At 68.1% G+C, this 42770-nt stretch carries 36 protein-coding genes, 1 other RNA gene and 1 pseudogene; 22 read left to right on the forward strand and 16 right to left on the reverse strand.

Annotated features, from left to right (window positions below; genetic code table 11):
• Together VAE46_RS02350 and VAE46_RS02355 are read right to left on the reverse strand one after the other, a co-directional pair.
• Positions 1-329 (reverse strand): annotated as a pseudogene (locus VAE46_RS02350) (hypothetical protein); the annotation flags it as partial.
• 1 nt (position 330) lies between these two features.
• The gene (locus VAE46_RS02355; protein ID WP_322795303.1) at positions 331-993 is read right to left on the reverse strand and encodes a response regulator transcription factor; all 663 of its coding nucleotides are present in this window, start codon (positions 991-993) and stop codon (positions 331-333) included.
• A 175-nt stretch (positions 994-1168) separates the two neighbouring features.
• Here VAE46_RS02355 and VAE46_RS02360 point away from each other — a divergent pair, with 175 nt between their 5' ends.
• Complete coding sequence (locus tag VAE46_RS02360; RefSeq protein WP_322795304.1) at positions 1169-2269, forward strand: class I fructose-bisphosphate aldolase; 1101 nt, start codon at positions 1169-1171, stop codon at positions 2267-2269.
• A gap of 91 nt (positions 2270-2360) precedes the next feature.
• Here VAE46_RS02360 and VAE46_RS02365 read toward each other — a convergent pair whose 3' ends face one another.
• The gene (locus tag VAE46_RS02365; RefSeq protein ID WP_322795305.1) at positions 2361-3134 is read right to left on the reverse strand and encodes a response regulator transcription factor; all 774 of its coding nucleotides are present in this window, start codon (positions 3132-3134) and stop codon (positions 2361-2363) included.
• A 289-nt stretch (positions 3135-3423) separates the two neighbouring features.
• A complete protein-coding gene (locus tag VAE46_RS02370) occupies positions 3424-4203 on the reverse strand; it encodes a FliA/WhiG family RNA polymerase sigma factor (protein ID WP_322795306.1) in 780 nt (259 codons plus the stop codon).
• Between the two features lie 452 nt (positions 4204-4655).
• Here VAE46_RS02370 and VAE46_RS02375 point away from each other — a divergent pair, with 452 nt between their 5' ends.
• The 4 genes from VAE46_RS02375 to ssrA all read left to right on the forward strand — a co-directional run bounded on the left by VAE46_RS02375 (position 4656) and on the right by ssrA (position 8137).
• Positions 4656-5804 carry a hypothetical protein gene (locus tag VAE46_RS02375; protein ID WP_322795307.1) on the forward strand — a complete coding sequence of 383 codons (1149 nt, stop codon included), beginning with the start codon at positions 4656-4658 and terminating at the stop codon, positions 5802-5804.
• Between the two features lie 87 nt (positions 5805-5891).
• On the forward strand, positions 5892-7211 hold the full coding sequence (locus VAE46_RS02380) for a S41 family peptidase (protein ID WP_322795308.1): 1320 nt from the start codon (positions 5892-5894) through the stop codon (positions 7209-7211).
• Positions 7212-7281: 70 nt separating this feature from the next.
• Positions 7282-7734: an SsrA-binding protein SmpB gene (smpB, locus tag VAE46_RS02385; protein WP_322795309.1), complete on the forward strand. Its 453-nt coding sequence runs from the start codon at positions 7282-7284 to the stop codon at positions 7732-7734.
• A gap of 43 nt (positions 7735-7777) precedes the next feature.
• Positions 7778-8137, forward strand: a transfer-messenger RNA (tmRNA) gene (ssrA, locus tag VAE46_RS02390).
• A 53-nt stretch (positions 8138-8190) separates the two neighbouring features.
• On the opposite strand, the gene VAE46_RS02395 is transcribed toward ssrA, so the two are convergent.
• The 6 genes from VAE46_RS02395 to VAE46_RS02420 are packed head-to-tail and all read right to left on the reverse strand — an operon-like array spanning position 8191 to position 14374.
• Entirely contained in the window at positions 8191-8907 is a 717-nt protein-coding gene (locus VAE46_RS02395; RefSeq protein ID WP_322795310.1) for an MOSC domain-containing protein, read from the reverse strand.
• Positions 8908-8957: 50 nt separating this feature from the next.
• Positions 8958-10127 carry a (E)-4-hydroxy-3-methylbut-2-enyl-diphosphate synthase gene (gene ispG / locus VAE46_RS02400; RefSeq protein ID WP_322795311.1) on the reverse strand — a complete coding sequence of 390 codons (1170 nt, stop codon included), beginning with the start codon at positions 10125-10127 and terminating at the stop codon, positions 8958-8960.
• A 52-nt stretch (positions 10128-10179) separates the two neighbouring features.
• Positions 10180-12549: a heavy metal translocating P-type ATPase gene (locus tag VAE46_RS02405; protein WP_322795312.1), complete on the reverse strand. Its 2370-nt coding sequence runs from the start codon at positions 12547-12549 to the stop codon at positions 10180-10182.
• Positions 12550-12580: 31 nt separating this feature from the next.
• Positions 12581-12790, reverse strand: coding sequence for a CopZ family metallochaperone (locus VAE46_RS02410; RefSeq protein WP_322795313.1), 210 nt, complete (start codon positions 12788-12790; stop codon positions 12581-12583).
• A 44-nt stretch (positions 12791-12834) separates the two neighbouring features.
• Complete coding sequence (locus VAE46_RS02415; RefSeq protein WP_322795314.1) at positions 12835-13110, reverse strand: metal-sensitive transcriptional regulator; 276 nt, start codon at positions 13108-13110, stop codon at positions 12835-12837.
• Between the two features lie 49 nt (positions 13111-13159).
• Positions 13160-14374 carry a CoA transferase gene (locus VAE46_RS02420; RefSeq protein WP_322795315.1) on the reverse strand — a complete coding sequence of 405 codons (1215 nt, stop codon included), beginning with the start codon at positions 14372-14374 and terminating at the stop codon, positions 13160-13162.
• Positions 14375-14434: 60 nt separating this feature from the next.
• On the opposite strand from VAE46_RS02420, the gene VAE46_RS02425 reads away from it, so the two are divergent.
• The 8 genes from VAE46_RS02425 to dnaG all read left to right on the forward strand — a co-directional run bounded on the left by VAE46_RS02425 (position 14435) and on the right by dnaG (position 25604).
• A complete protein-coding gene (locus tag VAE46_RS02425; protein WP_322795316.1) occupies positions 14435-15049 on the forward strand; it encodes a class I SAM-dependent methyltransferase in 615 nt (204 codons plus the stop codon).
• Positions 15046-15960: a deoxyribonuclease IV gene (locus tag VAE46_RS02430; protein WP_322795317.1), complete on the forward strand. Its 915-nt coding sequence runs from the start codon at positions 15046-15048 to the stop codon at positions 15958-15960. The genes VAE46_RS02425 and VAE46_RS02430 overlap by 4 nt, the downstream gene beginning before the upstream one ends.
• Positions 15961-15992: 32 nt before the next feature.
• Positions 15993-16298 carry a hypothetical protein gene (locus tag VAE46_RS02435; protein ID WP_322795318.1) on the forward strand — a complete coding sequence of 102 codons (306 nt, stop codon included), beginning with the start codon at positions 15993-15995 and terminating at the stop codon, positions 16296-16298.
• A gap of 365 nt (positions 16299-16663) precedes the next feature.
• Complete coding sequence (glmS, locus tag VAE46_RS02440) at positions 16664-18502, forward strand: glutamine--fructose-6-phosphate transaminase (isomerizing) (protein ID WP_322795319.1); 1839 nt, start codon at positions 16664-16666, stop codon at positions 18500-18502.
• Between the two features lie 112 nt (positions 18503-18614).
• On the forward strand, positions 18615-20921 hold the full coding sequence (gene ppsA, locus VAE46_RS02445) for a phosphoenolpyruvate synthase (RefSeq protein WP_322795320.1): 2307 nt from the start codon (positions 18615-18617) through the stop codon (positions 20919-20921).
• 55 nt (positions 20922-20976) lie between these two features.
• Entirely contained in the window at positions 20977-22029 is a 1053-nt protein-coding gene (locus tag VAE46_RS02450; protein WP_322795321.1) for a deoxyguanosinetriphosphate triphosphohydrolase, read from the forward strand.
• An 89-nt stretch (positions 22030-22118) separates the two neighbouring features.
• Complete coding sequence (locus VAE46_RS02455; protein WP_322795322.1) at positions 22119-23660, forward strand: CARDB domain-containing protein; 1542 nt, start codon at positions 22119-22121, stop codon at positions 23658-23660.
• Between the two features lie 87 nt (positions 23661-23747).
• On the forward strand, positions 23748-25604 hold the full coding sequence (gene dnaG, locus VAE46_RS02460; RefSeq protein ID WP_322795323.1) for a DNA primase: 1857 nt from the start codon (positions 23748-23750) through the stop codon (positions 25602-25604).
• Between the two features lie 303 nt (positions 25605-25907).
• Here the strand turns inward: dnaG and VAE46_RS02465 are convergent, their stop codons facing one another.
• Entirely contained in the window at positions 25908-26441 is a 534-nt protein-coding gene (locus tag VAE46_RS02465; RefSeq protein WP_322795324.1) for a helix-turn-helix domain-containing protein, read from the reverse strand.
• A complete protein-coding gene (locus VAE46_RS02470; protein WP_322795325.1) occupies positions 26416-27837 on the reverse strand; it encodes an HD-GYP domain-containing protein in 1422 nt (473 codons plus the stop codon). Before VAE46_RS02470 ends, VAE46_RS02465 begins: the two co-directional genes overlap by 26 nt.
• Before the next feature lie 271 nt (positions 27838-28108).
• Between VAE46_RS02470 and VAE46_RS02475 the strand changes: the two genes are divergently transcribed.
• Positions 28109-29335, forward strand: coding sequence for a CoA transferase (locus tag VAE46_RS02475; protein WP_322795326.1), 1227 nt, complete (start codon positions 28109-28111; stop codon positions 29333-29335).
• Here VAE46_RS02475 and cysS read toward each other — a convergent pair.
• On the reverse strand, positions 29332-30552 hold the full coding sequence (cysS, locus tag VAE46_RS02480) for a cysteine--tRNA ligase (protein WP_322795327.1): 1221 nt from the start codon (positions 30550-30552) through the stop codon (positions 29332-29334). The genes VAE46_RS02475 and cysS overlap by 4 nt on opposite strands.
• A 63-nt stretch (positions 30553-30615) precedes the next feature.
• Positions 30616-32982 (reverse strand): CoA transferase, encoded by a 2367-nt coding sequence (locus tag VAE46_RS02485; RefSeq protein ID WP_322795328.1) that lies wholly within the window; start codon positions 32980-32982, stop codon positions 30616-30618.
• A 180-nt stretch (positions 32983-33162) separates the two neighbouring features.
• On the opposite strand from VAE46_RS02485, the gene VAE46_RS02490 reads away from it, so the two are divergent.
• The gene (locus VAE46_RS02490) at positions 33163-34002 is read left to right on the forward strand and encodes a hypothetical protein (RefSeq protein ID WP_322795329.1); all 840 of its coding nucleotides are present in this window, start codon (positions 33163-33165) and stop codon (positions 34000-34002) included.
• 97 nt (positions 34003-34099) lie between these two features.
• Positions 34100-35857 carry a DEAD/DEAH box helicase gene (locus tag VAE46_RS02495; RefSeq protein WP_322795330.1) on the forward strand — a complete coding sequence of 586 codons (1758 nt, stop codon included), beginning with the start codon at positions 34100-34102 and terminating at the stop codon, positions 35855-35857.
• Here the strand turns inward: VAE46_RS02495 and VAE46_RS02500 are convergent.
• Entirely contained in the window at positions 35836-36312 is a 477-nt protein-coding gene (locus VAE46_RS02500; protein WP_322795331.1) for a YbaK/EbsC family protein, read from the reverse strand. The genes VAE46_RS02495 and VAE46_RS02500 overlap by 22 nt on opposite strands.
• An 81-nt stretch (positions 36313-36393) precedes the next feature.
• Here VAE46_RS02500 and VAE46_RS02505 point away from each other — a divergent pair, with 81 nt between their 5' ends.
• The 6 genes from VAE46_RS02505 to VAE46_RS02530 all read left to right on the forward strand — a co-directional run bounded on the left by VAE46_RS02505 (position 36394) and on the right by VAE46_RS02530 (position 40825).
• Entirely contained in the window at positions 36394-37653 is a 1260-nt protein-coding gene (locus VAE46_RS02505; protein WP_322795332.1) for an acyl-CoA dehydrogenase family protein, read from the forward strand.
• 35 nt (positions 37654-37688) lie between these two features.
• Entirely contained in the window at positions 37689-38420 is a 732-nt protein-coding gene (locus tag VAE46_RS02510) for an MBL fold metallo-hydrolase (protein ID WP_322795333.1), read from the forward strand.
• A 39-nt stretch (positions 38421-38459) separates the two neighbouring features.
• Positions 38460-39650, forward strand: a complete 1191-nt coding sequence (locus VAE46_RS02515) for a thiolase family protein (protein WP_322795334.1) — start codon at positions 38460-38462, stop codon at positions 39648-39650.
• 14 nt (positions 39651-39664) lie between these two features.
• Positions 39665-40066, forward strand: a complete 402-nt coding sequence (locus tag VAE46_RS02520) for a Zn-ribbon domain-containing OB-fold protein (RefSeq protein WP_322795335.1) — start codon at positions 39665-39667, stop codon at positions 40064-40066.
• A gap of 56 nt (positions 40067-40122) precedes the next feature.
• On the forward strand, positions 40123-40527 hold the full coding sequence (locus VAE46_RS02525) for a hypothetical protein (protein ID WP_322795336.1): 405 nt from the start codon (positions 40123-40125) through the stop codon (positions 40525-40527).
• Between the two features lie 88 nt (positions 40528-40615).
• Positions 40616-40825, forward strand: coding sequence for a hypothetical protein (locus VAE46_RS02530; protein ID WP_322795337.1), 210 nt, complete (start codon positions 40616-40618; stop codon positions 40823-40825).
• A 102-nt stretch (positions 40826-40927) separates the two neighbouring features.
• Here the strand turns inward: VAE46_RS02530 and VAE46_RS02535 are convergent.
• A partial coding sequence (locus VAE46_RS02535; protein WP_322795338.1) for an ABC transporter permease occupies positions 40928-42770 on the reverse strand: 1843 nt, incomplete at its 5' end.

The raw sequence follows: 42770 nt of genomic DNA on the forward strand, positions 1-42770 counted from the left end.
CCGACCCCGGAAGCCAGGGCGAGGCCGACGACCGCCACCAGCGACCAGTACTGAAGCCGGTCCAGGTTCTCAGAATAGATGCCGTGCTCCACCTCGCGGAGGGTGTAGCTCTGGGTCTCGACCGGCACGATGATGGCCTGGCCCGGCCCCGTCCGAACCGGGATGTAGGTCACATCGCTGTCCGGCGAAATCTCGAACACCCGCGGCTGGTCGAGCCGTACTGCCACATTGAGCGCCACAACGAACGCGACGCCGAACAGCAGCAGCAGGCTGGAATACCAGACGGTCAGCCTGAAGCGGATGCTCCGGAAGAACGGCGGGACGTGCACCCTAGAGGACGTAGCCCTTTCCGCGGATCGTCTCGATCAGCTGTTCCTCAAACCCTTCGTTCAGTTTGCGGCGGAGGTTGTTCATATGCACCTTCACGGTCTGCGTGAACGGGTTCGCGTGCTCGTCCCAGATTTTCTCGAGCAGCTCCTCCTGCGGCACCGCCCGGCCTTCGTTCCGCGCCAGGTAGTAGACCAGCGCGAATTCCTTCGGCGTCAGGTGAATCTCCTTGCCATTGCGCCGGCAGCGGTTGGTGTTCGGGTCCAGCTCGAGCCCGCGCGTCTCGATGATGGGCTCGCGGAGCGCGCCTTCGCGCCGCGTGATTGCCCGGATGCGCGCGGCAAGCTCGCTGAACGCGAACGGTTTAATCAGGTAGTCGTCGGCACCCTGGTCGAGCCCCTCGATGCGCTCGCGGATGGAGCTGCGGGCGGTCAACATAATGATTCCGCCCGTAAACCGATCCTCGCGCAGCCGCCGGCACACCTCCAGCCCGTCGATGCGCGGCAGGTTGAGGTCCAGGCAAATGACGTCGTAGTTGGTCACCGCGGCCTTCTCCAGGGCCTCCGCCCCATCCTGCGCCACATCAACCTGGTACCCCTGCTTCACCAGTCCACGTTCGATTGCGCCAGCGATGGCCTCTTCGTCCTCGACGACCAGCACCCGCATGCGCTCACCTCCCTCGTGCAGTGGTATCCACTACGGTACCGCGCATACATCGTAGCGAAGGTAAAGAAATCCTTGCGGCGAATGATGGCCAGCACCGCGAGGAGACCGAGGGCCGTCCGGGGAGTATCATGCACCCGGCAGAGATGCCGCTTCATCCTCCGACAGGATACCGCTCATGGTGCTCGCCGACCGAACCACCCGCGAACTCACCCTCACCGACATCGCCGACATCCTCGGCAGCGAGGCCCAGTCGCTCCTCGAACATCGCTGCGAAGGGATCCCGCGCGAGTCGCTCCACCTCCCCGGGCCCGATTTCGTCTCACGCGTCTGGGCCCAATCGGATCGCTCGCCGCAGGTGCTTCGCAACCTCCAGGCAATTCTCGACCACGGGCGCCTCGCCGGGACCGGCTACGTTTCAATCCTCCCTGTCGACCAGGGCATCGAGCACTCCGGCGGCGCGTCGTTCGCGAAGAACCCCGCCTACTTCGACCCCGAAAACATCGTCCTGCTGGCCATCGAAGGCGGCTGCAACGCGGTCGCCTCAACCTTCGGCGTGCTCGGCGCGGTCGCCCGCAAGTACGCCCACCGCATCCCGTTCATCGTGAAGATCAACCACAACGAACTGCTGACCTACCCGAACAAGTACGACCAAATCATGTTCGGGACCATCAAGGAAGCCTGGAATCTCGGTGCCGCCGCAGTGGGCGCGACCATCTACTTCGGCTCCGAAGAGAGCTCGCGCCAGATTGTCGAGGTCGCCGAGGCCTTCGCCTACGCCCACGAGCTGGGCATGGCCACCGTCCTCTGGTGTTACCTGCGTAACCCCGGCTTCAAGGTCGATGGGGTGAACCACGAAACCTCCGCCGACCTCACCGGCCAGGCCAACCACCTAGGCGTCACCATCCAGGCGGATATCGTCAAGCAGAAGCTCCCCGAGCAGAACGGCGGTTACCGCGCCCTCAACCGCAACGGCAGCTATGGCAAGTTCGATGAGCGGATGTACACGAAACTGACCACCGACCATCCCATCGACCTGACCCGCTACCAGGTCGCGAACGGCTACATGGGCCGCGTCGGCCTGATCAACTCCGGCGGCGCGAGCGCCGGCGAAAGCGACCTCGTGGAGGCAGTGAAGACGGCGGTCATCAACAAGCGCGCGGGCGGCATGGGCCTCATCAGCGGCCGAAAGGCGTTCCAGCGCCCCATGGAGGAAGGCATCGCCCTGCTCCATGCCATCCAGGACGTCTACCGCTGCGAGGGCGTGACCGTCGCCTGAGGCGGGCCTGGCCCGGCGACACCGGCCCCCCACCAAACGGCCCCGCAGATGCCTGCGGGGCCGTTGCCTTGCTAATCGGCAAGCCTGGGACTCAGGCGGCCTCGGATGCCCGGGCCGGCTCCCGCCGCGAGCTGCGCCGCTCGAGCATGTAGCCAAAGCCGCGGACGTTGACGATGTAGCTCGGCTCGGCCGGGTCGAGCTCCACCTTGCGGCGGATGCGGCGGATGTAGACCTTCACGATTTCCTGCGCTTCGCGCTCAGAGTAGGTGTAGTCCTGCACGGCGCGGAGGATCTCGACCGGGCTGACCACCTTGCCGGCGTTCCTGGCAAGGTAGGCCAGGATCTTGAACTCCGTGGGGGTGAGCGGGATCGTCTCGTTCTGCCGGATCGCCTGGCAGCGGTCGAAGTCGAGCACGAGGTCGCGGACGGTGATCGTGCTGGGGCCCTCGTCCTGCTCGGGCTCAGCGAGCGCGGCCATCTTCCGCCGCTGCAGGGCGCCGACCTGCGCGCTGAACATTTCGACGCCGTCCGTGTCGCGCAGGCAGACATCGGCACCGGCCTCGAGCGCCAGCGCCAGCCCATGTGGGTGCGGCCCCGGCGCGACGACCACGATCTGCGCCTTGCACGTGCGCGCCACGTTGCGGACAAGCGCCAGGTCCTCGTCCTGGCGCGGGTCGATTGCCAGCACCACGAGGTCCGGGTCGAACTGCCCGATGAGCCGTTCGGTTTCGCGGTCGTGCGGGCGTTCTGTGGTCGTGAATCCGTGCCGCGCGAGTGCCGGCAGGACGTCTGCCGAGCGGTAGTCGCGCGTGTGTGTCACGAACGCTACCTGGCTGCGAAAGCCATCGGAGTAGCGGTCCGGCATTTCATCACCCCCTTGGCCCATCCCGGAGCCCGTCACCCCGGGGCGGAACATGTCCGGTCGTAGATTCATCGCCTGCCCGCCGCCGGGCGATCGCAGGCCGTTCACTCTGTATGTTCGGCAGCTTCTGCGTGGCTAATAGGGGTCGCGGTCACTCTTTCGCCCCGGGTTGTGCGGGCTGTTCACCTGTCCGTTTCCCGGCCCGAACCCCATGCCTCCCACAACGCACGACCGCCGGCGAGAGAGCCGGCGGTCGTGGGAAAATTTCGAGCCAAGGGCAGGGTCTGCGGGTTCAGGCGACGTCGCGCAGCAGGGATCGGCGCAGGCGCTTCACGGCCTGGGCATGGAGCTGGCTCACCCGCGTCTCCGAAACCTGCAGCACCGCGGCGATGTCCTTCATCGTGAGGCGGTCGACATAATATAGGCTGACGACCAGCCGTTCGCGCTCCGGGAGGGCAGCCACCGAGCGGGCAAGCTCCTCGTACAGCTCTTTCTCCTCGAACCCGCGGGTGAAATCCAGGTCCTCCTCTGCGGTGGGCATCTCGGCGGCCGGGAAGGAATCGCCGTCATCGTCGCGCTCGAGCATGCGGTCGAGGGAGACCGTCACCCAGCGCGACTGAGACGCTGCGTCCCGGTACTGCTCGATGCTGATACCCATGTGCTCCGCGGTTTCCGACTCCGAGGGGGTGCGGCCCAGGAGGGTTTCGAGCTCCGACTGTGCACGCTGCACGTCCCGGGCCTTCTGGCGCATGGTCCGGCTCAGGCGATCCATCCGCCGGAAGGCGTCGATCATGGCGCCGCGGATGCGCTGGACAGCGTAGGCGTGGAAGTTCGTACCCTTCGAGGGGTCGTAGCGGCGCACCGCCTCCACCAGGCCGCAGGTGCCATAGCCGACCGCGTCCTCGAACTCGAGCAGCCCCGGGATTTCGAGCGGCAGGGTCCGCGCCACCCGCCGCACGAGGGGCGCATACTGCATCACCAGCCGCTGCTGTTCCTCGAGCGAGAGGCGATTCGGCACCTCAGCGCCTGGTTGTTCGTTGACGTCGTCGTGGTTGGTGGACGGCCATTGCATTTTCTTGCTCCCCCGAACAAGCACCCTGCCGGTAACCCTGCGTGTTGTGGTTGTCGAACAGGTGTGCCGATTGTTCAGGGCTGCCCGGTGACAGAACAACGCGGATGCGGTGACACGGTCGTGGTGGTTCGGTGACAACGCGAGACATAAGGGTTTTCCCTGCACCGTCCCCGGGTTCTCCCTATCGGGGTTTTTACCGGCACCGAAGCGGTCGTCTCCTTGCTCCAGGGCGTGGCACTTCCCTTTCGGTCTCGGGAGTTGCATCGGCGTGCGCTTTGCACACGCCGCGATAGCGTCGAAGGGCCAGGACGGAGCGCCCCGGCTGGCGCCGGCGGCGCACCAGCCGCAGCGTGCCCCGAGGGTGCCGGAAAGCCAGCCGCAAGAACATAACATGTATAGTGCGAAGTTCTTGCAAACGGGCGCCATCGCCCTCCCCGCGCTACCCTGCCCCCATGCGCCTCCTCTCCGTTCGCTATCCCGATACGGTGGTCGCCGCGGGTGCCGATGGCGCCGGCCCGGTGCGGCAGGTGCGCGGCTGGTGGCCCGCCATGCGACCCGGCACCGCGCAGGCGGCGGTGACCGCCTTCCACCGCGGCGACCCCCCGCGCACGTCGGTCCATCTCGTCGATCTTGCCGGCGCCGGCGAGCTGGCGGTGCCTGGCACATCCCTGAGCCCGGCTGCGCTTATCGCCGACCGCCTGCCACATTATGTCTTTTGGTCGCGGAGCGGTCGCTTCCTGGCGATCGTCCAGCCGGCCGGGCGGACCCTCGGCCTCCGCGCGTGGGAGGTCGGCAAGTCAGCGTCTTCGGTGCTGCTTGGCGGAGCCCCCCTGTTTATGGACTGGTCGCCAGTGTCGGACCTGCTCGCCATCCACCACGGGGAGACGCTCTCGCTCTGTGCGCTCCCCGGGGGCGAACTCCGCCAGCTCTCGGCGAACGCTCGCGGCTTTCGGGACCCCGCGTTCACCGCCGATGGTCAGTGGCTCGCCTGGGCCGAAGCGGAGGACAACGGGGTGAGCCTGCGTGCCCTGCACCTCCCCTCAGGCCATCGCGTTAGCGGCCCGCGATTCGAGGCCCCCGTGGCGTTTCTCCCCGGTCGCTCCCCGACGGGGGTCTCCGTGGCGGTGGCGACGCCGGGCGAATCGACGGTCTTCGCGGAGGTTGGGACCTGGCAGCCCGGCTTCGAGGAGTACAGGGTCCTGTTCCGGGGGCATCACCTGGCCGGCTGGTGGTCGCCGACCGGCGAGCGGCTCGCCGTGCTCTCCCCCACCTTCAGCGGTGACGGCCGCTTCCAGGTCCGGTTCTTCGACGCCGATGGCGCGCCGGGCTGTGCGCTCGAACCCATTGTCCTCTCAGCCGATACCCGTACCGCTGTGTCGTTTTTCGACCAGTTTGGCCGTTCCCACAGCCCATGGTCGACGGATGGCCGCTGGTTCACGATTGGCGGGCGGGTCGCGACTGATGGACTCCACGCCTCCTACGGGCCGCCTGCGCTGGACCGCGTCCTCGCCATCGATTCGACAGCCGCTGCCCGCTGGCAGGACCTCGGGCGGGGCACCATCGGGTGGGTCATCGCGACCTCCGGGGGCGGGCGGCCGTAAACGCCCGGTAATCGGCCCAAATTGAAGCGGCGCGAAACCGATGTGTACACTCGAACCATCTCCGCGCCACTGGCGCAAAGGACCACTATGGACCTCCCCCGCGAACAAACCCGGCCGGGCGCCGGCGAACAGGTAGCTCGCGCAGCTGTCGCCGTCTTTCTCCTCCTCTCCATGCTCACCCTCGCCTTTGGCCTTGGCTGGGCGGTGAAAGACCTGACCGCCGATGACGCGCCCCCGGCCGCGGCGACGTCCAACACCCCTGCCGCCGGCGAGGGCGATACCATCGGCGCGGCCATCATCGACGAGATCGTCAACCTTCTGAAGTCACGTTATGTCGATAAAGCTGCCCTCGATGAAGAGACGCTCAGGCAGGCAGCCATCGATGGCATCATCCGCTCCCTGAACGACACCCATACGGAATATCTGACTCCCGAGGAGCTCGCCGCCGGAGCGCTCGACCTCTCGTCCAGCTACGACGGCATCGGCGCGACCGTTTCCGACCAGAACGGTGTCATCACCATCGTCGCTCCGTTCCGTGACTCACCCGCCGAGAAGGCCGGCATCCGCCCCGGCGACGTCATCCTCGAGGTCAACGGCGTCTCCACGGAAGGCTGGACCCAGACGCAGGCGGTCCAGGAAATCCGCGGGCCATCCGGCACGCAGGTCACGCTCAAAGTTAAACACACCGACGGGACCATCGAGACAATCACGATCACCCGCGGCAATATCCCGCTCGAAAGCGTGTTCCTCGAGCCGAACCTCGAGACCATCCCCGGCGAGAGCGGCACCAAACTGGTCGACCGCAACGGCAACGAAGTCACGGACATCGGCTACGTCGCCATCACCCAGTTCCACGATAAGACCCTTCAGGAGCTGCGCACCAAACTGAAGGATGTCGAGTCGAAGGGCTACAAGGGGCTCATCATCGACCTGCGCAGCAACCCGGGCGGGCTCCTCCAGGCGACCGTGGATGTGGCCGACGAGTTCCTCAACAGCGGCACCATCCTCACCGAACAGGACGCCGATGGGCAGAGTCAGAGCTGGACCGCCAGGCGCGGGGGCATCGCCACGAGCATCCCGTTGGTCGTCCTTATTGACTCCGGTAGCGCCTCGGGTGCCGAGGTCCTGGCGGCTGCCCTCCGCGACAACGGCCGGGCCACGGTCATCGGCACCCGCAGCTTCGGCAAGGGCACGGTTAATCAGCTGCAGGAGCTCAAGAACTGCGGCGATCCCAAGGGCTGCGGCGCACTGTATATCTCGGTCGGTCGCTGGCTTACCCCCAACGGCGACCAGATCGAAGGGCTGGGCGTCAAGCCCGATATCGAGGTCCCGATGACCTACGATGATTATGTCGCAAACGGCGACCTCCAGGTCTTCGCCGCCATCGACTTCCTGCGCGGGAACTGAGCCGGCGATACACTGACCTGTCACGGGGCGTCGTGTCTGCCCCCCCGAGCGTCCCGGGAGCCGTTCCAGCATGACCGAAGCCACCATTGCCCAAAACCGGCGCGCCCGGCACGACTACGAAATCCTTGCGCGCTTCGAGGCCGGCATCGTCCTGACCGGCTCGGAAATCAAGTCCGTGCGCGACCACAAAGTCCAGCTCCAGGGGTCGTACGCCCGCATCAAGGACGGCGAAATCTTGCTGGTCGGCGCCCACATCGCTCCGTACGCCAACGCCGGCTACGCCAGCCATGACCCCACGCGCGACCGCAAGCTGCTCCTCCACAAGAAGGAGATCCGCCGAATCGCGCAAATGGTCGAAGAAAAAGGCCTGACCCTGATCCCGCTCTCCATGTATTTCAAGCGGGGCAGGGCGAAGGTTGAGCTCGGTGTCGGCCGCGGTCTGAAGCGTTATGACAAGCGTGAGATGCTCAAGCGCCGCGACCAGGAGCGCGCCCTGGCCGAGGCCGTGCGCCGCCGCGCCTGACCCTTCCCGGGGGCGAACAGCTGTGCTATTCTTTTCGCATCACGGGGACGAAAGGATTCGACAGGAAGCCAGGTAGCCGGATAGCAGGCCGAGGTTGGTCGTCACCCTCGTAAATCAGGCGGCCAAAAATAAACGGCAACACTCGCCAACTCGCTCTCGCCGCTTAGTGCGGAGCCGTCCTCCCCGGGGCCCGGCCTGGTAGCGCCGGGGTAGGGCGTCACCAAAGCCAGGATGCCGCGGGCTGACGCCGATATCGCCCGCGAAAGACCCATCGGCTGGCCGGCGGACGTGGGGACCACCACTGCAGTCCGGCGGCGAGAACCCCATCGGTGGGAAAGCCTGTAGGAGAATCCGGAGCCGACCTTCTCTGGACCGGGAGTTCAACTCTCCCGCGTCTCCACCAACCGCCTTCAACCGGCCGGGCGTGCGCCCGGCCGTTCTGCTTCCATTGCGAGTTCAGACCAGCGCTTCACCGAGAGCGACCACCCGTTCACCGACCGTCACCTCACCCGGTTGCACCACCACCGCATAGACGCCCGCGCAGGCGCCGTTCAGCGCCCCGGCCGACGTCAGCACCCCGGGCGCCCGCTCGCCCGAGCCCGCGGGGTCGAGCGTGGTGACCACGCAGCGCTCGTCGCGCGCCACCACGGCCAGGCGCGCCGTACCGACAGCCACGAACTGCCCGACCCACCGGTCCTCTTCGAAGGCGCCCGGCCCTTCGAGCACCAGGTTCATCCGAAATCGCCGCACATCGGGCCTGACCCCCGCGGCCGAGCAGATGGCATCAATGGTCGCTCGGCTAATGATCGACACCTGCGCGACGTCGTGGTTTCCCCGGTAGTCGGCGTGCAGTCGCACCGGGATACCGGACAGCCGCTCCAGCTCGGCGGAGAGGCGGGGTTCATCAATCCGGAACTGTTCGCCCCGGGGGCTCCGGATAACGAGCTGGCGCTTCCCCTCCGCATCCGGCTCCCACGACGGGGCATACCCGGGGAGGCCCGCAAACTCACGCGCCGTAAACCACGGAAAGGGCGTGACCCGGTCCGCCCGGGTAAACGCGTAGAGTCGGTCCCCGGCAATGCCCTGGAGGCCGATCTCCGCGCGCTCGATGGCCGAGCCGGCCATGCCCTTCACCGGGAACTGCCAGATCTCGCCGACGGTGGCCGCGCTCATGGTGGGCGGAGCCTACCCGGCCGTCCCGGGTTCGGCAACGGCGCCTGCCGTCAGGACGCCGACCGGGCCGCCTTCTTCTCTTCGATCAGCCGGTCGAGCTCTTCCTTCAGGCGGTCCAGGACCGTGTCGTACGGGAAGGCGCCCAGCTCCCCTTCGCCCCGCTTGAGGTTGACGAACGTCGGTGCGCACCAGAGGCCGAGGTCGGCGTCGTCGGTCTCGCCGGGACCGTTCACGCGACAGCCCATCACCGCAATGGTGATGTCGTATTCCTTCGCGTAGGCGGTCATCTCCTTGACCTTGAACGCGAGGTCCACGAACGCCTCGTTCTCGACCCGGCTGCAGCTCGGGCAGCTGATGATGTTCAGACCGCCTTCGAGGAACTTCGGCACCGAGCGGAACCTGCCGGCCTCGACGTCCGCGATGATCTGCCGGCCAACGTCCACCTCCCGCCACTTCTCGCTGAACGGAAGCGTCAGGGAGACGCGAATGGTGTCACCGATGCCGCGCGAAAGCAGCTGCTCGAAGGCGATGCGGGTCTTGATGGCGCCATCCGGCAGCATCCCGGCTTCGGTGACGCCGAGGTGCAGCGGGACGTCCGGCCGAAGTTCGGCGAAGCGGGTGTTCGCGGCAATCACCTTGCGCGGGTCCGAGTCCTTCAGGGACACGACGTACCGGTCGAAGCCGAGGTCGTCGAGGATGGCGCAGTGCTGGAGTGCACTCTCGACCATCGCAGTCACGCCTTCGAGACCCGGTTCGTCTGCCCCTTCGAACTTCGCCTCCATCTCCGGGTCGACCGAGCCGCAGTTCACGCCGACCCGGAGGGCGAGGTCGTGCTTCGCTGCCGTTTCGGCAATGAACGCGACCTTGTCCCGCGTGCTCTTCTGCTTCTCGTGGTGGTGCAGGTGCCCCGGGTTGTAGCGAACCTTGTTCACGTACGGCGCGACCTCGGCGATCAGCCGATAGTTCTCCTGGAGGTCAACAACGAGGTTCGCCTCCGGTACCCGTGCTCGGATCTCCGCCAGGGCAGCGACGTCTTTCCTGCTATCCACCGCGATGCGGACCAGCCCGGCGCCCGCCTCGTGGAGCATCTTCGCCTGGGCGGCGGTCGCCTCCACGTCGGTGGTGCGCGTGGCGCACATCGATTGCACCACGATGGGATGGCCGCCGCCAATGATGACTGAGCCGGCCCGCACCGGCCGGGTATTCGCGCGTTTGATCATGCTCTGAGTCTAGCAGCCCGCCGCACCCGGACGTGTTAGCAGCCCGGGGCCGTCACCCGGCCTGGTGCCCGGCGTGGTTGCCGCCGTCGTTGCCGAACCAGCCCCGGTCGATGCCGGTGAACACCACCATGGGCACCACCAGCAGCACAAAGGCCAGGCCCATCGCAATCAGCGGGCCGCGGTTCGCCGCGAACACGCCCTGGACGGGTGCCGTGTACTCGTTGCCGGCGGCGCGGGCGAGGTCGCGCGCTTTTGTCCGCAGCCGAAGCGAATTGGCCATCACGCTCACCGAGCTGAGCGCCATCGCCGCGCCGGCGAACAGCGGGTTGAGCAGGCCGGCCGCCGCGATGGGGATGGCGACCACGTTGTAGCCGAACGCCCACAACAGGTTCTGGCGGATGGTGCGAAGCGTGGCCCGCGAGAGCGCGATGGCCTCGGCGATCTTCGCGACATCGCCATGCAGCAGGATGATGTCGCCCGCCTCGATGGCCACATCGGTCCCGGTGCTCATCGCGATGCCCACGTCGGCCTGGGCTAGCGCCGGGGCATCGTTGATGCCGTCCCCGGCCATCGCCACCGAAAGCCCCTGTGCCTGCAGCTCCCGTACGAAAGCCAGCTTGTCCTCGGGGCGAACCCCGGCCCGGAATTCATCGACCCCGACCTGCTCGGCCACCGCAGCCGCGGCACGTTCGTTGTCGCCGGTGAGCATGACCACCCGCAGACCGAGCCGGTGGAGCGCCTCCACCGCACGCCGTGCGTTCGGCTTCACCGCATCGAACAGCCCGAGCAGCCCCGCGACTTCCCCGTCGACCGCGACCACCACGACGGTCTGACCGCGCGCCTCCAGGGCTTCGATCTCCGGCGCGATGGGCGACAGGTCGAAGCCGAACTCCTCGAACAGCGCCCGGTTGCCCGCCTGCACCAGGCGCCCATCAACCATCGCCTGGATGCCGCGGGCGGTAAACGACTCAAACTCCGACGCGTTGCTGATGGCAAGCCCCTCATCCACCGCTGCATCGACGACCGCCCGGCTGAGCGGGTGTTCGCTCGGCGACTCCGCCGCCGCTGCAAGCCGCAGGAGCTCGCGTCGACCCCATTCCCCGAAGGTCACCACCTCCGCCACCTGCGGCCTGCCCTCGGTAATCGTGCCGGTCTTGTCGAGGACGACCACGTTCAGCGCGCGGGTGCGCTGCAGCACTTCGGCGTTGCGCACCAGGACCCCGCGCGCTGCGCCCAGCCCCGTGCCGACCATGATGGCGGCCGGCGTGGCCAGGCCCAGGGCACACGGGCAGGCCACCACCAGGACCGCCACCGCGGCGATCATGCCCTTGCCCCAGTCGCCGGCGGCAAGCCCCCAGGCAAGGAACGCCGCGGCCGCGATGACGATCACCACCGGGACGAAGATCGCCGCCACCTGGTCGACCAACTTCTGGATGGGCGCCTTCGACCCCTGCGCTTCCTCCACCAGGCGGGCGAGCTGCTGCAGCATCGAGTCCGCGCCGACAGCGGTTGCCTCGACGGTGATGGAGCCGCCCTGCGCGAGCGTCCCCGCATACACGCGGTCGCCCGCGCTTCGTTCGACCGGGATCGATTCCCCGGTCAGCATCGATTCATCCACGGTGGCCGTCCCTTCGACGACCACGCCATCGACCGGGATGCGCTGCCCCGGGCGCACGCGGAAGATGTCTCCCACCCGGACCGATTCGACCGGTACCTCGAGCTCCTGCCCCTCGCGGATGACGGTCGCCGTACGTGCCGCGGCATTCAGGAGCGCCCGGATCGCCTGCGACGCCGCGCCCTTCGACGTTTCCTCGAAGTACTTTCCCATCGAGATGAACAGCAGCACCGCCACGCTGACGTCGAAATACATGTGCACGTCGTGGCGGTCCGCGGCGACCACCCAGGCGCTGTAGACGTAGGCCACGGTGGTGCCCAGCGCCACGAGCACGTCCATGTTCGGATTCAGCTGGCGAAGGCTGGCCCACGCCCCGCGGTAGAAGCGCCAGCCCAGCCCAAACTGGACCGGCGTGGCAAGGGCCAGCACCACCCAGCCGTGCAGCGTGGAGTTGTCGAACAGGTGCAGGCCGGCGATATCCATCGCCATCGCCAGGATCACGGCGGGGACCGCGAATACCGAGGCGGCAAGCAGCTGCAGCAGCGTCCCGCGCGCTGCGTCCGCGGGATTGCGCTGCTCGCCCTCATGCACCGGGCGGGCGTGGTACCCCGCCTTCTCGACCGCCGCGACCAGCGCCTCGACCGGCACCGGCGCGCCGAGGGTGACGCGAGCGGTCTCCGAGGCGAAGTTGACGCTGGCCGTCTCGACCCCTTCGACCCGGCTCAGCGCCCGCTCCACGCGCCGCACGCACGAGGCACAGGTCATCCCGGTGACGTTCAGCGTCACCGCCTTCTCTGCGGTTGCCATTGCCGGACCCTCCTGGGGAGTGCGGCCCGGTTCAGCGCGCCGCGGCGTCGTACCCCTCTTCCTCCACCGCTGCGATGAGCTTCGCAGGGTCGAGGTTGTCGCCGGTGACGCGCGCCGACTTCTCGGCGAGGCTCACCACGGCCTCCTTCACCCCGGGGACCTGCTTCAGCGCGCCCGTGACGGCATTCACGCAGTGGTCGCAGGTCATGCCCGTGATCGTCAGTTCGATTGTGTCAGCCATCTCATCCAACCTCCTCGGTGTTCACGTGGACGCCGTCGCCAGCCTCACGGTTCGCTGGGGCCCTGAACCCGGTAGAGCCGCCGGAGCTCCTCGAGCGCCTTCTCTTCCTCGCCGTTGCGAATCATCTCGACCACGTGGGTCTTCAGGTGCCCATCCAGCACGAGCGCATCCAGGCTGCGCAGGGCGCGCTGGATCGAAAGCGACAGGTCCAGCACGTCCATGCAGTAGCGGTCCTCGTCGATCTGCTTTTCGAGCGCCGCAACCTGGCCGGCGATGATCTTGATGCGGCGAAGCGCCTGGCGGCGTGTTTCCGGGGTCATGAGACCTCCAATAGGGTACCTCCCTATTCTATTCCGACCGGCAGCAGGGTTACAAGTCCGGGCCGCCCGGCGCTCCAACCGCCCCGCACGACTTCAGCCGCTCAATGTCCTCCCAAGTAAACCCAAACTCCAGCAGCACCTCTTCCGTCTGCTGACCGAACTCGGGTGCTCCGTGGCGAATCTGGCCGGGAGTACGGCTCAGCTGCACACCGGGCCCAACGATTCTGCGCCGGTCGCCGGCCGGGTGGTCGAACTCGACGATGTAGTCGTTGGCGAGTACCTGCGGATCCCGGGCGATCTGGGCGTAATCCTGCACCGGGGCCACCGGCAGCCCCTGCCCGCAGAGGTACTCCACCCAGTCCCACTGGTCGCGCTCGGCGAATACTCGGTCCAGTTCGGCGATCAGCTCCTGCCGGTGCTCGTAGTGGGCGGGAAGCTCGCAGAAGCGCGGGTCGTCCCGCAGGTCTGGTCTCCCCAGCGCTTCGCAAAACGGGCGCCACCAGCGGCTCAGCTGGGCCATGCTGAGGGCGATCCAGCCGCCGTCCCTGCAGCGGTAGACGTTCCAGAGCGGAGCGGCCTCCTCCCGGGACCGGCGCGGCGGCACCTGGCCGGTGAACAGGGTGGTGGTAATGTTGAACGACTGGAGCATCACCTGCCCGCCCAGCAGCGAGGCCTCCACCTCCTGCCCCTCCCCGGTGCGGGCGCGGTGCCAGAGCGCGAGCAGGATGCCGTAACTCAGCATGATCGCCCCAACCTGGTCGGCCATGCCGCCGAAGGAGAAGATCGGCGGAAGGTCCGGCGGCCCCTGGGTCATCATCGTCCCGCCGCGCGCCTGCCCGAGGATGTCCATTGCCGGCCACGCCCGGTGCGGACCCTTCGACCCGTAGCCCGATGCCGAGGCGTAGATGATTGCTGGGTTGCGCTCGCGCAGGTCCGCATACGCCAGCCCCAGCCGCTCCATCACTCCGGGCCGCATGTTCTGCACAAACACGTCGGCCCGCTCCGCCAGCTTCAGCACCGTCTCCCGGCCTTCCGGGTGCTTCAGGTCCACCACGATGCCGCGCTTGTTGCGGTTGTGGCTCTGGAAGTAGGCGTCGCTGAGCCCGCGCCCGGGGTCGGGGCTGTCCGGCCCCTCGATTTTGATCACGTCGGCGCCGAAATCCGCGAGCATCGCGGTGGCGTACGTGCCCTGCTGCCAGATGGTGCAGTCGAGAACCACCAGCCCCGAGAGCGGGAGCCCGGTATGCGGGACGTTCGGGAACATGTGCTGCCTCCCGGTTGCGCGCGATTGTCAGGACGCCCCACTATGCTGTCAACGAAGCGCATGTCCACCTTCGCAGGTCACCGACGATTCGCCGCAGCTTGGGATTGGCTGAGCCGCCACGAGAGCCGTCGCGAGCGCCGGCTGCGGGCGCGGCTGGTCGGCCAAGCCCGCGGCGACACGCTGGAGATTGGCTACGGCGTCGGATCGAACTGGCCCCACCTCCCCGAGGACGTGCGCTATGTCGGGATCGAGCCCGACCCGTTTATGCGCGAGCGCGCCGAACGCCACCGGCCGCCGGGGCGCGACCTCGACCTCCGTGACGGCGACGCCCAGCAGCTCGACTTCCCCGATGACTCGTTCGACACCGTGATCGGGACCCTCGTGCTGTGCACTATCCCGGACCCGGCAGCGGCCCTGCGCGAAATCCGGCGAGTCCTTCGCCCTGGCGGGAACCTGCTCTTCTGGGACCATGTCAATGCCCGGGCGCGGCCCGGCCGGATGCTGCTCGGCGCAATCACGCCGCTCTGGAGCCGGCTTGGGGGCGGCTGCCATCCCAACCGCGACACGCTCGCCACGATTCGCGCCGCCGGTTTCGACGTGGCGGAACTCCACCACGGCAAGATCGGCCCGCTCCCGGCCATCGTCGGGCGCGCGGTGCCGGCCGGGGAGTCGTGACGGTGCGTATCGGCGCCCACGTCTCCAGCGCTGGCGGTCCGCATCTCGTGTTCGAAAGGGCCCGGTCGATCGGCGCCGAGGCCGTGCAGCTCTTCATCAGCGCGCCCCAGCAGTGGAAGCTCCCCGCCCTGACCGACGAGCAGGTCGACCGCTTCAACCGCGTGCGCGAGGCGTCCGGCATGCCGGTCTTCTTCCACGGCGTGTATCTTATGAACTTCGGCAGCCAGGACCCGGCCATCCTCGAAAAGTCGAGCGCATCGCTGCTGGCCTATCACCGGTATGCCGGCCGCATGGGCGTCGTGGGCACCATCTTCCACGTGGGCAGTCACCTCGGGGCCGGCTACGACGGCGCGATGGTGGAGCGCATCGCCGGGATGCTGAGGGCCATTCTGGAAGATGACCCCGCAAACCCCGCGCTGCTCATCCTCGAGAACAACGCGGGGCAGGGGAACTGCATCGGCGGGCGCTTCGGGGAGCTCGGCGCTATCTTTCGGGCGCTCGGCGGCCACCAGCGGCTCGGCGTCTGCTTCGACACCTGCCACGCCTACGCGATGGGCTACGACCTCGCCAGTCCGTCCGGACTCGAAGCCGCGCTCGATGAGTTCGACCGCGAAATCGGACTCGACCGCCTCGTCGCTGTGCACGCCAACGATACCAAGCAGCCGATAGGCACCTTCCGCGACCGGCACGAGAACATCGGCGAGGGACACCTGGGCCTCGAAGGCTTCCGCACCCTGATGCGGCACCCGGCGTTCCGCGACGTGCCGTTCCTGCTGGAAGTTCCCGGGTTCGAAGGAACCGGCCCCGACGAAAAGAACGTGCGCCGGCTCAAGGCCCTGCGCAGGGAGGCCGGCCTCGAAGCGCCGCGGATGCCGCCGCTTTCGCGCATCCAGAAGGCTGCGCTAGGCTGAACGGCGAAATCCAGCCGGCAGGGATACCAGGAGTGACCACCACCGGCCGCCTCAGCGGCCCGCTGTTCACCGAGTGTGCCGAGTGGATCTGGGAGCAGCTCCAGGAGGAGGGCTTCCAGGTCCAGGGCGAACTGATCGAGCTCATCCTCGAGACCGAGCGCGAACTGGGCATTCACGCGCAGCCGCTCGATGCCATCGCCGCTCGCCTGGCTGAGGAATTCGCAGCGCGGGGCATCGTTGCCCGCCCCTACGCCATCGACGCCCCGCTCATCCGCGTCGTCCTCGAGTGGGAGGACGACTTCCTCGGCTTCGCCGGCATTCCGCGCGCGGAAAGTTGACGGCCGGGCGGGCCGCCGGTGACACTCATCGCAGCTTCGCCCGCAGGAGGTGAACGGGAGACCACACGACCCACGGCACGCGCGGAGCGTCGACTTCAAGCGCCAGGTCCGCCGTTACCGGCGGATGACGAGGCGGGGGCAGTATCGAACCACTCGGCGGATGGCCCCCCGGCTTGCACAGCCGTCAGGCATCGCACAAACCACTTCGGGTAACCGGGTGACAAAAGCGAGCCGCGTGCACGGGATTCCCTCCCGCCCCTTGCTCCGGCAGGCCGCGCAGTCCGCGGGAGCGTCGCTCCCGGAACTGGCGTGCCCGCGTGCCCCGACCCCGGGGATCAGTTCCCCATGCAAGCAAGGAGTACGCCATGTGCGGCATCGTCGGGTACGCGGGCCAGCGCCCCGCCGTCCCGGTTCTTATTCGTGCGCTGAAAGACCTTGAGTACCGCGGCTACGATTCGGCCGGCATCGCCCTGCTCGAAGGCGAGCAGCTCGCCATCACCAAGAAACAGGGCAAAATCGCCAACCTCGAGGCTTCCGTCGGCGACCTCCCGGACGCGACCGTCGGCATTGGGCACACCCGCTGGGCCACCCACGGACGCCCCAGCGACCAGAATGCCCACCCGCACCTCTCCTGCGACGGCCGTGTGGTGGTCATCCACAACGGCATCGTCGAGAACTACGCCGCCCTGCGGCAGCGGCTGCTGGCGAGCGGCCACCGCTTTGCCAGCGAAACCGACACGGAAACGCTCGCCCACCTCATCGAAGAGGAGCTGGCAGCCGGCCGTTCCCTGCTCAATGCCCTGGCCGCCACGGCGCGGCAGGTCACCGGTTCCCAGGCCATCGTGGCCATGAGCACCTGCGACCCCGGCGCGATCGTCGCTGCGCGCCTGGGCAACGCCGGCGGGGTCGTGATCGGCTTCGGGCAGGGCGAAATGGTCGTCGCCAGCGACCTCGCCGCCGTGCTTCCGGTCACCCAGGAGGTGGCGTTCCTCGCGGATGGCCAGCTCGCGCGGGTCACCGCCGACTCCGCCGAGGCCCGCACCATCGCCGGCGAACCCGTCGCGCTCGAGCGGCGGCGCATCCCGATCGACCCGGTCACGGCCCTCAAGGGCCAGTACCCCCACTTCATGCTCAAAGAGATCCTCGAGCAGCCCGAGGCGATCTCCGACACCATCTGGAGCCTCGCCACCCTGGAGCCGCCCGCGCTCTATTTCGACGACCTCGGCGCGGCAGCCGGGCGCCTCGCCGCTGTCGAGCGGGTCGTCCTCATCGGCATGGGCACCAGCCTCCACGCGGCGATGCTGGGCCAGCGCTACATCGAGGCGTTCGCCCGCGTGCCCGCTGCGGTCGATAACGCCAGCGAGTTCCGCTACCGTGACCCCGTCCTCGGTCCGGAGACCCTCGTTGTGAGCGTCAGCCAATCCGGCGAGACGGTCGACGTACTTGAAGCCATGGCGGTCGCGAAGCAGGCTGGCGCGCTGCAGATCACGGTCTGCAACACCGAAGGCGCCCAGACCACCCGCGTCGCCGACGGCACGGTCTACACCCGCGCCGGGCTCGAACGGGGCGTGGCAAGCACCAAGTGCTTCACCACGGCGGTGGTGGCTCTGTATCTCCTCGCCCTGCGCCTCGCCCAGGCGAAAGGCCCGCTAACTCCGGAGCAGCTCGCCGGCCACCTGCACGAGCTCGCGCGACTGCCTGGCACCGTCGCATCCGTGCTTTCGCGCCGGGACCAGCAGAGAAAGCTCATTCGCGGCTTGGCGGCCGCCGAGCACGCCCTCTTCCTCGGGCGCGGGCTGGCCTTCCCCGTGGCGATGGAAGGCGCCCTGAAGCTCAAAGAGATCTCGTACATCCACGGCGAGGGCTACGCCGCCGGCGAGATGAAGCACGGGCCGATCGCCCTGATCGAGCCGTCGTTCCCGACCATCGCGGTCGCGACCGAGCACGCCCTGCGCGCGAAGATGGTGTCGAACATCGAGCAGATCCAGGCGCGCGGCGGCCCCGTCACCGCGGTGATCACCGAGGGGGACGAGCAGCTCACCGCGCTCTGTGATGCCGTCATACCGGTTCCGCCGGTTTCGTCGTGGCTCGAACCGGTGGTGGCCGTGGTGCCCCTCCAGCTGCTGGCCTACGATGTGGCCGTCCAGCGCGGCTGCGACGTGGACCAGCCTCGCAACCTGGCCAAGACGGTGACGGTCGAATGACCGCAGGTTGCGACCCCTGGCAGCGGAAGAACGGGCCGATTGGCCGGCCGTGCAAATTCGGCCGATCGGCCTATAATCGTGCGACCGAAGCCATCGGTCTGCACTATGCGCGATGCGCGGAGGTATAGACAGATTGGTAAGCGTCACTCGATCCGTCGTTTGGTTCTCCGAGGTAGGCCGGGAGGATGTGGGCCTCGTCGGCGGCAAGGGCGCCAACCTCGGTGAACTCACCCGAGCTGCCATCCCGGTACCCCCCGGGTTTGTGGTGACCGCCGACACCTATTTCCGCTTCATTCAGCAGAACGGGCTTGAGCCGGTTATCCGCAAGGAGCTCTTCGGCCTCAACGTGCACGACAGCCGCATGCTCAACGAGCGGGCAGAGAACATTCGCCGGCGCATCATGGAAGCGCCCATGCCGGCCCACATCGCCGATGAGATTCGCCAGGCCTACCGCGAGCTCGGCGAGGGCCCGGTCGCGGTCCGCAGCTCCGCGACCGCCGAAGACCTGCCGGAGGCGAGCTTCGCTGGCCAGCAGAGCACCTTCCTCAACGTCGTCGGCGCAGACAACGTCGTGCGGGCGGTCCAGGCCTGCTGGGCCTCGCTCTTCGAGGCGCGCGCCATCTTCTACCGCGAAGAATCCGGCTACGACCACACCAAGGTCGGCCTGGCCGTCCCGGTCCAGCGGATGGTCCAGTCCGAAATCTCCGGCGTGATGTTCACCGTGGAGCCCGTCACCTCCGACCGGAACAAGATCACCATCGAGGCGGTCTACGGGCTCGGCGAGGGGATCGTTTCCGGCGAAATCTCCCCCGACCTCTACATCGTCGACAAGGAATCCCTGCGGATTCTCTCGAAAACGGTCACGCCGCAGGAACGCATGATCGCGCGGCGCGAAGGCGCCGATGGCAGCCACGAAAGCGGCAACGCCTGGGTTGAAGTACCCGGGGAGCTGCGCGAGCGCCAGAAGCTCACCGACGACCAGGTTCGCGAACTGGCCCGGATCGGCCGGTCGGTCGAAGAGCACTACGGCGCTCCACAGGACATCGAGTGGGCCTACGAAAAAGGGCAGTTCTACCTGACCCAGGCCCGCCCGGTCACCACGCTGAAGCACGACGTGCAGGAGGATGAGGGCGAGGAGGAGACCGCGCCGGTGCTGCTCACCGGCCAGCCCGCCAGCCCCGGCGTCGGCGTCGGCGCCGTGCGTATCGTGCGCGACCCGCGCGAAATCGACATCGTCCGCCAGGGGGACGTCCTCGTTGCCGAGATGACGACCCCGGACTTCGTGCCGGCGATGAAGCGCGCCTCGGCCATCGTCACCGAGCGCGGCGGGCGAACCTGCCACGCGGCCATCGTCAGCCGCGAGCTGGGCATCCCCTGCGTTGTCGGGGTAGCCGGCGCCACCGGCCTCGAGGTCGGGCGTGAAGTCACGGTCGATGGGTCCGGAGGTCGCATCTACGATGGCCGGGCCGAGAAGCGGCTCGCCTGGTACGAGCGCCAGAAGGAGCGCTACGCCCGCTCTGCGTCGCTCAAGACGACGACGCGCCTGTATGTGAACCTCGCTGAGCCCGAGCTGGCCGAGGTTGTTGCAAAGCGCAACGTCGACGGCGTCGGGCTGCTTCGCGCTGAGTTCATCGTGGCGCAAATCGGCAAGCACCCGCGGCAGTTCATCGAGGAAGGCCACCCGGAGGAGTACACCCGCCAGCTCGAGGCCGGCATCCGCGAGTTCTGCCGGGCCTTCAACCCTCGGCCGGTGGTCTACCGCCTCACCGACTTCAAGACGAACGAGTACGCCAACCTCGAGGGCGGCGCGAAGTACGAGCCGACCGAAGAAAACCCGATGATCGGCTATCGCGGCGCAAGCCGTTACCTGCGCGAGCCTGACATCTTCCGGCTCGAACTCGAGGCGATCAAGGGCGTGCGGCGGGAGTTCCGCAACCTGTACGTGATGGTGCCCTTCGTGCGCACGCCGGATGAGCTGCGCGGGGTCAAGCAGCTGATGTCGGAGCAGGGCCTTGTCCGCGGCGACGACTTCAAGCTGTGGATGATGGTCGAGGTCCCCTCGAATGTCCTTATCCTCGACCGCTTCATCGACATCGGCATCGACGGTATCTCCATCGGGTCGAACGACCTCACCCAGCTCGTCCTGGGCATCGACCGCGACAGCGAGGCCCTTGCTGATACCTTCGATGAGCGCAACGAGGCGGTGATGGCGGCCATCCAGACGGCTGTCGCGACCGCGCGTCGCCGGGGCATCACGGCCTCCATCTGCGGGCAGGCGCCGAGCGTCTACCCCGAGGTCACGGAGAAGCTCGTCGAGTGGGGTGTCACGAGCGTCAGCGTGAGCCCGGACATGATCGACCAGACCCGGGAGATCATCGCCAACGCCGAGGCGAAGCTCGGGCGGGCTCCCACCAGCTGAGCATCAGCTGGCGCCCGGTTCTCGCGCTCCCGGGACCGCGCATACAATGCGGCCGATGGACCTTCACGAGGTGCGGCGGCGTCTCGAGGCGCGCGAGGAACTCCTCAGCCCCTACGCCGCCCGCTCGGTGACCTCGCGGGGTCGCAAGCGCCCCGAGGCGCCATCTCCGCTGCGCACGGAGTACCAGCGCGACCGCGACCGCATCCTCCACACCAAGGCGTTTCGCCGGCTCAAGCACAAGACGCAGGTCTTCATTGCGCCGGCACAGGATCATTATGTCACGCGGCTGACGCACACCCTCGAGGTCGCACAGGTCGCCCGCACCATCGCGCGGGCCCTCAACCTCAACGAAGACCTCGCCGAGGCAGCGGCGCTCGGTCACGACATCGGCCACGGCCCCTTCGGCCACGCCGGGGAAGAAGCCCTCGCCGAGTGCCTCCCGGAGGGCTTTCGCCACAACTATCAGTCCGTCCGCGTCCTCGACCGGCTCGAAAATGCCGGCCGCGGACTCAACCTCACCTTCGAGGTCCTGGATGCGGTCGAAAAGAGCTCGAAGGCGCGGGAGGATATCTTCGCCGAGGGCTGGGGCGTCCCGGTCACCCTTGAAGGCCAGGTCGTGAAGACGGCCGACGCCATCGCGTACATCAACCACGACATCCTCGATGCGATCCGTGCCGGGCTTATCACCGAGAACGACCTCCCCGACAGCACGAAACGCCTGCTCGGCACCACTCACGCCCGGCGGCTGGACACCCTCATTTGCGACATCGTCGAGGCAAGCTGGGCCGCCACCGGCGCCGGGCCTGAACCGGTGATCCGCTTCAGCCCGGAGATTCACGCTGCTGCCAACGAACTGCGCGAGTTCATGTTCCAGCGCGTCTATCTGTTTGATACCACGCGGCAGGAAGCCGAACGCGGCAAGCGCATCGTTCGCTTCCTCTTCCGCCACTTCCTGGCGCATCCGGAGCAGATTTCGCCCGATTTTTCGCTCCCGGATGACCCGGTCGAGCGCCGCGCGGCCGACTACATTTCCGGCATGACTGACCGCTACGCCATCCGGCTCGCGGCCGGCCTGGGCTGCCCCGATGCCGTCGGCTGGCAGGTGTAGCCGCCCGGGCGATTTCCTTACCGCTTATGCAATAGCCTGCCAATCCTTGAAGGTATGGGAGGGCGGGCAGATACTCGAACGCACCGGCCATGAGCAATCGCTACGGCTCAACCCCCGACGACGAGCCGGTTATCGGCGCGACCTACCCTCCGCCCTCGGAGCCGGTCATCGGCGCCGACCTGCCGCCCCGGCAGCAGTGGTACACCGGCGATACCCACTACGAAGAAGCCTACCCCGAGGACGACGGCTGGGAGGACGAGATTTACTACGGCGAAGAGCCGTACGACGAGCCGGTCCGTCAGCCGATGTTCTACGTCTTCCTCGTCCTCGCCGCGGTGGTGGCGGGCATCCTGGTCTTTTTGCTCTTCAACCTGGTGGCTGGCGGCGGTAACGGCGGCGGCTCAACGCCGACAGGCTTCGACGTCCAAATCGATTCCCCATCCCGCGACCAGCGCATCGAGATCAATCAGCCCCAGGAGGTGGCGGTCCAGGCAACCGCTACCGAGCGCATCGTTCGGATGGAGCTCTACGTCGGCGACCGGATGGCTGACTCCGTCGACATCGCCGCGGCTCCCGAGGACAACCGCTATCGCGCCACGCTGCGCTACACCCTCGCGACGAAGGGCACGTACCAGCTCTTCGTGCGCGTCATCGCCGAGTCTGGCGCGACGCAGGATTCGGCAAAGGTGCGCGTCGTCGCCATCGAGCCCGTCGGCGAGCGCCCGCAGCAGATTCGCGGCCGGGTCGTCGCGGATGCGACGCTGCGCGCCGGCCCGGGTGAGGAGTTCGAAGAGGCTGGCCGGGTGCTTGCCGGTTCGGAGATCGCCATCCTCGGCAAGAGCCGCGACGTCACCTGGTTGCTTGTCCAGGGAACTACCGGCTCCCCCGGCTGGGTGCGAAGGGCCGCCATCGAGCCGCTCGACACGCTCGACCTTGTCCCGACCCGGGATGTGACGCCCACGCCCGCCCCGGAACCGACAGCCACGGCGGTGCCGTCGCCTTCGCCCTCGCCGTCCGCTTCGCCGTCTCCCTCGCCGAACGCCCCCGACTTCGTGCCCACCAATGCCGTACTGGCCAACGGGGGCAGCCTGCTCCGCGTGACGATTTCGAACGTGAGCAACAACGCCTACAACGGCCCGCTCGTGGTCGCGGTCGGCGGCGATGTGCCGCAGCAGGAGCAGGCCGTGAGCGCCAGTCTCCCGGCTAACGGCGGCTCAACCGTGGTGGAGTTCACCGTCGATCCCCCCGTGACCTCCGGCGGGAAGCGGGCTGTGGTGACCATCGACCCGGCCAACGTGGTGAAGGAGCTGCGCGAAGACAACAATATCGCAACGTTCTCCCTGCTCCCGCCCGAGGAGCCGGCGAACCTGGTCATCACCAGCGCCCAGGTCACGGCGACCGCCATCGAGGTCGTCGTCAGGAACGACGGCGGGGCCATGCCCGCCAGCAACGTGGTCGTGCAGGTGCAGCTCGGGGCGCAAACAACCAGCAACTCGGTCAACATCGCCCTGGCGCCGGGCCAGTCGTCGCCCGTGATCATCGTGCCGCGTCCCACGGGCTCAGGCACGGCAACCGTCACGGTGTTTGTGGGCAATCAGCCGATGGCGAGCACCACGGTCAACCTGCCCTGAACTCCCGCGACGTAAATCTCGGGAACCGTTCAGGCCAGGCCGCTCGCGCCATCCATTGACGCAACAGGGCCGTAGCATGGGAGCCGCATGGACGCCGTCGAGACCGTCAAACGCCAGATCGACCTCGTCGAGTACATCGGTCGATTCACCAAACTGACCCGCGCCGGCCGACACTACCGGGGGCTCTGCCCGTTCCATTCGGAGAAGACGCCCTCGTTTTATGTCTTCCCTGAGCGCGGAACCTGGCGCTGCTTCGGTGCCTGCGGGGAAGGCGGCGACCTGTTCACCTTCGTGCAGAAGCTCGAAGGCGTCGACTTTCGTACCGCCCTCCGCCAGCTCGCCGAGGAAGCCGGCGTTCGGCTGCAGGATGACGACCCGCGCCGCCGCTCCCGTCTCGAGCGGCTGGCGGCGGTAATGTCCGCCGCTGTCGGCTTCTACGAGCGCCAGCTGCGCGAGCCGGCGGGGCAGCCGGCCCTGGAGTACCTCACCGCGGGCCGCGGGCTCACCCCTGAGACCATTGCCGCCTGGCACCTTGGCTGGGCTCCAGAAGGATGGCGCCACCTGCGCGACTTCCTCGCCAATCGGGGCTACACCGAGGAGGACCTGCTGGCGGCCGGTCTGCTGGTCGAGCCGGAGGCGGGCCGTGAATCCTACGACCGCTTCCGCGGCCGCGTAATCATCCCGATCGCCAACGAACGCGGCGAGTTTGTCGCCATGGGCGGCCGCGGGCTCCACGGCGAAGAGCCCAAGTACCTCAACTCGCCCCAGACCGAACTGTTCGACAAGGGCCGCACGCTCTTCGGCCTCCACCTTGCCGGCGAAGCCATTCGCGCACGCGGCGAAGTCGTGGTCGTCGAGGGCTACATGGATGTGCTCGGGCCCTGGCAGGCGGGCTACCACAACGTCGTCGCGACCATGGGCACCTCGTTGACCCACGAGCACGCCGCCCTCCTGCGGCGGTACGCCCGCCGCATCGTGCTGGCCCTCGACCCCGATTCGGCCGGGCTGGCCGCCGCCGAGCGCGCCGGCGGGCTATTGCTGGGCCTCGCGACCGACGAGCAGATCGTCTCCGCGGCCCGGGCCGCCGATGAACTCGCCGCCGCGGCAGAGATTGACCTGCGGGTGGCGGTCCTGCCTCCCGGCCGCGACCCCGATGAACTGGTCCGGGAGGCCCCCGGGCTCTGGGAGCAGGCGATTGCGTCGGCCCGGCCGTTCGCGGAGTTCCTGGTCGACCGGATGATGGGTGCGGCGCGGCCGGCCTCGCCCCTCGAGGCCCGGCATACGGTGGACCGGCTTCGCCCGCTCCTGCTCGCAGTCCGCGACCCCGTCGAACGCGCTGTCTACGTCCAGCGCGTGGCGCGCCATCTCGGCGTCGAAGAGGAGGCCGTCGTCCAGCGGCTCAGGATGGCGCCGCCGCCCCGGCGCAGTGGCGAACGCGCCCCCCGGCGCCCGGAGCCGCTGGACGCGGAGGACGTGCTGCTCGCCATCCTGCTGCGGTATCCCGGGCTCCGCCTGGCCTATCGCAACTACCCTGAGTCGCTCTTCAGCAGCGCCGTTGGCCGGGAAATCTTTCGCCGCTGGGTGGCCGACCCGCAAACCGTCACGGCCGCCGGCGATGAGGTCGCCGAGAAAGCTGAGCGTCTGCTTCGCTACCGCCTCCCGCCCCTCTCGGAACACGAGGCGCGCCGGGCGGCCGATGAGAAGATCCAGGCCATCCTGCGGGAGCGCATTCGCATGCACCAGGCCGCCCGCGCGGAGCTGCTCCAGGAGGCGGAGCAGCAGCTCGGGCCGAACCGGATCGCCGAGCTCGCCCTGCGCGCGTGGCGGGGCGAAATTCCGCCCGGCGAAGAACGCGAGGTGGCCGAAAGCCTGCTGGAGGAGTTCGAGCTCGGCCTGAGCATCCACCGCCGCGAAACCCCGCGCAGCGGCCACGGGGTCACTTAGCGCGCACTTTTTACGTTGTCGCTCAAGAAAGGCCCATCTACCTGCCTGCAACCCTCTTGACACCCTTTTGTCGCCGGCGGTATTACATACCGGCCGGTCGGCATCTGGCCGCCGGAATCTCGCGGGAGGTGCCTAATGGCTAGGCTCCGCATGCTCCTCGTTGCTGGCGCGCTGGCGGCGGTCGCTGTCGTTTCCACGGCAGCGCCTATGCTGACCATCCGCTGGTAGCCCCAGGAGCACCAACACATGGGGGGAGGGGCCCCAAGGGCCCCTCCTTCGCGTTTCAAGCCGTGCGCGTTGTGCTTAGCCGGCCTTGTCAGCCCGTACCGCCCGCGCCAGCTGCCGTTGCACGAGTGCCCCGTCAATCAGCTGCCCGAGCATCTCCGCCGCGCGGAGCGCCTCGGCCGGCGTGCGCCCCGCCGCGACAAGGGCCGTGCCGAGCAGGGCGTTGCGGCGCTCGAGGAAGCGGGCGACAGCTTCTCCTACCGCCTGCTCGAAGGACGCGGTCCGCCAGGTTTCAGCTATGAGCGCGGTGTGCTGGCTGTCGTCTGGCCACCCGAAGTAGGCGTTGGCAGCCTGCTCGATACTCCCGCCGGATTCAAGCGCATCGGCCACTCGCCTAAGCCGCCGACTTGCGTCGTCGATCACCTGCTCGACCACCGCCAGGAACAGCTCTAGCTTGGTGGCGAAGTGCGCATACATCGCACCCTTCGAGAGCCCGGCTGAGGCCGCAATCGCCTCGACCGACGCGTTCTCGTACCCGCGGCTGGCAAAGTAGGCCGAGGCCGCCTCAAGGAGCGCAGCCCTCGTCCTAGCTCGCCGCTCGGCCTGTCGCATCGTTGCCCTGCCTCCAGGCAGGCAGGTACAGCGGGGGGCGGATTGCCCCCGGCGTTTCCTCCCGCCACCTCGGGAACACCGCTTCGAAGGCCTCGACCACCTTCGGATCGAACTGGGTCCCCGCGCATCGTAGTATCTCAGCCAGCGCAGCGTCCGGCGACTGACCACGGCGATACGGCCGGTCCGAGATGATGGCATCGTAGGTATCGCAGACGGCGAAGATGCGGGCGCCGAGCGGGATCTCTTCGCCCTTGAGGCCACGCGGGTAGCCGGCGCCATCCCAGCGCTCGTGGTGGGCGAGCACGATCTTCGCCGCCGGGCGGAGGTAGGGCACCTGGGCCAGGATGCGGTACCCCATCGCAGGGTGGCGCCGCATGAACTCCCACTCCTCCTCGGTGAGCCTGTCCGGCTTGAGCAGGATCGCGTCCGGAACCCCGATCTTGCCCACATCGTGCATGAGTGCCCCGCGATAGACGGTCAGCAGCTCCTCCTCGTCCCTGATGCCGAGCAGCCGGGCGATATCCATCGCGTGCTGGGCCACCCGGACCGAATGTCCTCGCGTCTCCTGGTCGCGCACGTCGAGGGCCGTGACAAGCGACTCGAGCGTCCCGGTATAGGCATCGCGCAGCTGCTCCGACATGTCGCGGATTTCGATGTACGCCCGCTGGAGCTGCTGGTTCGATTTCTCCAGGCGCACCACGTTCTCGCGCGTCCGTTCCACGAACTGGGTGATCGAGTAGCGCGCAACGATGAGGGGAAGGACCGTGACCACCAGCGCGGCGAGCCCGAGCTGCTCGTAGATGACCGCCAGCCCGCCGGCAACCACACCGAGCATCAGGTAATGCGGGAACAGCCAGGCGAGATTATCCCGGAACCAGTCGGTCATCTTCCGGCCCGTGGTAAGCGACACGATCGCCGTGACGAAGGCGCCGTCCACGGCGTACAGCACGAGTGCCGCGGCGGCCCCCGTGAACAATGGCGCGGCCGATGCAATCGACTCAGGAGCATCCAGGCGCCACCCGAGTGCCGCAACGACGCCGGCGGCGAGGACGGCCGCCAGCGTTTCATGACCAAAGTTGAATGCGAGTTTGCGTGGTGAGCGCTCGGCGGTGGCCCAGCCGGCAATCGCAATCGCCGCCGCGACCGTCACTGCGCCCGCCGGACCGAACAGGACGGTGGCCATCGCGGTGCCCACGAAGCTCACCGAGACCCAGCCGTCGAAATAGAGACGCACCGAGAGCGCTTCCGAGAGCACTGCCAGCGCGACCACCGCCGCCAGCCCGAGCGGCTCCTCCGGCGGTCGCATCCGGTAGGCCAGCGTGAACGCGATCGAACCGGCGGCGAATGTCCCGGCAATGAACCAATCTTCGGTGCGGCGGCGTTCGGAGACGTTCATCACATTGCTACTTATCGACCGCTAAGTGGCGCTCGCCACGGCCCGGCAGCCGATTTCAGCGACCGCTATCGGCCGCTGGGGCCCAAAAGTGAACGGCGGCCCGGCCCTGCAACGCACCCGGTACCTGTCACTGCCTGATTCAGCGGCAGCCGGGCGGGGCAACAACAGGCCGTTCGCTTCGCCCCTGCCGCGACGGCCGGGTGACAACCGTGACAATCCGGTGAACGCGGCACCTTCGCGACGGTCCCCGGCTGCGAGTAGACTGCGCTGCATGGCAGCACCGCTCGAAGGTATCCGCGTTCTCGATTTCACCCGCTACCAGCAGGGTCCATTCGCCACCGTCATCCTCGCCGACTTCGGCGCGGACGTCGTCAAGGTGGAGGAACCCAATGGTGACTACGGGCGCCGCATGTGGCGCGAGGCCGACGGTTTTTCGGCGTTCTGGGAAGCCCTCGACCGCGGCAAGAAGTCCGTTTGTATCGACCTGCGCCAGCCCGAAGGTTGCGACCTCGCCCTGCTCCTCGCCGACCGCGCAGATGTCCTCGTCGAAAACTTCCGCCCGGGCACCATGGAGAAGTGGGGGCTGGGCCCCGATGTGGTTCTCGCGCGCAACCCCCGCATCATTTACGCCCGCGCCACCGGCTGGGGCTCGAAGGGTCCGATGGCCGGGCTCCCCTCGTTCGACCAGATCGCCCAGGCCTTCAGCGGCTTCGCCCAGCATTCCGGCGGCGGACCGGGCCATCGCCCGGAGGTGCCCTACCCCGGCATCGCCGACCAGACCGGCGGCATGAACCTTGCCCTCGGCATCATGACGGCCCTGTTCGTCCGCGAACGGACCGGTAAGGGCCAGGTGGTGGAGGTGTCCCTGCTCGGGACGCAGCTCGCGCTGCAGGCGCCGGAGCTGCTCCACGTGCTGCACTTCGGCGAAGAGCGCCCCCGCGAGTTCCGCGCCGCGCCGACCGTGGGCCACTACCGCTGCTCTGATGACCGCTGGGTGATGATTGTCGGCATCGACCAGAAGTTTTGGCCGCGAATCGCCCGCGCCCTCGGGCTCGACCACCTGGTTGATGACCCGCGCTTCGCCCGTGGCGGGGCGCGTTACCGCAATCGGGCCGAACTCGAAGCCATCATGGAAGCGGCCTTCGCGGCCAACACCTCGGCGCACTGGCTCGAGCGGCTCCGGGCCGAGGATGTCCCGGCATCGCTCGTCCAGGAGTACCGCGAGCTCGCGGAATCGGAGCAGCCGTGGGCGAACGGCTACCTCGCCGAACAGGACCACCCCCGCTTCGGCCGCCAGCGTGTGGTGGGACCGCACATCCAGCTTTCGGAGACGCCGCCGCGCCTGGCCTTCCCCGCGCGCGACCTTGGGGTGGACACCGAGTCGGTGCTCGCTGAGCTCGGCCTCGATGCCGACACGATTGCCAGCCTGAAGCAGCGCGGCGTCATCGGTCCTGCGCCAGCTGCCGTGCGCAGCGCTTCCCCTGGCGGAGCAAACTAGGGGCTGAAGTCGCCATTCGCCGGGCCCCTGGCCCCCGCAAACGCGAAGCCGAGCACCGCCAGCGTTTGCCGAAGCCGGTCGGCCTCATCCTCGTTCCCCGTGCCGGCAAGTACCCGGGCGGCGGCTCGGTCGGCTGCATCGAGCGCCCCCGGCACGTCGAAGTCGTCGTCCAGCCGCTCGCGGGCGTCCTGCAGCATCGGGGCGCTTCCGGCGCCGGGCCCATCGCTCGCACGTTGTGCCGCCGCCCGGAGTCGGCCATACCGGTCGGCAAGGGCATCGATCGCCCCGGCGGTGTAGTTGGCATCGGCCCGGATGTGGTGGCTTAGGAGGTAGAGCCGCAGGTGGTCCGGTTCGTACGTTCGCATCAGGTCCCGCGCCAGCACCAGGTTCCCCAGAGACTTGCTCATCTTCACGCCGTCGAGCTGCAGCATCCCGTTGTGGACCCACCAGCCGCAGAACGGCTCAACGCCGTAGGCGCACTCGGCCTGGGCGATTTCGTTTTCGTGGTGCGGGTACTTCAGGTCGCTGCCGCCGCCGTGGATGTCGATCTGCGTGCCGAGGTGCTTCACCGCCATGGCGGTGCACTCGATGCTCCACCCGGGCCTCCCCGGTCCCCACGGGCTGTCCCACGAGGGGTCGCCCGGGTCGACCTGCTGCCACAGCAGGAAGTCCAGGTGGTTGCGCTTCTTGTGGGCACGCTTCGATTCCGGGTTTTCCCGCTTCCCGAGCTCTTCGAGGCTCATGCCGTTCAGACGGCCGTAGCGCGGGAAGGTGGAGACATCGAAGAACACGTCCCCCTCAACCACATACGCATGACCGCGTTCGATCAGGCGCTGCGTGGTCTCGATGATCTCCGGGATGTGGTCTGTGGCATACGGGTAGACCGTGGGCCGGAGCACATTGAGTCGGTCGAGGTCGGCCCGCAGGATGGCGTCGTTTTCGTCGCGAATCTCCGCTATCGGTCGGCCCCCCTGCCGCCGGGAGACCATGATCATGTCGTCGTCGATGTCCGTGACGTTCTGCACGTAGCGGACCCGGTACCCGATCCAGCCGAGGTAGCGCCGCAGGGTGTCGAACTGGACGTACGAGAACGCGTGTCCGAGGTGCGTCACGTCGTACGGGGTTACCCCGCAGACGTACATCCGCACCTCGCCTTCCTTCACGGGCGAAAACGTGCGGACCTCGTTACCCAGGGAGGTGAACAGGCGAAACGTCACGGCACAGGCTCCGGGAGGTAACTCGTCGTGGCGTACCAGACTGTCAGTTGCACAAGGCTACCATCAACTGAGCACCCCGGCTGCCATCAGCTCGGCGATGCGGCCATCGTCATAGCCCAGCAGCTCGCTCAGCACGTCGAACGTGTCCTGCCCAACCTGGTGGACGCCTTCGTAGCGCGGCGGCCGCTCACCCTCGAACAGGGCGGGGAACCGGTCGATCCCGTACTCCCCCCACGTTTCGGCGCGTGCCGTGCCGAAGAACTGCCGCGCGGCGAGCTGCGGGTCGCGTTCGGTCAGGTCGCGGGCGTGCTGTACCGGCCCTGCGTGGACGCCGACTGCCTGCAGCCGGGCAGCCAGCTGGTGGGCATCCTCAGAGATGGTCCTGCTGGCGATGAGCCGGTCGAGTTCTGCGATGTTGGCTACCCGCAGCTCGTGGCTCGCGAAGGGCCCGCCCGGGTCGATGCCGAGCACCCCGGCAAGGCGCTGCCACTCCGCATCGCCGCGGGCCGCGATGGCGACCCAGCGGTCCTCTCCCGCGCAGGGGTAGATGCCGTGGGGCGCCCAGGCATCGAACGGGTGCCGATTGCCACGCGGTTCAGGATTGGTCCCGTTGGCGAGGAAGTCGATGAGCGCCGGGCCCATGATGCCCAGGCCCAGTTCGTATTGCGCCAGGTCCACGGCGATGCCGCGACCGGTCCGGCGCCGGTGCTCGAGCCCTTCGAGCGCCGCAAAGGCTGCCACCAGTCCGCTCAGGTGGTCTGTCAAAGAGAAGCCGTAGCCGTCCGTATACGTCCCCTCCGGGTTGGTAAGGTAGGTTAGCCCGGTCAGCGCGTGGATCGTTGGGGCGTACGTCACAAAGTCCTTCCAGGGCCCGTCCTGGCCCATGCCGCCCATGGAGATGACCGTCACGCCGGGGTGCTCCGCCTTGAGCGACTCGTAGTCGAGCCCCCAGCGCCTGAGGACGCCCGCGCTGAAGTTCTCGACGATGACGTCACACTTCTGCGCGAGCTCCCGGGCAATCTGGCGAGCCTCGGGTGTCGACATGTCCAGCGCAATGCAGCGCTTGTTGCGGTTCCAGCACACATAGTAGGGATGGTCGGGCGAGTTGGCGCCGCCGCTCCGCTTCGCGCTCGTCACCTTAAGTACATCCGCCCCCAGGTCGCCGAGGACGCGCGTCCCAAACGGCCCCGCCAGGACATGGGTGAAGTCGAGCACCCGCACCCCTTCGAGCGGCCGGGAAGGCGGCGGGGCCCCACCCCGCGCGGAGTCGGCACGCGGGCGGCGGCTCCACCTGACGGCGCCGACGTCCACGCGACGAGGCAGCGGGAGCGGCGGCCCGTCGGCGCTGGTGCGAACGAAGCGACCGGGCAGCTTCGCGTTGCCGAACCCGGGAATTTCCATCTCGTGGAAGTAGCCGCGCGCCGCGATCTGCGGGCTCTTCGTCACCGCCTCGCCAACATTCCAGACCACGCCGAACGGCTGGTGGCGCCGCTGACCCTCGTAGAACAGCTCTTCCCCGTTCCAGGTCGCGACCCAATCCCGCAGGACCTTCATTACGTACGGCAGGTTCTTCACCATGGCGATGACGTCCGGGTACTTCTCCCGGTCGGCCAGGTCCTGGGCGGCGCCGCATTCAATCAGCCACGGCACCAGCACCTCGGTCAGCTTCAGCGAGGCGGTCACCATGACGCCGTGGCCATCCGCTGCCGGGTACACCTCGTACGCGCCGCTCCAGTGGAGGCTCCCCTGCCGCCGGGCGATCGGCGTGCCCCACGTTCCGCTGGGGAAGAACCATTGCATCAGGACTTGCTCGGTGCAGGTGACCAGCGCTTCGTGGGCGGAAAGGTCTACCCAGATCCCTGGCGCCCCGGCGCGCACCGCGCGCAGCGCCGCCAAGGCAAGAACCGCTGCGTACATCCCAACGGTGTGGTGCGATTGGTTGCCGTAGCCCGAGATCGGCGGGCTCGAAGCGTCTCCCGTCACCGAGGCCGAGCCGCACAGCGCGTTCGCCACCAGGTCGTTGACCAGCCAGTCGCGCAACGGACCATCCTGGCCCATTGGCGTGACCGAAACATGCGCCAGGCTCGGCTGGGCCGCCGTGAGCGCCTCGCGGGACACGGGCCAGCGTCCCGGCGGCCAGTCCTCGATGAGGATGTCGGCCCCGGCGATGAGCTCGAGGAAGGCCTGGCGTCCAGCTTCCGACTGGAGGTCGAGGGGCACGACGCGCTTCCCTGCGTTGTAGAACGCCGCCTGGATCGACACCCCGCTCGTACCGAAAAACGGCGATTCGGCATCGAGCGGGTCGCCGGCTGGCGGCACGACCCGGACAACGTCGGCTCCTGCCTCGGCGAGCAGCCTGCCGGCCAGCACGCCGTTCCAGCCAGCACATTCGACCACGCGCACCCCGTGCAGCGGACCCACATCGCCCATATCGCGCCATCTTACGGTGCCTTGACCGGGTGTCCCAATGCAGCGGCCGCAGTGCGGCGTCGGGGGTCCAAACTGTGACATTCAGGAATGCCGCAAGTTGCGCGAAGGGATGTCCCGCCTTGCCACCGTCGCAACCGCTGGGGTACGGTGCCATGAGCCCTCAGGAAACTGGAGCAGGCCATGCCGATGACCCGCCACCGGCTGACCCTGGCAACCGTCCTGGTCGCCATTCTCGCCGCCTTCGCCGCCGCCGCTGCCCCCGGCCGCGCCGGCGCAGATTCGAGCCACCCCATTGTCGAACGGGCGCTTCGTGACCTCGGGACCCACCAGGGCGAATGCTGGCCCTGGGTAAAGCGCGTCGTCTTCGACGCCACCGGCCGTGAAATGGGGTTCGACTACCGCGATGGCTTCTTCGAGGCCGGCGCTGTCGAAGTTTCCCTCGAAGAAGCCGCACCGGGCGACGTCATCCAGATCGCCCTCGACGCCTGGACCTCCCCCGACGCCGACTACCCCGGCCTTCACACGGCCATCGTCATCCGCAACAACGGCGATGGGACGTTCGACGCGATCGACTCCAACCAGCTCTGGGACGGGGTTGTCCGGCTTCGGCCGGCCTACAACCCGGCGGCGCAGGCTGCGGCCTACGGCCTCCAGGTACACGTCTACCGCTTCACTGCCGCGGCAGCCGCTCCGCCGTCGGCGGCGCCGGCGCCGGGGCCGCTCGTAAAGGGCGACACCGCGCGGACTAACACGCCGGGCGACTGCCTCCGCCTGCGCTCCGCCCCGGGCGGCGACATCATCGATTGCCTCGGGCACGGCAGCCGCGTCACCATCCTCGAAGGGCCGGTCGAACACCTCGGCATGCCCTGGTATCGCGTGGCCACCGCCCGCGGCGAGGGCTGGATGGCCGGTCCTTACCTGCTGAAAGAGCCCGGCCCCGGCGCGAATCCCAGCGCCCAGGGGCCGACCCGGCCGATCCTGCAATACCGCGCCATCATCCCGCTCACGGCGAGCGACTGAGCCGGCGGCATGACGCTTCGTCGCCCCGCCCACGGCTGACGTCGGTACGGCCCACTTCGTACCCTTGGGGCAGGATGCTTCCCGCGGAAGGACGCCGGTGAGCAGCGCCATCGACCTCGACAACCCCCGCCTCCGACCCGGCCAGCGCGAAGCCCTTGCCCGCTGGGCGGACGCCCTGCGCCGCGGCTCCCGCTCCGAGCTGGTCGTGGTGCCGGTCGGCTACGGCAAGACCGTCATCGGGGTCGGCTCCTATGTGGTCGCTGCGGAAGCCGCGGGCGCCGACACCTGCCTGTACCTGACCCCCACCGACGTCCTGCGCACGCAGGTCTACCGCGGCATCGACCGCACGCTCGACCTGCTCGGGACCCGGCTCGACGTCCGCAAGCTGCTGGCTGATAACGCGACGCTGGGCCGAGTGAGCGGCAACCGGGCCAATTTCATCGTGGCCACCTACCAGCAGGTGGCCGCGGCCCCCTCCCGCTACGTCCGCCTGTGCGGAGGTCGCCGCGTCCACCTGGTCTGCGACGAAGCCCACCACCTGGGCGAACGCGGGACGTGGGCGGCGGCCCTGCGCCAGCTGCCGGTCGTCTCCACGCTGCTGCTCTCGGCCACGCCGGTCCGCCTCGACCGCGAGCCGCTTGCCGGTGCGCGCTATGTCCCCGCCGACGATGGCGAGGGGATGGTCATCGACCCCCTCGTCCACGTCACCATGCGCCAGGCCTGGCGCGAAGGCCGCATCCTCAAGCGCCTCGCCATGCAGATGAAGGACTACGAGGTCGAGCTTCGCGGCGCCGACGGGGAGGTGTACACCTTCACCGCCTCCGAGATGGCTGAGCTCCCCGACTTCGACCAGCGCTGCGTCCGGCAGCAGCTCCGCTGGAACGAGGATTATGTCCAGCCGCTCGTGCGTGAATTTGCCCTCACCCTGCAGCGCAAGAAGGAGCTCGCACCAGGGCAGCACCAGGGCCTCGTGTTCGCCGCGACCACCGCCCACGCGGACCACCTCCTGCGCGTGTTCGCCCGCTGGCACCCGTCGCTCCGCTGCACCGTGGTGCACAGCGGCGAGGACCTCCCCGCGGCCGAGGCAGAGCGGCGGATGCGGGACTTCCACGCCGGGCGCTACGACGTGCTTATCCAGGTGCGCAAGGCGAGCGAAGGGTTCGACGCGCCAACCGTCAGCGTCCTCCTCAAGCTCGACGCGGTCTTCAGCCGCGAGCCGGTCATCCAGCAGCTCGGGCGCGGGTTGCGGTTCAATCACAACCTGCCCGAAGCACAAAACGTCCTCCACGTGTTCATTGGACGTGACCCGCGCCTCGCGCCGATCATCGAGCACCTCGAGCGCGAAGCGGCCATCCCGTCCGTCCGCGTTCGCCGGGAGGAGCCGCCGGAGGCGTCCACGCAGCTGCAGGAACAGGAGGCAACCGGGGAGGAGCTCCGGGAGCCCGAGGACGAGCCCCGCGCCGTGCCGGAAGTCGTCGACGTCGAAGAAGCTGGTGACGCCGTGCTCGACGAAACCGGCCGTTTGGTCGAGGGCCAGCAGCTCACGATGTTCGGCATCGCGCCGCCGCCCGTGCAGGCCGCGCCGGCCCGCTCCCCGGCGCCCGCGGCCGCGCCCACGGCTGAGGTGGTCGATCTTGCCGCGGCCCTGCAGGAGGCGATCGAGTACTGCCGCACCTGGACCAGCCGCGCAGCCCGCGAGCGCGCCCGCCGCTACGGCAACCGGGAGAACCACTTCGCCTGGCTCAACGCGGCCTACGCCCGCGAGACGGGACAGCGTGGGACGCTCGCCACGCCGGAACAGTACCGCCGCAAGGGCGACTGGATGAAGCAGCGCTACCTCGAGCTGCTCGGGTAGTCCCCGGCATCCGCGAGCGGGACCACCCGGGCACCCGTGAGGCGGACAAGGTCCGCGAAGGACAGCTCTACATCGAAGCCGCGTTCGCCCGCGCTCACCAGCACGCTCTCGAAGGCCGCCGCCTCCGCCGCAATCACCGCGGGAAACCGCCTGCCGGCCAGTGCCAGCGCGCTGATGCCGCCGACCTTCAAACCGGTCAGCTGCTCAGCCCGGGTGTGCGTGGCCACGCGCAGACGCTTCACGCCGAGGCGGGCCGCCAGGTGGCGCAGGTCGAGCTCCATCGGCGCGGGAACCATCACCAGCAGCGGCCGGGCGCCCGGAGGGTCCTGCTCCACAACCAGCGTCTTGAGCACCCGGCGGGGGTCTTCCCCGGCCGCAAGCGCGACGTCCACCGCGGACCGGATGGCGGGGTCGAAAGCGACCACCTGGTGAGGAACGCCACGGGATTCGAGCATTCGGGAGACCATTGGGCGGTGCATCACACTTCCCCGCGAGCCGGTAGGATACGCGCAACCTTTGCCCCTCGAGGTACGCTCATGGACTTCGCCATCCCCCAGCGCATCCGCGACATCCTGGCCGAGCTCGACGACTTCATCGAGCGCGAGATCAAACCGCTCGAGCAGGAAAACGACAACATCCGCTTCTTCGATCACCGCCGCGAATGGGCCCGGACCGACTGGGAGAACGGCGGCATCCCCCGCAAGGAGTGGGAGGAGCTGCTCGCAGAGATGCGCCGCCGGGCCGACCGCGCCGGCTGGCTTCGTTTCGCGGTTCCCAGCAAGTACGGCGGCCGCGACGGCACCAATCTCGAAATGGCCATCATCCGCGAGCACCTCGCGAAGAAGGGCCTCGGGCTGCACAACGACCTGCAGAACGAATCCTCCATCGTCGGCAACTTCCCGACCGTGAAGATGTGGGAGCAGTTCGGCACCGAGGAGCAGAAGAAGGAGTTCCTCGAAGGCATGTTCACGGGCAAGACGCGCGTGGCCTTCGGCCTGACCGAACCGAACCACGGCTCCGATGCCTCGTGGCTCGAAACCCGCGCCGTCCGCGATGGCGACGAGTGGGTCATCAACGGCAAGAAGCGCTTCAATAGCGGCCTCCACAACGCCACCCACGACCTGATCTTCGCCCGCACGTCCGGCGAGGAAGGCAAGGCCAGGGGGATCAGCTGCTTCATCGTGCCGACGGACGCCGAGGGATTCTCGGTCGACTTCATGTGGTGGACCATGAACATGCCGACCGACCACGCGGAGGTGACCCTCAAAGACGTGCGCGTGCCCGCCTCGGCCATGCTGGGCAAGGAAGGCGACGGCCTCGCCCTGGCGAACACCTTCGTGCACGAAAACCGCATCCGCCAGGCCGCTTCCGGCGTCGGCGCGGCCCAGTACTGCATCGACCGCTCCGTGGAGTACGCGAAGCAGCGCGTCACCTTCGGACAGCCGCTCGCCACCCGCCAGGCCATCCAGTGGCCGCTCGCTGAGCTGCAGACCGAGTGCGAAATGGTCCGCTGGATGGTCTACCGCACCGCCTGGGAGCTCGACCAGAAGCACCACATGGAGATCAGCGACAAGGTCGCCATGTGCAACTACCGGGCCAACCGGCTCGCCTGCGACGCCGCCGACCTCGCCATCCAGGTCCACGGGGGCATCGGGTACACCCGCCACATGCCCTTCGAGCACATCTACCGGCACCACCGCCGCTACCGCATCACCGAGGGCAGCGACGAAATCCAGATCCGGCGCATCGCGCAGGTCATGTTCGGCATGGGGTCCGGCCGCCGCGCCGAGGCCTGAACGGGCGGACGTCGCAGGACACCGCGGGGGTGCCCATGGGAGACCTCGACCTCGCCTTCATCGGCACCGGGAACGCCTTTGCGCCGGGCGGCCTCTGCTGGAACGGCTTCGTCGCCGGGGGGCGGTACCTCTTCGAGGCGCCGCCCCAGGCCCTCCAGTCCCTCAACCGTATGGGCATCGACCCGAACGAGCTCGACGGGGTGGTCATCAGCCACCACCACGGCGACCACTTCCTCGGGCTGCCGTTCCTGCTGCTCCACTGGAAGTACTTCCAGCGTTCGCGGCCGGCGTACATCGTCGGGCCGCCGCGAACCCGCGAACTCGCCGAGGCCATTTGCCGCACGGTCTACCCCGGCGTGCTCGATGCCCCGTACGAGCTGCGCTGGGTCGAACTGGCCGGCGGCGAGAGCGTGGACCTGCCCGGCATCCGCCTGTCCGCCCGCGCAGTCCAGCACGATACGCGCCTCAGCCTGAATCTCGGCTACCTGGCGGAACTCGGGGGCCGGCGGCTCGCCTACACTGGCGACACCGGGCTGTGCGATGCCGTGCTCGAGCTCGCCGCGGAGAGCCAGGTCCTCGTCGCCGAGTGCTCATCGGTCGATGAGCGCGTGCCGATCCACCTCAACCTGGTCGACGACATCCCGAAAGTTCGTGCGGCAATGCGCCCGGCGTCGACCCTCATCCTGACCCACCTCACCCCCGACGTCGCCGCTGCGGCGCCGGCCGGCACCCTGGTCGCCCGGGACCTCGAGCGCTTTCGCCTGTGAGCGCGGCCGGTAGAATGCTTCGGCGGAGGTAAACCATCTATGGCTCACCCGCTTCGCGGGGTGGCGGCCATCACCGGGCTCGGTATGACCCCGATGGGCCGCATCTACCGCTCGACCAGCGAACTGGCGGCCGAGGCCGTCGCGAAGGCGATCGCGGACGCCGGCCTGCGCAAGGACGACATCGACGGCCTGCTGATCAATGCCGGCATCACCGGCACCACCGGCGGCGGTCTCACCCTCGGCCTGCAGAACTACCTCGGGCTGCGCAACCTTCGGCTGCTGAATCACATGAACGCGGCCGGTTCCACGGCCGCCCAGATGGTCCAGTTCGCGACCATGGCGATCCACGCCGGCATGGCGCGACACGTGGTCTGCGTCTTCGCGGATGCACCGCTCAAGGAGGGGACGTCGGCGGGGGCGGCCTACGGCGGTGCGGCGCGCAACCCCCAGCGACCGCGGGGGATGGCCGGGCTGTACGCCGCCGCCGGCTACTTCGGCGCGAACACCCCCTACGCGCTGGCGGCCCGTCGCCATATGGCCCTCTACGGCACCACGCAGGACCAGCTCGGCATCATCGCCGTCGGTCAGCGGAAGTGGGCCACCATGAACCCGCTCGCCCAGATGCGGGAGCCCATCACCCTCGAAGACTACCACAACTCCCGCTGGATCATCGAACCGCTTCACCTGCTCGATTGCTGCCTCGTGTCCAACGGCGCCATCGCGGTGATCGTCAGCCCGGCAGCCGAAGCGAAGGACATGCCTCAGCCGCCGGTCTACATCCACGGCATGGGCCAGGGCCACCCCGGCGATTCCGGGCGGGCCGGCTCCGACTGGGAAACCGAAACCGGCGCGAAGGAGGCCGCCCGCACGGCCTACGCCATGGCCGGCGTCGGTCCCGAAGACATCGACATTTGCCAGATTTACGACTGCTACACCTACACCGTTCTCGTTACCCTCGAGGACTACGGATTCTGTAAGAAGGGCGAAGGCGGGCCCTTCGTGGAGGACGGCAAGCTGGGCCCGGGCGGTTCGCTCCCAACGAACACCGGCGGCGGCGAGCTCTCGGCCTACTACATGTGGGGGATGACCCCGCTCAGCGAAGGCGTCATCCAGGCGCGCGGCCACGGCGGCGAGCGCCAGGTTGCGAAGAACGACGTCATCCTCGTCACCGGCAATGGCGGCAGCCTCAGCTACCACGCCTGCCTCATCCTCAGCCCCCACCCCGCCTGACCTGGAGCTTCCACATGTCGCAGGTGCCCTTTCCCGCTCCCGAACCCGATGAGGCATCCCGCCCGTTCTTCGACGGCGCCGCCGAGGGGCGGCTGATGCTCATGCGCTGCCGTTCGTGCGGCACGTGGCGGCTCCCCGCCCGCCAGCACTGCGATGTCTGCCTCTCGGATGACTACGAATGGGCCCCCGCCTCTGGCCGGGGCACGGTCCGCACCTTCGGCATCATGCATCAGCGCTACCACCCGGCCTTCGAGGTGCCGTACAACGTCACTATCGTGGAGCTCGAGGAAGGTCCGCGCCTGCCCACCAACCTGCTGGAGGTCGAGAACGACGCCATCCGCGTGGGCATGCCGGTGGAAGTGGTGTTCCAGCGCTACGAGGACGTCACCCTCCCGCGATTTCGCCCTGCATTATGACGACTGTGTTTCTTGGCATTTGACCGAACTTTATCGGCAGGGGGTTGCACTGGCAGATGGCGCGGAATAGCCCCCTCAGCCTGACGCTCTGGGCGACGGACGTCGGCGCGCTGGCCGACTTCCTCAGCGCGGTGACCGGTGCGGAGGTCGTCGCGCGCCACCCGGGCTACGCTGAACTCAACCACCAGGGCTGCGACATCGAAATCCACGCCGACGAAACGTTTCGCGGCCACCCCTGGTACGAAGCGCTGGCACGCGAAGGGGTTGCCCGCGGCATCGGCGCAGAGCTGACGTTCCGGGTCGATGACGTGCTGCAGCGGTTTCGCGCCGCGCAGCGGCTCGGCGCGCAGGTGATCGCCGCCCCGTATGAGTTCGAAGGCCGGCTGGAATGCCAGCTGATGGGTCCGGACGGTTATGTACTCGGGCTATGGCAGCCATGGAATTCGGCCACATCGGCCTGAAATTTGCCAATCTGTAACGCAAACGCCTCCCGAAGGTGCTACGGTAGTTGTGAAGAAACGCACATTCACTGTGCAAGGGAGGTGCCAGATGAACCTCGACCCCATGTCCCTCACCTACCTCACCCGCGTTGGCGAGCCGGCGCCGGAGGTTCGCTTCCGCGAAGAGTACGAGCTCTCGAAGGCGAACCGGCGCGAGGCCCGCGGCCAGGAGCTGGTCGAGCCCGAGCGGCGGCGTGAGGCGCAGCTCCTGCGGGAGCGCGTCGTGATGCGGCTGGGCCGGTTCCTCGCCCGGCCCTGACCGGGGCCTCACGCAGAAGCCCTGGTAGCAGTTGGCAAGAGGTTAAAGGGGGCTCTCCCGAGCGGAGCGCCCCCTTCCTGTTTGATTGGCAGGTCGCCGGACTTACTCGTAGCGCAGCGCCTCGGCTACCGGAACCCGCGAGGCGCTGCGCGCGGGCAGGAGCGTCATCACCATCGAGGCGGTGAAGGCCACGCCGCAGATGATCGCCAGCTGCAGCCACGGGACCGCGAAGTCAATCGACCGCGACTCCTCGCCGAACTCGCCGGTCACGAACAGCACCCAGGCCAGCGAAAGCCCGAGCACCAGCCCGAGCAGAATGCCTGAAATGGCGATGAAGCCGGATTCGAAGAGGAAGCTCAGGGCGACCATGCTCCGCTGGTAGCCGATGGCCCGCAGCATGCCGATCTGCTGCCTCCGCTCCACCACGGCCCTCGAGGCGATCACGGCCAGCGCGGCAATCCCGACGATCAGCCCGAGTCCCATGAACCCCTGGAACACGAGCAGAAATCCCGACTGCAGCCGCTGCTGCTCCTGCAACAGCGACTCGAGAGAATCCGCCGACGCCTGCACCAGGGCTGCCTCCACCGATTTCGCGAACTCCTCGGCATCCGTGCCCGGGGTGAGCCGCAGGTAGAAGGCCTGCCCCCGCGAGGCCGGGAAGGTTTCGAGCAGCGTATCCTGCCGGACGACCATGCCGGAGTTGAAATCCGGGCTCCCCAGGGCAAAGAACGAATCCGCAGATTCCTTGAGCTGACCGATGATCGTCACCACCCGCGTCTGACCGGTGCCCGGGTCTCGCAGCTCGAGCGTGAACGGCTCGAAGCCGTCAGGCAGGGGGTTCAGGCGCAGAATCAGCGACGCCCCGGGCGGGCCGAAGCCGCCATCGGAAGCCGTCACTGAAGCCGGCAGCACCGCGAGGTCGGGGTTGGCCGCGAGCGCCTGCCAGACCGCGGCATCGTCCGGGTACCCGGCGGCGCGGAACTTGAGCTTGAGCTGCTGTTCGCGAAGGAATGCCTCGTCAACGCCCAGCAGCTTGATGCGGCTGTACGGCGCGATGTCGCCCTCCTCGGTGTTCTTGAACCGGTCCCGGTTTTCGACCTCGACCTCGGCCGGGTAGGCAATCCGTACCCCGCCGATCGCCGCGATGGCTGAGGTGTCGACGCCCGCCTGTGCCAGCGCCGCTTCCAGGTCGTCGACCCGGTTGTTTTCGTTGACGAAGCTGACGACATCCCACCCGCCCCGCGCCTCATCGTTGAGGAAGAGGTTGGCGAAATTCGTATTGATGGTCGACATCATGACGAGCGAGAACATGATCAGGCCGATCATGGCCATCGTCATGCCCGTGCGGAAACGGGAGGTGAGCGGATAGGCCACCGCCGTCTTGAGCGCCGGGACGATGCGCCCGAAGCGGCTCCCGACACTCGCCAGCACCGGCAGGATGATGTCGGCGTTGTACACCACGATGAAGACACCGCAGGTCACCATCACCACGCCGCTCAGGAAAAACAGCTCGATATCGCCTTCCAGCGGGCCGGTGATGGGCTCGAGCCAGCCCGACGGCGTGTACCAGAGCGCCAGCAGCAACGCACTGGTGACCGTGAACGCCGCCCGGTCCGGCACCCCGAAATAGCGCAGGGTCACAGCCGCCCAGAGGAAGAGGGTCGAAACGCCGAGCAGGAAGAAGAACGCCGAATCCCGGTCCATCCCGCCGTAGGTGAGCGCCACCCCGGCAATTCCAAAGGCGATGGCCACCGCCGCGCTCCACGCCACGCGCGCGCGCCAGGTTTGCAGCAGCGCCGCGACGAACGCGAGTGGCCAGACCAGCAGCGCACCAATCGCCAGCCAGCGGGGGAGCGTGGACGGCTTGCGGTCGCGGGTCACCCGGACGAGCAGGATCGCGAGCGCGTACCAGGGCAGGACCAAGAACCAGCCGACCACCGGGACC

This window comes from Tepidiforma sp. (assembly GCF_034433535.1).
In the GTDB taxonomy this organism is placed as follows: Bacteria; Chloroflexota; Dehalococcoidia; order Tepidiformales; family Tepidiformaceae; genus Tepidiforma.

Excerpts from the sequence above, each read along its gene's own strand:
- VAE46_RS02355 (WP_322795303.1), bottom strand. The coding sequence starts at position 993 with ATGCGGGTGCTGGTCGTCGAGGACGAAGAGGCCATCGCTGGCGCAATC.
- VAE46_RS02360 (WP_322795304.1), top strand. The coding sequence starts at position 1,169 with ATGGTGCTCGCCGACCGAACCACCCGCGAACTCACCCTCACCGACATC.
- VAE46_RS02365 (WP_322795305.1), bottom strand. The coding sequence starts at position 3,134 with ATGCCGGACCGCTACTCCGATGGCTTTCGCAGCCAGGTAGCGTTCGTG.
- VAE46_RS02370 (WP_322795306.1), bottom strand. The coding sequence starts at position 4,203 with ATGCAATGGCCGTCCACCAACCACGACGACGTCAACGAACAACCAGGC.
- VAE46_RS02375 (WP_322795307.1), top strand. The coding sequence starts at position 4,656 with ATGCGCCTCCTCTCCGTTCGCTATCCCGATACGGTGGTCGCCGCGGGT.
- VAE46_RS02380 (WP_322795308.1), top strand. The coding sequence starts at position 5,892 with ATGGACCTCCCCCGCGAACAAACCCGGCCGGGCGCCGGCGAACAGGTA.
- smpB (WP_322795309.1), top strand. The coding sequence starts at position 7,282 with ATGACCGAAGCCACCATTGCCCAAAACCGGCGCGCCCGGCACGACTAC.
- VAE46_RS02395 (WP_322795310.1), bottom strand. The coding sequence starts at position 8,907 with ATGAGCGCGGCCACCGTCGGCGAGATCTGGCAGTTCCCGGTGAAGGGC.
- ispG (WP_322795311.1), bottom strand. The coding sequence starts at position 10,127 with ATGATCAAACGCGCGAATACCCGGCCGGTGCGGGCCGGCTCAGTCATC.
- VAE46_RS02405 (WP_322795312.1), bottom strand. The coding sequence starts at position 12,549 with ATGGCAACCGCAGAGAAGGCGGTGACGCTGAACGTCACCGGGATGACC.
- VAE46_RS02410 (WP_322795313.1), bottom strand. The coding sequence starts at position 12,790 with ATGGCTGACACAATCGAACTGACGATCACGGGCATGACCTGCGACCAC.
- VAE46_RS02415 (WP_322795314.1), bottom strand. The coding sequence starts at position 13,110 with ATGACCCCGGAAACACGCCGCCAGGCGCTTCGCCGCATCAAGATCATC.
- VAE46_RS02420 (WP_322795315.1), bottom strand. The coding sequence starts at position 14,374 with ATGTTCCCGAACGTCCCGCATACCGGGCTCCCGCTCTCGGGGCTGGTG.
- VAE46_RS02425 (WP_322795316.1), top strand. The coding sequence starts at position 14,435 with ATGTCCACCTTCGCAGGTCACCGACGATTCGCCGCAGCTTGGGATTGG.
- glmS (WP_322795319.1), top strand. The coding sequence starts at position 16,664 with ATGTGCGGCATCGTCGGGTACGCGGGCCAGCGCCCCGCCGTCCCGGTT.
- ppsA (WP_322795320.1), top strand. The coding sequence starts at position 18,615 with ATGCGCGGAGGTATAGACAGATTGGTAAGCGTCACTCGATCCGTCGTT.
- VAE46_RS02450 (WP_322795321.1), top strand. The coding sequence starts at position 20,977 with ATGGACCTTCACGAGGTGCGGCGGCGTCTCGAGGCGCGCGAGGAACTC.
- VAE46_RS02455 (WP_322795322.1), top strand. The coding sequence starts at position 22,119 with ATGAGCAATCGCTACGGCTCAACCCCCGACGACGAGCCGGTTATCGGC.
- dnaG (WP_322795323.1), top strand. The coding sequence starts at position 23,748 with ATGGACGCCGTCGAGACCGTCAAACGCCAGATCGACCTCGTCGAGTAC.
- VAE46_RS02465 (WP_322795324.1), bottom strand. The coding sequence starts at position 26,441 with ATGCGACAGGCCGAGCGGCGAGCTAGGACGAGGGCTGCGCTCCTTGAG.
- VAE46_RS02470 (WP_322795325.1), bottom strand. The coding sequence starts at position 27,837 with ATGAACGTCTCCGAACGCCGCCGCACCGAAGATTGGTTCATTGCCGGG.
- VAE46_RS02475 (WP_322795326.1), top strand. The coding sequence starts at position 28,109 with ATGGCAGCACCGCTCGAAGGTATCCGCGTTCTCGATTTCACCCGCTAC.
- VAE46_RS02485 (WP_322795328.1), bottom strand. The coding sequence starts at position 32,982 with ATGGGCGATGTGGGTCCGCTGCACGGGGTGCGCGTGGTCGAATGTGCT.
- VAE46_RS02490 (WP_322795329.1), top strand. The coding sequence starts at position 33,163 with ATGCCGATGACCCGCCACCGGCTGACCCTGGCAACCGTCCTGGTCGCC.
- VAE46_RS02500 (WP_322795331.1), bottom strand. The coding sequence starts at position 36,312 with ATGCTCGAATCCCGTGGCGTTCCTCACCAGGTGGTCGCTTTCGACCCC.
- VAE46_RS02505 (WP_322795332.1), top strand. The coding sequence starts at position 36,394 with ATGGACTTCGCCATCCCCCAGCGCATCCGCGACATCCTGGCCGAGCTC.
- VAE46_RS02510 (WP_322795333.1), top strand. The coding sequence starts at position 37,689 with ATGGGAGACCTCGACCTCGCCTTCATCGGCACCGGGAACGCCTTTGCG.
- VAE46_RS02515 (WP_322795334.1), top strand. The coding sequence starts at position 38,460 with ATGGCTCACCCGCTTCGCGGGGTGGCGGCCATCACCGGGCTCGGTATG.
- VAE46_RS02520 (WP_322795335.1), top strand. The coding sequence starts at position 39,665 with ATGTCGCAGGTGCCCTTTCCCGCTCCCGAACCCGATGAGGCATCCCGC.
- VAE46_RS02525 (WP_322795336.1), top strand. The coding sequence starts at position 40,123 with ATGGCGCGGAATAGCCCCCTCAGCCTGACGCTCTGGGCGACGGACGTC.
- VAE46_RS02530 (WP_322795337.1), top strand. The coding sequence starts at position 40,616 with ATGAACCTCGACCCCATGTCCCTCACCTACCTCACCCGCGTTGGCGAG.